The organism is Oscillibacter sp. 1-3, from assembly GCF_000403435.2.
Classification (GTDB): domain Bacteria; phylum Bacillota; class Clostridia; order Oscillospirales; family Oscillospiraceae; genus Oscillibacter.
Genome location: NZ_KE159711.1, coordinates 174,880 through 231,390, shown reverse-complemented (window position 1 = coordinate 231,390; position 56,511 = coordinate 174,880). Strand labels below are relative to the sequence as shown.

Genomic DNA, 56,511 nt, shown 5'->3' with positions numbered 1-56,511 from the left:
CAGCGAGGATTTTCCGCTGGAGGGGGAGAGCGGCCTGATGGTGGGAGATGTTTTCTATAAGGTCGATGGCTGGCGGACCTACCTCCGGGGAGATGCGGCCATGCTCTTGAGCTTTAATGACGGACAGGGGGTAGACATAGAGGTGATACGAAACGGCAAAAAAATTGTTCTGGAAGACCTGCCTCTCTACCGCGGGACCTATGACGGACAGCCCGGTCGTTTCGGTCTGCTGATCGGAGAAATGCAGATCCCCACCAGCTTTTTGACAAAGCTGCGGTTTATTGGCTATCAGACTCTGGATTTCATCCAACAGATGTGGTTCAGTCTGGTTCAGTTGGCTCGCGGAACTATGGGCGTGCAGGAACTCAGCGGCCCGGTGGGGATTGTGTCCATCATTACGGAGGTGGGAACCGCCTCGGAGTCTGCGGCCAGCGCGGCCAGGGATATCGCTTATTTTGCCGCACTGATCGCCATCAATCTGGCGGTCATGAATATGCTCCCCATACCAGCTCTGGATGGGGGGAGGATTTTCTTTTTGTTAGTGGACGCCGCGGCGTTACTGCTATTCAGGCGTAAGGTGCCGGAGAAGTGGCAAGCGGCGGTAAATGCGGCGTGCTTTATGCTGCTGATGGGCATGATGGCGCTGGTTACTCTACATGATGTTACAAAGCTGGTTATGTGAGAGTTTTGGCAACAGGAAGAAGTATTCCTGCGTTAAAATCGATTTAAATGTGGCAGCATCAGAAAAGTCATCTTCACCATAGCAGCCATGACCTATATGTCTCACCTTTCTAATATTGATAAGCCAGAGGAGCAGTGCTGAATGAAAGTAAAAAAACTTACCTATGTTTTGGGAATGATGGTTATTATTCTTGCCTTTGTATCATGCGGGCAGAAATCAAGTTCAACGCCAAATTCTCAAGCCGATGGATCTTTTGACCAATCTTCTTCCGTGCTACTGGGGGCAGTAATGATAGAACCATCGGAGCAGGAACGTATTGTAATGGAATGCACTGCTATAGCAGAGAGCTATGCACATCTATATAAGAGTGCTTTGAAAGAACATGCCACATCGCTTTATGCAACTTCAACTATGACCTTATCGGAGGACGATTTTGATGCGATTGTAAACTTCCTGTCTGAAAGCAATGTCCCCATATTAACAGCGGAGGTAGAGGATAATGAATGCGAAACGCTGATAAATATAGAGGGATTTTTGGATTTTTGGAGAAAGATCGAACATGGAGATTCTGCGGCTTTTGTAGTGTATTCGCTTGGAAGAGATGGAAGCCTGTTTTATCATAAATACTCTTATGAGGATGATCGGAAATATTGTACAGAGGCATCCGTAACCTGGAGTGATGATGCAGCCAGTGTAGGCAATCTGCGAAAAGAGGAGTTGGCATTTTGGGACTATACAGAGAAGGGTAATTTCCTTTTTGAACGTGTGTATGCTCCACCGTGGATGGGGAACGGGCGCGGGTTGATTCATATGGGGCCTGATAATAATGAACTGGTTAAAATTGCAAAGGACTATATCATAAGCGTTGGTTATTATGGAAACAACATTTTTTCAGCAAATTGGTCAGAGGATGATTGGGAGAGCCTAAACTTCAACGACCTGTTTGAGTTCCTATATCGCTCAAAATACAATGCTATCTTTGAAGATCGCCTTTGTGAATTTGATTCAGAGCAGTCATGTCACTATATAGAGGCAGTTGTGTTTGAATCGGTGATTGGCGCCTACTTTAGCGTACCGGAGGATATTTTACACTCCAGAGCACTTTATAGCGAGCTGAATAGCGGCTACCCATGGCAGACGATAACATGCTCTAATTGCGTTTATAATGGAACCTTGGTGCCTGATGTACGAAACTATGAGATAAATGACGATGGAACGATAACCATAGATGTTGACGTTTTGTGCCCAACACATAGGACAGACCACTTTTTTAGTCATCGCCTTACGGTTCGTCCTCTTTCCAATGGAGGCTTTCAATATGTTTCCAATGAGATTACTGCTCCAGCTGCGGGAGACCTCCCACTCTACTATCCGAGGATTGAATTGCAGCCTGGGGCATAAGCGGCCTTTTGAGTCCAAGGCACAGGAGATATTGCAATGGTAAAGATTATCAGATTAGTTTGGGGCGTGCTCCCGGTTGCAATCGTTTCCCTGTGCTGGATTTTTATTTCTGTGATTGAAAGAATCACAGGCGATACTTTGAGGAACTTTTATAGGAATCTGCTGATTTTTTTGTGGATAACCAGCTTTGGGATTGTCCTCCTTTGGGGGAAATTGAAATTTAACGCATTTCGGCAGAAAGTTGATGCAGAAAAGGCAAACCGAATTGTGTTCAGTGCAATCTCCATTTTAATCAATGTTCTGTCTGCTTTTGTTATGGGCTGCTTGATACTTGGAGGAGCATTTTTTGCTGTGCTCTCATATAGGGCAGAGCGCATCACAGTACGAAATGATATTAAGCTGGTTGCCTGTGTTGATTACTTTTCAGGCGTAACAGTAGACTACTATCAATACAAGAATCCTCTTTTTTACGGCAAACGGTTGGGCTTTGAGCGTTATGTAGCGGATATAGGTGATCCGTTGGCCGAGTCTCGTGGGTACCCTCCATTAGAATGGAGTTTCTGGGATCTGGACGGAAACATCCTTGACAGCGGCTCAAATGAGATAATATGGGGGGAGGAAATAGACGAAGAAGAAATGCAAAAGCAAATCATCCTGCGGGAGAAGGCAGAAATCAGAGAGCTTGACGCTGCAGTTATGGACTATCAGGAAGACGAACTTGTTTTTTCTTTTTCCATAGATGATTTTATAGACAGCTTTAATGGTTACTACTGGGAAGATTATGAGAGCCGGTACCTGCTTCCTTCTTCTATGTGGATATCATTTGTTTATGAGTCATCCATCCACTCGAAGTATGCTTCTAACTATTATTACTTTACGCCGGACGAGACGATGTGGTCGCTCCCTACAGTATCAGTCTTTACTCCAAGTGACGAAAGCTATGTGCAAGAAATTATGCTGAGTTTTGATGACCACAGTTATACTGAGTCCATGTATCACCTATATGAACGGACCTGTTTCTATACCATTAAAGTGTTATTTCCCAGTTTCGACGATGCCGAAATTGTTGAACTATATACGAAACTGAATGAATTGGCATACCAAAATGTCTTTCCTAATGAGCAAGGGTACAGCAGCGACTCAATTCCCGCTGCATTGTTTTATAAAGACGGGATTGGGTTGTATCCCTATTTTGCCATTGGCGAGAGCGTGCATCTTTGTGTTATCCCAGTGACTGACCAGACCATTACCGCCTTTGAAGCAAAGGGAACTACAATTTATGAAATTCCATATGGATAAGTGTAAACTCAGATAAAGGAATCAAAAAAACTGTGGCAGAGCAATAAAAGATTGAAAACGTGTGATGAATTATTTGCCGTATGAGGGATTTTTATGGGAAAAGAAAAAAGTATCACATCAAGGCCTTTTAGTGTATTGGCGGATTGCGGTAAGGTGTATCAGTTTTTAATAGACATATACGAAAAAGACTGGAGAAATGGAGTGCCAGCCCCGTTTTTTGAGTACGCTTATTCGTCGTTCTCCTACTGGATGGATATATCGTATTCCTATAAAAATCGGATATGGGAGAGCGATGGGCGTATTGTAGCCTTCTGCTTCTATGAGAATCCTCTATCAGATATTTACTTTTGCCTGCGGTCGGGATATGGGGAACTGGCACAAGAGATGATACAATATGCCGCTAAGAATATGCCAGACGAAGGAGGAGGCATACGTTTAGTCCTTTTTGGTGGCCAGGATGAACTAATGGAAGGCGCAAAGCGGTTGGGATATAGGCAGGAATCAGAAAGCTGGAATATGCAGTTTGATTTTGTAAACAAGTTGGATTATCCATTACCAGAAGGCTTTCACTTTGTAAGACCGCAGGAATTAGATACATCAAAAGTTGGAGAATGCTGCTGGAAAGGATTTGACCACGAGAAGGAGCAAGGGGAATGGAATCACCAATATCAGCAAAATTTCTATTTGCGGGAGGTGGCTCCCCACGCTACGAAGAATCTGTCCGTAGCAGTTGCGAATGAAGAAGGGGTGTATGTTTGCTGGGCAGGGATGTGGTGGACGCCAGAAAATAAACTAGCGTATTTGGAACCTCTCTGTACAATTCCGGAGTATCGGCACAAAGGGCTTGCGGCGGCAGCACTGTCTGAATTGTATCGAAAAACGAAAGCATCAGGCGCCACACATATGTCAGGAGGGGAGAGCGAGTTTTATAGAAAAATAGGATATATCCCAGCGGTTAAGTGGACCTTTTGGAAAAAGGAAACGGAGTATGAAGTATATAACAATCCATGGAATGAAATTACCCTGACTGATTATGAAAGTCATATGTCCCTTGCTTCGATTATGCAATTACAGGCTTTGAACAAATTGATTAAAGGACAGCTTAAAGCTTGGCCTGTATCCAGCACCATGATTTTAGGGATTGCTGGTGGGAACGGCCTTGAGCATATTAGGGACAGTGGAATCAAAAAAGTATATGGAGTAGATATCAACGCCGCCTATTTGTCGGAGACATCCATAAGATATCAGGACTTTGGCAAGATACTGGAACTGCTGTGCATCGATTTACATAAGTGCTCAGGCAAACTGCCCAAGGCAGAGCTGCTAATTGCGAATTTGCTGGTTGAATATATCGGTTGCAAGTGTTTTCAGCAGGTGGTCCAGCAAGTGGAGCCGATATATGTTTCCTGTGTCATCCAAGTTAACACTGGAGTCAGCTGGGTTTCTGATTCTCCGTACCTGCATGTTTTTGATGGACTGAAGCGGGTTTATCATCAGATAGATGCAGATATGCTCCGCGAAAGCATGTCTGGTATTGGGTATCGCTATATTGGTGCCTTGGAATATCCTCTGCCGAATGGGAAAAAACTTGTTCGACTGGATTTCAAAAAAGGGAGTATGGATATGCTGCTGCCTGACAGTACGGCCGGATAAATCAACTTGGAGCAAAAAACTCGGAAAAACAGATATAGAGAAGCGAAGGGGAGATTGCAATGAACATTGAACGATTTGAAAAGGCAGCCTTTGTGGTCATTGGGAAAAAGGGATCAACCTTAGATGGGGCTGGATTCATTCAGAGATTATGGGATGATGCAAACTCTCATTTTGGAGAAGTTCAGCATTTGGCTAAAAGGGATGAAAAGGGAAATCTTATTGGAATCTGGGGAGCAATGTCTGATTTTTCCGGGTCCTTTCTTCCATGGGAAGACTTCCGCAATGGGCTTTATCTTGCAGGAGCTGAGTGTAGGGATGATGCCGAGGCCCCGGAAGGGTGGACCAAGTGGGTTGTCCCTGGATATGAATATCTCTGTGTAGAGCGTGAGGCAGATGATACGTTTTCCCAGGCAATCAAATATCTGGGGGAACATCATATCCCGTTGGTTGGTGCGGTTCATGATTTTACCGACCCAAAGACCGGAAAAAGTTATATGTATTTTCCGGTAAGGCGGTTATAACGGTTTACCGCCATATTGGGCCATTCCATAGGCGCGGCCTAACCAGTTTTCTGCTATCATCTCACCGGGCTTGCATTCCTAAGTCTCCGGAATTATACTATGGCTGATATCTTCATCAAGCACAGGAAAAGGGGTGTCAGCATGAGTAGAATATTGCTGCTGGAGGATGATCTGAGCCTTATCAACGGACTTTCCTTTGCTTTTCAAAAAGCGGGGTATGCTTTGGATGTCGCCCGAACCATCCAAGAGGCTGATAGAATTTGGCGGGATGGAGAATATGATTTGCTCGTTCTGGATGTAACTTTGCCTGACGGTTCCGGTTTTGAGGTATGCAAAAAAGTGCGTAAGGTTTCCTCAGTCCCCATCATCTTTTTAACTGCATCGGATGCGGAAACCAGTATTATCATGGGACTGGACATCGGCGGGGACGACTATATTACAAAGCCTTTCAAGCTGGCGGTACTGATGTCCCGAATCAATGCCATCCTCCGAAGAAGCCAGCATTTCCAGCAAGCTCCCGGAGAACTCTGTTCCAACGGGATCACGCTCCAGCTGCTGGAGGGACGGGCCTATCGAGACGGCGTGCCGTTGGAACTGACCGCAGCAGAATATAAGCTCCTTCGGCTTTTTATGGAGCATCCTGACATGATTCTCTCAGCAGAACAGATTATGGGAAAACTATGGGACTGCAGGGGGAACTTTGTGGATGGAAACACGTTGGCGGTCTATATTCGCCGCCTGCGGGCAAAGATTGAGGACGATCCCGCCAAACCAACACGGATTGCCACTGTCCGCCGCATGGGATATAAGTGGAACGCGGGAGGCGGGTTGGAATGAATCTATTTCCGGTGGTGCTGTTTCTTTCCTGTGCCCTATGCGGTATGGCAGCTGCGTTAGGGATGGCCGTCTGCCGTCTGCGGCATCAGGAGCAGAGCATGGAGAACGCTGCCCATCAGATCGCGGAGTATATCCTGGACCGGCGGAAGGGCGGCATTGAGTGCAGCGAGGAAGGCGCCATGTACCGCCTGTTCCACGAGGTAAACTCCTTGGTGACCATGGCGGACGCCCATGCGGACAGTGAGCGGCGGGCCAAGGAATTTCTGCGCCGCACGATTGCGGACATCTCCCACCAGCTCAAGACCCCCATTGCCGCACTGAATATTTACAATGGGATTCTCCAGCAGGAAACGGCGGACGCCGCCACAGTCCGGGAGTTTACCAGTCTCTCGGAGCAGGAGCTTGACCGGATTGAATCGCTGGTGCAGAGCCTTTTGAAAATGGCACGGCTGGATGCGGGCGCCATCACACTGGAGCGGTCGCCAGAGAATGTTTTCGATCTGTTGGAGCATATCAAGCGGCAGTATTCCTTCCGTGCGGAACAGGAGGGAAAGGAAATTGTACTGGAGGGGGATGAGCAGACGGTCTTCTCCTGTGACCGGACCTGGCTGGCAGAGGCGATCGGGAATCTGGTCAAAAACGCCTTGGACCATACGGCCCAAGGGGACCGTATTTTGGTCCGGTGGCAGCAGTCTCCCTGTTTGACCCAGATCACGGTGGAAGATACAGGCAGCGGCATCCACTCGGAGGATTTGTATCATATCTTCAAGCGCTTTTACCGCAGCCGCTTTTCCAAGGATACGCAGGGAGTCGGTCTGGGCCTGCCCCTGGCGAAGTCGATTGTTGAAGCACATCAGGGTAGTATTGAGGTTCACAGCAAACTGGGACAGGGAACGGCCTTTACGATCAATTTTCCGATTATGACAAAATAGTCATCTGCAATTCATCTGACAGTAAGGTTCGTGTGCTACTGTATTCGTACAGTCCAACGACGAAAGGAGCATGAAACTTATGGACTTGTTACGAGTAGAACACATCTGCAAAACGTATGGCAGCGGCGAAACAGCGGTACACGCCTTGAAGGACGTCAGCTTCTCCGTTCCCAAAGGGGAATTTGTAGCCATCGTTGGGGAATCCGGCTCCGGTAAAAGTACACTGCTGAATATGATTGGAGCACTGGACACCCCCACCTCTGGGAGGGTCTATATCAACGAAAAGGACACCTTCGCCATGAAGGAAAAGGCGCTGACCATCTTCCGTCGCCGGAATATCGGCTTTATTTTCCAGGCGTTTAACCTGATCCCGGAGCTGTCTGTGGAGCAGAATATGATTTTTCCCCTGCTGCTGGACCGTCAGCGGCCCAACAAGCGGTACCTGGACGAGCTGCTGAACGTCTTGGGTCTGGAACAGCGGCGGGGGCATCTGCCCAGCCAGCTCTCCGGCGGACAGCAGCAGCGGGTGGCCATCGGGCGGGCGCTGATGACCAGGCCCTCTCTGGTCTTAGCCGACGAGCCCACCGGTAATCTGGACTCCCAGAACAGCAGCGAGGTCCTGGCTCTGCTGAAGGAAACCGCCCGGAAGTATGAGCAGACCGTCATCATGATTACCCATAACCCCGCCATCGCCCACACGGCGGACCGGGTCTTTCAGGTATCGGACGGTGTGCTGACAGACCTCGGGGGGTGCCGGGCATGAGAAGCTATCTCAGTTTAATCCCCATCTCCGCCAAGGTACGGCGGCGGCAGAACCGTATGACCCTGCTGTGCATTATTTTCGCCGTATTTCTGGTGACGGGCATTTTCAGCATGGCGGATATTTTCATTCAGTCTGAGACCGCCAATGTCAAAGAAGCGGGCGGAAACTGGCACATCAACCTGGAAAATATATCGGAGGAAGATGCGGCGTCCATTGCCCGGCGGCCCGATGTGTCCGCCTCATCCTGGTTTGATATGGTGAATTTCGACCAAGATCGCAGCTATACCATTGGCGGTATCCAAACGGCGCTGGGCGGCGTGGAGGACCCGTTTCGGACCGAAATTATGACCTATTTTCCGGAGGGCGCCAGCTTGGATGAGGGCGAAGTCATTCTCACGCCCAACGCCAAGACGATGCTGGGCGTTGATGTGGGAGACCGTGTGTCCCTGGATACTCCCGCCGGAAGCTATGACCTCCTGATTACCGGCTTTCGCAGCGGGAACAGCCGCTATGCTACAGACAGCGGTGTTGGCGAAAGCACCGCGCTGCCGGTGAAGGGGGAACAGGTGGGCGCATTTCTTCAGATTGAGACCTTCCGGGAAATCCTCGCCGCCAATGAAGATGCGGGAAACCCCGCCTACTATATACAGTTCAGCGAAAGGGCCAACGCGAGACGCACCCTATCCGAAATCAAAGAGCAGTTCCCGGAGGCCAAGGTCAATGAACACATGATTCTTCTGGCGGCTGTGGGGGCCAGTGAAAACCGTATGGCAAAAAATGTATACCCGCTGGTGATTGTGTTTTGCCTGTTGGTCCTGCTGGCGGGAGTGCTGATGATCTCCGGCAGTCTGAACAGCGCGATTGCCCAACGGACGCAGTTTTTCGGTATGATGCGTTGTATTGGCATGAGCAAAAAGCAGGTGATCCATTTTGTGGAACTGGAGGCGCTGAACTGGTGCAAAACCGCGATCCCGGCCGGAATCATTCTGGGGACAGCGGCGACCTGGCTTGTGCTCGCGTTCATGCACCGCTTTGTAGGCGGTGAATTTGCGAGAATGGCAGTTTTCGGCATAAGCCCGATTGGAATGGTCAGTGGGGCTGTGGTGGGAATTCTGACGGTGCTCCTCGCGGCCCGGGCCCCGGCAAAAAAGGCCGCAAAGGTCTCCCCTGTGGCGGCGGTGTCCGGCAATGCGGATGCAGGAATGCAGAGACCGCAGCGGGCCAACACCCGTCTGCTGAAGATTGAAACCGCATTGGGCGTCTCCCATGCGGCGTCATCGAAAAAAAGCCTGCTCCTGATGGCGGGGTCCTTCGCCCTGAGCATTATTCTGTTTCTCAGTTTCTCCGTTCTGGTGGATTTGCTGGGTATTATGCTGCCCACAAAGTCTTACGGTTCGGATATTGACATTAACCTCTTGGAAAACGGGGAACTGATTGCTCCTGACTTGATGCAGCAGATGCGGGAAATGCCCGGCGTCAAAAATGTCTTCGGGCGGCGGCTTGCTGCCGCTATCCCGGCGGAGTTCAGCGTGGAAGTGGACCGGGACACTGTGGACATTCTCTCCTATGATGATATCCAGCTGGACTGGGTGCCGGGAGACGGGGACCTCCGCAGCGGCGGTGACCTGAAGAAGGTCTACGGAGATCAGGGCTATGTCCTGTGTATCTGGGACAAGGACGTTCCGCTGGATGTGGGAGATACGGTGACGCTGGGCGGCAGTACAGTGGAGATCGCCGGAATGATGACCTACAATCCTTTTTCCAACAGCGGGCGAACGGATGGCGATGTAATCCTGATTTGCTCCAACGAAACCTTCATCCGGCTTACCGGCGAGGAACGATACAGCATTGCCAGTATCCAGATGGTACCGAACGCAACGGATGAAGACGCGGAGGCTATTCATGATCTGGTGCGGGGACGGTATGAGTTTCTGGACCGTCGGGAGGAGGCGGACCGGAGCACATTTTTTGCGTTCAGCCTGTTCATCTATGGCTTCCTGGCAATCATTGCCCTGATTACGGTGCTGAACATCATCAACAGCATTTCCATGAGCGTATCCGCCAGAACCAGGCAGTACGGGGCTATGCGGGCTGTTGGAATGGACGGCGGGCAGCTTACCAGGATGATTGCCGCCGAGGCGGCTACCTACGCCCTGGCTGGATGTGCCATAGGCTGCGGAGTGGGGCTGCCGCTGAGCAGGCTGCTGTATGGCAAGCTGGTGACCGTCCACTTCCCCTATTATACCTGGACGCTGCCCGTATCATCTATTCTGATTATTTTGCTGTTTGTACTTTTGGCCACTCTGGCCGCAGTTCACGCCCCGTCCAAGCGGATGCGGAATATGGCGGTGACGGAGACCATCAACGAGCTATAACCACCGACTTTGAAAAATACCGGCTGTGCGGCGGTGTAACCAAGCCGCCGTACAGCACGGTTTTGCTGTCCCTGTGGGTTGCGCAAAAAGCCTCATAGGGCCAGAGATGTGACAAAAGGAGTGAGAACGCCGCTATGCTGCAAATCGCATTTTTTCTGCTGAGCATTTCAATCTGCGTTTTTGCCTGGATTATGATACATGACCCAAGGACATTGTGGAGCGGCATTTCGCTGCTGGGAATGCTGCTCTGTTCGGCAGTTATGATGTTTTTTCTCCTGTCGGAGTACGCAAACTGGTTGGCGGAACACGAACTTTGGATGAATATTCTGGTGGCCCTGCTGGTACTGACGGCAGGCTGTGTTCTCATGTTTCCGGTTATTTTAATAGTCACACTTTTTGTTGAGGGAATCAAGGTAATCCGGCATGAGGGCCTGAGGCCGTCCAATTTGTTGACTATGCTGTTTTCTGTTTTGCTGTACCTCTATCTGGCCGTCTGGCCTATGGCCGGCGGTCTGGAGAAGGGACGGCTTGGCACCAAGCTCTATCTGTTCATCAGTCTCTTCGCCGCTTATATGCTGTCCCTGATGGCCATTTATTTGCTCTCCGCGGCATTGAATCTGCTCCATTGGAAAAAACGTCGGGGAGCGGACTATATTGTTGTCCTGGGTTCCGGAGTGGTCGGCACCAGGGTCACGCCGCTGCTTGCCGCCCGAATTGAAAGAGGAATTGAATTGCTGCACAGCAATCCTGGCGCGGTACTGATTATGTCCGGCGGACAGGGCCCGGGCGAGGACATTGCCGAGGGTGAGGCTATGGCGAGGTATGCGGAAGAAAAGGGAGTGGGTATAGAGAAGGTCATCATCGAAAGCAGATCAAGATCAACCGAGGAAAATTTGCTGTTTTCGAGCAGGCTAATGGAAAAAGACCGGCCCAAGGTCGTAGTCGTAACAACATCGTATCATGTGTTCCGGGCGCTGCTCCTGGCAAAACAGCAGGGACTGAAATGCGTGGGGTTTGGGGCAAAGACAAAATGGTACTTCACATTGAACGCTTTGATACGTGAATTTGCAGGATATCTGCGTTTGACGTGGAAACGGCATATTTTTGCGGCTGCAGTGATTATCGTGATAGCCGCAATAGCGACATGAAATCGGGGGTGAAAGAAAGAGCCTTACTCATTGCGTCAATGCTGCAGGCTATGGATGTGCCATACTGGTGGAAGCCGCGGCGACGGACGAACTGCGGCTGGTTTTCCCGCCGCTGATTCCTATGGCGGAGGCGGTTGTGTTGTCCCTTGCGGCCTGCCTGCTGGCCACGGCTGTCCCCCTTCGGAAGATTGCAAAGCTCAGTATTGTGGACTCCATTGAGGCAGTAGAGTAGAAGTGGATCGCATAATAATAGCCCCGGCGTTCCATTCTGTGAACGCCGGGGCTTGCTTTTACAGTGCCTGGAGCATGACCGGGCCGCGCTTGGAGAGGACAGCGGCACACACCGCCGTCAGCAGGGCGAACAGCAGGATCGGGAGGGCCAACGCGGCCCAGCCCGCCGTCTGACTGCCTAGCCAGTACAGCCCGCCCGCCGCGGCCAGCGCCGCCATGGGGACGAACATGGCCAGGGTGACAGCCAGAGACTGCTTGATGACCACGGTTTCGTTGACCGCGTCCAGCTTGGGGAAGGTCAGGCCCATCAGCATCCCAAACATGGCGTGGCCTACCGCGAAGAGCAGGGCCGTGATCAGAAGCGCTGCCCCCTGCCACAGCTGGAACCCCAGCGCGATGGAGATGCAGGCCCCGGCAATTACGGTACAGGGGAGGGTGAGCAGCAGCTGGAACCCTGCCTTGACCCACAGCAGCGTACTGCCCGGCATGGGAGCCTCCCGCAGAATCCAGAGGTATTTCCCCTCCAGACTGACGGAGGGGGCGGCGATGGGACAGGTACACAGGCAGAAGCAGATCACAGCCGCCGCCATGGGCAGCAGGGGGAAATCTTCCATACCAACAAAGGCAAGCAGCTTTTCCCGCATCACCAGGGATGCCGCTCCGGCGGCCAGCAGCATAATCAGGCCAAGGCCGGCATTCCAGAAGTACATGGGCGTTCCAAAAAACCGCTGGGCCTCCTTCCGCAAAAGGGCCTTCTTTTGACTGGAGGCGGATTGGGCGGAGAGCTTATAGTTGCTCTGGGCAGATCGGGCGGCGAAGGCTGTGACTGCCTGCCGGTAGACCCGGCCCAGGCCGAACACCACAAGGGCAAAGGGAATGACACAGCAGGCGGCAAAGGCCAGCAGCAGTCCCCAGTCCCCCATGATGCCCTCGCCCATCCACAGCAGGGGCGCGGCCCAGGAGAGGGCGTCTTTTACCCCGGCAGGGTTGGCGGCGAGGCTGCCGAGCATCCCGTTGAGGTTGAAGGAGAGATAGAACACCGCCACCAGAAACAGACCCATCACAATGTTCTGTCCCAGCGCTCCCTTGGATACCCTGGCGGACAGAAAGGCCACCAGCGCCCCCAGCAGGACCGACAGCGCCGTATCCAGCAGGGGCAGGGTCAGGGCCGCGATGACAAGCCGCACCCAAAAGAGAAGGCTGTGCCCCACGCCGCTCTGGGTCAGCATCGTGCAGACCACCCCGGCGGGGAGCAGCACAAAGGCTGAGAACAGCAGGTTTTCCAGGTAGATGGCCGTCACCCGGCTGGCCATCAGCAGGGTGGAGGATACCGGCATACTCAGCAGCAGGTCGTTGTCCTTCCCGCCAAACACAACGCCCTTGACGGCGAAGGTGGTGAACAGCAGCCCGCCCACCAGGGCGGCCATGCCCATAAAGATGAACACCAATATCTCCATATGCGAGGGGGCCAGCGCCTGCATCAGCATGTAGCTGTAAAAACCGGAGAGGTAGAGGCCCAGGCCGGCAATGACCACGACAGCGCCCAGGCCGGTGGCTGCCTTTTTCCGGCTGCGGCCCCGGGAATTGGTGGAGGAGAGCAGCATAGACTGGATGCTCACCTTCAGCAAAGTGAGAAACTTCTTCATTTTTCTCCCTCCAGCTCCAGGAACACGTCCTCCAGGGAGGAATCGCCCACCAGTTCCGCCGTAGGACCGGATTTTACCAGCCGCCCGTGTTTGATGATGGCGATTTTGTGGCACAGCTTCTCCGCCACCTCCAGCACATGGGTGGAGAAAAACACCGCCGAGCCTCCCTGGCACAGATCCGCCAGATAGCCTTTCATCAGATGGGCGGCGGCGGGGTCCAGGCCCACAAAGGGTTCGTCCAGAATCAGCAGCCTGGGACGGCGGATGAAGGCTGAGATCAGGGCCAGCTTCTGCCGCATTCCGTGGGAGTAGCTGCCGATGGGAGAGCCTAAATTCCCTGTCAGCTCAAAGGCATCAGCGTACTTGCCAATGTCGGCGGTCCGCTGGTCTGCTGGGATGTCATATAGGTCGGCGATGAAGTTGAGGTAGTCAATGCCCTTCATAAACTCGTAAAGGTCCGGGTTGTCGGGCAGGAAAGCGGTGACCTGCTTGGCCGCCACCGGTTCCCGCTTGATATCATGGCCGTCGATGGTAATGGTCCCTTCGGTGAAGTCCATCACCCCCGCCACCGCCCGCAGGGTAGTGGTCTTGCCAGCTCCGTTGTGGCCAATGAAGCCGTAGATCTCACCGGGCCGGACATGGAGGGTCAGGTCATCTACGGCTCTCTTGCCGCCGGGGTAAGTTTTGGAATAGTGGTCAATGCGAAGCATGGATAGTCTCCTTTCAACTAGTTAAGTAGGATGATAGGGAATTTGCGGAAAAGCGCATATGAGGTAGTCTATATGCCAGAGATATGAACCACATCAAAATAAGATATAAATTTGTCTTTTTCACGCTGTGCGAAATCAGGTGCAATCCATCTATTGTGCAGGGCCGATGATTTTTACGCTCAGAGATTGAAAACAAAGGTGACGACCAAGATGACAACGACCAGGGCAAGGATGATAAAGCCCCGCGGCCTTCTTTCCTCCCTCTCACTGGAGGCATATGCAGCGCCTATCATACCGGCGGCCATGGGAATGAGCAGCCCAAGGACTTTGGGCATAGATTTGCTTGGCTGTCCGCTCATACTGACCTGCATGACCAGCGCATCCGGAAGCAGGAACCAGCCTGCGATGACAGCGATGGCCAAGGGAATGAGAAGAAGGAACGGCCAAAAGCGTTTCTTATTCATAATAGGTTACCTCCATATGTGAATCGTACACCTTCCGGTTTGTGGAAGGTCAAGAGTTTTTTGATTTTATCCTTGAAAATTGTCTTTCAGTTTCTCCATTGCCGCACATAACCTTGGATCGCTGAGGTGTTCATTGTTCTGACGCGCTTGTTGGATTGCCAGATAAATAATTTGACGCAGTTGCTTATTGGTTTCCTGATGCGCAGTTTGTGCGGATGTTGATGGAAATAGTATCTCGTTGGGCGGCGGTGAAGACTCGTTGAGTCCATCCAGATAGTCGCAGAGACTTTCGATCATCTGCCGTGTCTGCCCATAACGGCGGAATAATTCAACCTGCATGATGCCGCTCAGTTGGGTACGGTGAAAGAACAGGGACTCAAACTGCTGGATCACCCTGTTGATCTCCATGGATGTCTCAAGCGGGAACCCCAGTTTCTCGTCCAAGAGGCAGACCATGCAGGTCTGCATTTGCTGTGTTAGATGCAGCAGCCGCTTTTGGAGCGTTGCGACCGCCTGATCCCGCTCGCCGCGGCGCAGGTGTAATTCCATCCAGATGATTGTTGGATCACCTGACAGCCTGGGCAGCTCCAACAGGAGCTTTTCAGCCTTGTCCAAATCGTCCTCCGTAAGCGCCATGACAGCCAAAGCTATCGCGGCAGACTGCCAAAATTCCGTGGAACCGCTGGCATGGACAGCTTGGAGCAATTCTTTCCGCCGCTGATTCCAGGCGCCCCGTTCCTCCATACTGGCGTCAGGGCAGACAGCCTGAAAGGCAGCATAAACTCCAGCGCCATGGTATTTTAACGGAATACTGGCAGGGTACTGATGCAGCAGGTTTTGCAGTATGGACTCTGCTGTTTGCCAGTCCTTAGTGCGGGCAAGCGTTAGGATATCGTTGATCTTCTGCTCCGCTTCACTGTTTGACAGTGTTTTCTCGTAGTTCAGCAACATATCCACGTTGGTATCCAGCGCCCGTGCCAAAGGCCAGAGTAGCGTGATGTCAGGGTAAGAAGCGTTTGTCTCCCACTTGCTGACCGCCGGCGGCGAGATGCCGAGAGCTGCTGCAAGCTGTTCCTGGGTCATGCCTTTTGCTTTCCGAAGCGCCGCGATATTGGCGCCGAGTTTTAATTCCATGACAGTCTCCTCCCTGTGGATTGTTTTATCTTTCCTGAGTTTAGTATAAGCGAGTGACCTGTAACGTGCAATGGAGATGTGTTCAGATGCGTTTCAGCTTTTCTTAACTGTTGGTTAAGTTTGCGATATGGTCTTGCGATAGTGCTGGGGTAGGTATTATACTGACAGTGCTTCGGACTGCGGCAGGCTATATGTGGAGGAACAGCAGATGCACCAGGATACCAAGGAGGAGACAGCAATGCCAGAAATCATAAAAGTACGCGGGGCGCGGGTCCACAACCTGAAAAATATCGACGTGGATGTTCCCCTCAATCAGATCGTCGCCATTGCCGGCGTGTCCGGTTCCGGGAAGTCCTCCCTGGCGCTGGGTGTTCTGTACGCCGAGGGGTCCCGGCGCTATCTGGAGGCCCTGTCCACCTACACGAGAAGGCGGATGACCCAGGCCGCCAAGGCCCAGGTAGACGAGGTGCTCTATGTCCCCGCCGCCCTGGCCCTCCACCAGCGGCCCGGCGTCCCCGGAATCCGCTCCACCTTCGGCACGGGAACGGAGCTTTTGAACAGCCTGCGGCTGATGTTCTCCCGGCTGGCCAGCCACCGCTGTCCCAACGGGCACTACGTTCCGCCCACCCTGGCTGTGGCGGCGGAACAGCCGCTTTTCTGCCCAGAGTGCGGTGGATCGGTCCGGGCCCCGGGGGCGGAGGAGCTGGCTTTCAACAGCCAGGGGGCCTGCCCCACCTGCGGCGGCACCGGAATCGTACGTACCGTGGACGAATCCACTTTAGTGCCCGACGAGTCCCTGTCCATCGACCAGGGAGCGGTGGCCCCATGGCAGACCTTGATGTGGTCGCTGATGAAGGACATCGCCCGGGAGATGGGGGTGCGGACTGACGTGCCCTTCCGGGAACTGACGGCGGAGGAGCGGGAGATCGTCTTCCACGGCCCCGCCGTCAAGAAGAACATCATCTATCAGAACAAGACCAGCGGCGCGGCGGGGGATATGGATTTCACCTACTTCAATGCCACCTACACGGTGGAAAACGCCCTGTCCAAGGTGAAGGACGAGAAGGGTATGAAGCGGGTGGAGAAGTTTTTGAAGCAGGGCGTCTGCTCCGACTGCGGCGGCACCCGGCTGTCAGCGGCCGCAAGGGCACCGAGGCTCCGGGGCATCTCCCTGGATCAGGCCTGTCAGATGCCCCTCTCCAGGCTGATGGAGTGGGTGGCCGGGGTGTCCGCCTCCCTGCCGGAGGAGATGCGCCCCATGGCGGAGAGTATCTGCCAATCCTTCCAGACTGTGGCCAAACGGCTGATGGACCTGGGGCTGGGCTACCTGTCTTTGGACCGCGCCGCCTCCACGCTCTCCACCGGGGAACGGCAGCGGATGCAGCTGGCCCGGGCGGTGCGCAACCGCACCACCGGGGTGCTCTATGTGCTGGACGAGCCTTCCATTGGCCTGCATCCCTCCAACATCGTGGGACTGACCGGCGTGATGCGCGATCTGGTGGCAGATGGAAACTCGGTAATTCTGGTGGACCACGACACCCAGATATTGTCCCAGGCGGATTGGCTGATTGAGATGGGCCCCCAGGCAGGGGCCAACGGCGGGCAGGTGGTGACCCAGGGGACTATCCCGGAAATTGCCCAAAACAGGGCGTCCCAGATTGGCCCGTTCCTGGCCGGGACGGCGGATATCCATGTCAGGGACCGAGTCTGCGCCGGGGAGCTGTTCGCACTGGGCAGGATACACCTCTCCACTGCTGCCATCCACACGGTGAAGCCCTTGAAGGTGGATATCCCCAAGGGACGGCTGACAGTGGTGACAGGCGTGTCCGGCTCCGGCAAGACCACGCTGATTCTGGAGAGCTTGGTTCCCGGACTGGCAGCGTTATCCGGTGGGACCACGCTGCCGGAGCACGTCCTGAAGCTGGAGGCAGAGGGTATCCGTCAGGTAAAGCTTATTGACGCCACCCCCATCGGCGTCAATGTCCGCTCCACAGTGGCCACTTACGCCAATGTCCATGACGAGCTGCGGAAAATTTTCGCCAGGACCCCGGACGCAAAGGAGCTGGGGTTCAAGGCCGGGGATTTCTCCTATAACACCGGAAAGCTGCGCTGTCCGGTGTGCGATGGCACGGGGACGATTGACCTGGATGTGCAGTTTTTGCCTGATGTGACCATCCCCTGCCCGGATTGCCGCGGTTCCCGGTATGGACGGGAGGCATATCAGGTGAAGCGTGGAGACTGCTCTCTGCCGGAGCTGATGGCGATGAACGTCAACGCGGCCCTGGAGACCTGCAAAGATTTGAAATTAGTTCGCCAGCGGCTGGAGGTGCTGAAGGATCTGGGCTTGGGCTATCTGACCTTGGGAGAGGAGACACCCAGCCTGTCCGGCGGCGAGGCCCAGCGGCTGAAGCTGGCCAGCGAGATGGGCAAAACCCAGTCGGACTCCGTCTTTGTCTTTGACGAGCCTACGATTGGACTGCACCCCTTGGATGTGCGGATCCTGTTGGGAGTGTTCCAGACCCTGGTGGAGCACGAGGCCACGGTGGTGGTGATCGAGCATGACCTGGATGTGATCCGCAACGCCGATTACATCATCGATATGGGTCCCGGCGGCGGTGAGGCGGGCGGATGTGTGGTCGCGGCCGGGACGCTGGAGGAGATTGCCGGCAGCCCCAATAGCGTGACCGGGCAATACCTGATATAAGCAGAAGTCCAGCCGGCACAAGTGGGATGAGCGGTTTTTCTCTGTATTTTCCCAAATTATATAATATCCGTATCCTGTTTTGATTTGGTCTATACATCTGACTGATAAACTGCTTTTGTGGCAGTTTATCCCTAAATTCTCAGCAATTCAAACGGATGGGAGGTTCAAATGTATGGGACAAATAACAGGTACAAGAGAACAAAGTATTGTGCGGCCTCTATTCTGATGGCGAAATAGAGGCCGCGCTCATTTTTGACATTATTTGCACTTTTCACACAGCTTACAACTGAATAGTTCCATCTGACAAAGGCGGCAGCATATGCTGCCACAGAGCATCAGAAATGGGATGATGTCCGCCGCCTGTGTGCCGCCCGTTTTATTACGGACAGGAGCAATGTTATGGACGACAAGATCCGTGACATTGAGCTGGTCAGTCTTTATCTGACTTGGCAGCACACGGCCTTTTATAAGCCGCGGGATTCCGTTGTACCGTTCCGCATGGGCAGAAACCGGGAGACGATAGCGAAAAGCGATGATCCTCTCCCGCCTCGCAGAATCCCATTGCGTCGCTCAATGTATTTATCCGGGCAGCAGATTTTGTGTCTGATCACGAAGTCTGCTGCTCATTTTATTATGCCCACGTTCTGATTCGCTGCCGCGGCCCCCAATGCGTCTGCTCCAAAAATCAGATGCACTCGGAGGGAAACTGCATGTCATACTGGCAGCGGCTTAATACTCGTGCGCTTCTCACGAAGCTCAGGTATAGCCCAATTTATGTTCTTATTTCGGATGCACTCTGGTTGAACTGGGCAAATCAATCCTTGTCCACCGGGGAAAGGAGTGAAAGGGGACAAGCAACCGTCTCCGCGGATATGGAGGGGGGTGAAGACTTGGGACTTTCACCGTCCCAGAAGACCAGCATCCGTTATCAGTTTGAGGTGTACTGCAAAAAGGTGATTCGGGGTGAGCGCTGTGACTACTTGCGCCAGGTGATTCGCCAGGCAGAGCGGGAGGTATGTTTTTCCGATATGCCATTTGATGCCTTGCTTCGGATTGGGATGTCAGACGACTATCCCAGCAGCCACTATGTGTTTGAGACCCAGGGCCATCAAATCTCTATTGCGGATGAACGCCTCGAAGAAGCGCTGTCCCAAATTGAGTCTGCGGAGAGAAATCTTCTTCTGCTGCTGGCCTATTTCCTGGATTTGAATGATCGGGAGATCAGTACGCTGCTGGGGATCCCGCGCTCTACGATCCAGCGCCGCCGTCAACGATTCCTTGACCAAATGAAACAGCTTCTGAAGGCGTGATTTTATGAAAGCTAAGTCCCGTACTGAGGAGCAGTTGCTGCCCTACGAAACCATTGAGGCAGCCACCAATGGGGATATCACCGCCATCAATTCAGTTCTGGCACATTTCGAGGGCTATATAGCGACATTGGCCACACGCACGCTCTACGACGAGCACAGCTGTCCGTGCCGGTACCTCGACCCGGAACTGAAGTGCCGGCTGGAGACGAAACTGATCGTCCGCGTCCTCAAGTTCAAACTCGTATAACCAAAGGCGGCCGGTGTGTTCCCCTTTCCACACCGGCCGCCTTCTTGGTCTTTATCCGCACATAATAGAATATGAGATGGCAGACGCTTTTCATATTGAAAAGGCAGATAATCGGCTTGGGATTATCTGCCTCCTGTTATATCACTGTGCGCAAATGGTATCAACAATGGTCATGCTATGGATCCGTTTTATGGGCCCATATACTGCCAATGCTACAGAAAGGAGGAGGATCAGGAGGATGATCCCTAACTCAGACCAGGGAATGCCCCACGGCTCGCCCCACTTTTGCCCAATCAGCATGGCGAACAGGAGCCTGTTGGTGAGCAAGCCCAGTACAGTACCGGCCACGCTGCCTGATAAGGCGTAGGCCCCCGCCTCTGCAACTACCATTTTGGACAACTGCCGGGTGCTCAGCCCAATGGCCCGGAACGCACCATATTGCTTTGTTCTGGAAGCGACACTCATTGCAATGCTGTTGACCACATTGAAAATTGTAATCAGGGCAATCAGGACGAGAAAACCATAGATAAAAAGATTAAAGCAATAGTAGATGCCCCGTGTGCTGCTATTTCCAAGCCGTTCATCTGAAAAGGTGTACCGGGTTCCCACGATCCGATGGATCGCATTCACCTCACTGTCTGAGGTTCCGCTGTTCAGTTGGATATCAAGTACCGTGTAGTTGGACAGGCCCGTCATTTGCCGGAACGTATCTTCGGAGCAGATGACGATTCCTGTACCAGCGGCATTGCTGAAGGGGCAATCGGATAGGATCCCTGCGATTTTTAGTTCCTGCGCCCGTCCGCCTGCCTGTACGGTGATGATATCGCCAACCTGCACTGTGCTGGCGGTCTCTTTCACCACCAGCCCTGTGCCGGGTTCCGTTTGGACCTCCTCAATGGAGCCGTCCAGAAGGTAGCCCCTGGCCCAGCCGAACTGCTTTGACTCATAGGAAATCAGATCAAGAGAGGATACTGTGCCGCTGCCTGTCGTTGGAAGGCCGTAGGCAAACATCCGGCCATAGGCCGCTTTGATTGCCGGTATTTCATTGAGGCGCTCCAGTAGATTGTTGTCCACGGAACAGGTCTGGTCCGGACTGACAATGGATAAATCCGGCGTCCAGGGCTGCAGGGGCGTCAGGGCGTGGCGCATGAAGTCAACGGTTACGGAGAAGGAGAGGAAAAGAACGATGCTCAAGGCAAAGGAGCCGGTCATAAGCAGATAGTTCCTGCGGCTGGAAACGGCGTGATGGATGCCCAGAGCGGTATCCACCTTTGCCAGCTGTGTATTGGCTGCGGAGCGGACAGGCCGGGCTTCGCCTGTGCTGCCGGAAACCGCGGCCAGCGGCGAGACCTTTGCGGCGCGTTTTGCCGGGGAGCGGGCCGCGAGCATCACGGTAAGCAGTCCCACCAGGATGCCGGCGGCCACGCTGGGCAGGCTCAGGCCGAAGGCGGGCATTGCCGCAAAGTAGCCCGGGCTGAGGTATCGAAGGATGGCGCACAGTACCCATATCACAACGACCCCCAAGGCCACACCGGCGGGGATCGCAAAGCGGCACCAGCCGAACGCTTCCCTGCGCACCATCTGCATGACTTGCCTGGGCGTTGACCCAATACAGCGAATCAGGCCGAAAAATTCCATGCGCTGCGCAACATTGCTGTTCAGGCTGCTTGCTATCATCAGGATCCCTGCTGACATGACCAGAACGAAGAGGATCCCTGCCGCCGCATAGATGAACATCATAAAGCTGTCCCGGCTCTGTCCCAGCAGGCCCAGCAGCTTTGTGTTTTCGGATACCTGGCCGTCTGACAGTTGGAAGGCCGATTTGAGATTTTTGATGCTTCCTTGGATATCCCGGGTATGGGAGAATTGGACATAGTACATAATGTCAAAATCGGAGGGTTCCCCCTCTGCAACGTCGGGATAAATGGCGCGGTAGTCCTCCATACACAGGAAAATTCCGTATGCGTCGCTGCGCATCAGGCCGGAGGCGTTCCCTACAAATCCAGTGATCTGAAAGTGGAGTGAAGTCCCATTCGGGGTGTTCAATGTTACCTCGTCCCCAATGTGGAGGTCCATCATCTCCCTGGCGTTTTCTGTGACCAGCGCGCCGCCCTCTGCCTGTGGGTAAGCGCCCTCCGTCAGCATATCAAGAAAAATTTTTGTGACAAGGGCTTCATCGCTGCCGAAGATCACCGCCTCCTTTCCTCCTATGGTATAGCCCAGATTGGCGCCAAAATTCAAAGTACCATAGGGGGAAATCACCGCAATGTCGGGCCGGGCCGCCATCAGCGCCGCATTCTCAGCGCTGATGTTTCTCAGGCCGATATGCCAGCTGCCATCGTCCCGCTGGGCCTGTAAGACCTGGCTGCGGATAAACATATCCGCCATGCCGAAAATAGTGGTTACCAGGAATACGGACAGGATAATGCAGAGGATGGACATCCGGTTCTGTTTCCGGTGTACCTTTGCTGAGATGGGGATCAGGTCAAGAAAGTGTTTCATCCGCTTCCCCTCCCAAGTCTGTCAGCACACCGTCCGCCACCTGGAAAACACGATCCACGGAAGCGGTCAGGTTTCGGTTGTGGGTGATCATCAGAATGGTCTGCTGGTAGTGCCGGGACGCCTGGGTCAGCAGTTCCATGACATCACGGCTGTTCTTGCTGTCCAGATTTCCTGTAGGCTCGTCGGCCAGGATCAATTTAGGTTTTGTAATCAGTGCCCGGCCGATGGCCACCCGCTGCTGCTGGCCGCCGGAGAGCTGGTTGGGCAGGTGATTCCGGCGGGAGGTCAGGCCCAGCAGCTCCAGAATCTCCTGGACAGCGGCGGGTTTTGGTTTCTTATAGTCCAAGAGCAGGGGAAAGATGATGTTTTGCTCCACATTCAGCTCGGAGACAAGCTGAAAGGACTGGAAAATGAAGCCGATATTCCGCCGCCGGAAGATGGTACGCTTTTCTTCCCCCATGGAGAACAGGTCCTGCCCGTCCATCCGGACTTCGCCGGAAGTGGGGGTGTCCAGAGCGCCGATGCAGTTGAGCAGGGTGCTCTTGCCGGAGCCGGATTCGCCGACCACTGCGGCAAATTCTCCCTTTTCCAGGGAGAAGGATACGTTTTTCAAGGCGTCAACCCTTGCCTCACCCTTGCCATAGGTCTTACACAGGTTCTGTACGGTCAAAATTTTCATAGCACAAATGCCTCCTTGCGCTAGAGTATAGCAGAGGCAGCTTACAATCAGGTGAATTTCAGCTTACAGTTCTGTAAGGAAGGAGAGGGTGAAGGTTGTGCCGGTTCCCGGATCGCTCTGCACGGCGATGATTCCGCCCTGCCCCTCTATGATCGACTTCGCCAGGGGGAGTCCCAGCCCGATTCCCTGGGTATCCAGGGAGCGCTTGCTGCGGTAAAACCGCTTGAAAATGTGGTGGATGTCCTCCGGAGCGATGCCGCTGCCGTTATCTGTAATGAAAATACGCAGCATGGCAGGGGTATGCTCCCAATGGATGCGCACAGTTCCGCCTGGACCGGTGTGGTCCAGAGCGTTTTTCACGATATTGCCGATGGCCTCGCAGGTCCAGTCCCTGTCACATACCAGCTGCTGTCCGGCATCTCCGTCAACGAGAATCCGCTTGTTTTCGCGCTCGGCCCGTGTCGTCAGTTCACGGATGGATTGGGATACTAGCGCGGCGACATTGAGGCAGTCCTTCTCAAACACGATATTCCCCGTATCCAGCCGGGTGATTTTCAGCATGGCTTGAATCAGATATTCCATACGCTTCAGCGAAACGGACATTTTGGCAGAAAATTCCCGCACAGTATCGGGATGCTCCGGTTCATCCGCAATGATCTCCTGATACATGGTAAGGGCAGCCAAGGGCGTCTTGAGCTGGTGGGAGATGTCCGATATAGATTTTTTGAGGAATTCCTTTGCCTGACGCTCGGTTTCTGTTTTGGCCTGGAGCATGGTTGCCAGCTGTTCCACCTGGGTAAATATCTGATAAATTGCACCCTCGCTGCTTCGGGGCAAGTGCTGGGAGTAATCCCCGCAAAGATAGCCGCTGATGGCTTGGTCTGCCTGGCTGTACAAGCGTTTCCGCGCCGAAAAGAACACCCAGGTTCCGGCAAAGAGGGCAATAACCAGCAGGATGGCCATGCCGGCGGCGGCAGCGAGGCTGGAGCGTTGGAGCTGCGCGTAGAAGGGGAGCAGGCCGCTTTCGGCTGTGGCATCCACCCCCGCCATGGCGAGCAGAGCCGTCCCTTCCTCACTGACTTCTGTATTTGTCAACGCGGCGGCAATGACCGTGTGGGGGACATCCTGCGCTAAAAGGGAGGCCGCTATAGCCTCGCTGCGGGATAGATAGATATCCTTTGCCAAATTCATTTGCATCGAACTCAGCAGCATTCCCATACCGACGATACACACAGAGATGCACGCCAGAAAGAGTCCATAGGCTCTAATCTGCCTGTCCTGATAAAAGCTCATGGCGAAACCTCTTTCCACTGGTAGCCAAAGCCCCGGACCGTAAGCAGATGCAGAGGGTGGGAGGGATCGGCCTCCACCTTCTCCCGCAGGCGGCGCACATAAACAGACAGGGTGTTGCCGTCCACATAATTCCCGGCGTCGTCCCACAGCTCGCTGAGGATGGTGTCCCGGGTAACAACGCGGTCTGCGTTGCGTACCAGCAGGCAGAGCAGGCGGTATTCCGCGCCGGTCAAATCCAGGGGCCTGCCGCCCAGGTAGGCCCGGCTTCCCAGAAGGTCGATTTGGGTGTCTCCGCATTGGATCATCTCCGATGGCGCCGGCTTGGCCACACCGGCCCGGCGCAGCAGCGCCCGGATGCGGGAACACAGCTCGCCCAGTTTGAACGGCTTGGTCATGTAGTCGTCGCCACCGCTGTCCAGACCGCGGATGATGCTGACTTCTTCGTCGGACGCGGTTAGAAAAATAATGGGGATCAGATGATTTTGCGCCCTGACCCGTTCGCAGACTTCAAACCCCGTTCCGTCCGGCAGAGTGACGTCCAGAAGCAGCAGAACATACTGGCTGAGGTCGGGCAGAAGCGCAAGCGCCTCAGCGACCGTTCGGACAACGTCTAATTCGTAACCCTGCCGCCGCAGGGAATAGGTCAGTCCATCAATCAGACTCACATCGTCTTCCAGCAATAGAATTTTATCCATACTTGTGTCTCCTGAGCTTGGTAGCGTTAGTCCAAATTATATAGGAAAGCCAGAGGACAATACAAGGCATAAATTGTAAACTGCATGAGAGATTGCATTTAGAAATTGAAGCTTGAAGAAATAGCTTGTTTTATTATCTGAGGTATAGTTTTGCTGTTTTCAGAATTCTACTCTTGCCTTTTTGTGAAGAAATCGCTATAATATAACCATTATAGTATCCGTGACCCATCACCAGCGGTCTTTGTTTCCGTGTTTCAAAGCGTCCAGAGGTCGATTGACCTTTGGACGCTTTTTTATTTCCGCCCCTATAATGATAGATACATCGTAGCCGATCAGGCAACAAAGCGCATGAGCAGTTTTGCTCATGCGCTTTGTTTATATATAGGCCCGTCTGTGAGACATCAGGCAAAACAAATCGTGCAGAAATGGAGTGAACACAAAATGAGCGAAAAGCAAAATAGCCGTCCCTATTTCCCGCCGTTATCTGGCAAAGTTGAGTGCGGCCAATGCAAGGACACCGAGTGTCGGTGCTTGAGCAAACACCAAAGAAGCCGCCAAGATTTCACGCATACCTCCGGCTGCTGTCCCAGGCTCCCCGATCAGTGGAGCTTTGTGGATGAAAAGGAGGAGAAACCGACCTGGAAGTTCTGCCCCATCTGTGGTGAGGCTATTGAGTAAAAAAGAGCCAAGCCAGTCCAGTGGGCAGAACTGAACTGCGAGCGGTGCGGCGGCAATTTGATTATGGAGATTCAAGGCGAACCGAAGCCCCGATACATTGCCAGCAGAGACTATAATAGGCAGCTCTATCTGTCGATGCTGTATGGAAGAACACTGTGCGCAGACCAACTGCCTCCAGGGTGAGGTTGGGAAACAACCGGGCTGTCCATACACCAGGATCAAGAAAAAAGCCTTGGACCTCAGTGTCAACATGGAATGATTTGGAGGAATTTCAGATGAATGAGCAGAAAAAAGTACATATCACCATTTTTCAGCCCCCGTTTGCGTCCCTGATAGATCTCGGCCTCTATATGAAGATGCACGATCCCAAGCAGCCCTTCCAAGCTACGGTGCCTGCGGAATACTACCTGGCCATTTTTGACGGCGAGATCGAATGTCTAAAATCTTTGCCGGTGGATAAGGAGCGGCGGACATATGCGATTTTGGAGCAGGTTGAAACAGATCCCGTTGGGAGAACGATACATGTTGACAGTGCGGGAGGTTGCGGAATATTTCGGTATTGGGGAGCATAAACTTCGAGATCTTCTTGACAGAAATCCTGACAAAAATTTATCTGTATGGAATGGAAATCGTCGGCTTTTTCGCCGCAAAAGATTTGAATCATACCTTGATGAATGTGAATCCATTTGATGATGTGATTCTATTACTTGAAATCCAATGAATGGCATGGTATAATACTCAAGCCCTGCCATGTCCTTTTCTGAAAGGGGTATCCATGTCAGAAAAGAGACGAGATAGCAAAGGCCGTCTCCTCAGAACAGAGGAGAGCCAGCGTGCCGATGGAAAATATGAGTACAAGTATGTGGATGCGAAAGGGGTGCGAAGGAGCCTATATAGCTGGAGATTAGTTTCAAGTGACAAATTGCCGCCGAAGAAGCGTTCCTGTGAAGCTCTCAGGGATATGGAGGCAAAAGTACTCCGTGATACGCAAAATGGTATCAACTCATTTACCGCTGCCAGGATGATGCTCAATGATTTTGGGGAAGACTATATCGCAACCAAGTATGAGCTCAAGGCATCTACCCGAACAAATTATAAATATATGTACACAAAATACATCAAAGAAAATATTGAAATGCGGGATATTGCCAGTATCAGGTACAGCGACATAAAGAAATTCTATGGCGAGCTTCTGAAACACGGATTTAAGCCAAACAGCGTCGAAATCATCCAGACAATTTTGCATCCGGTTTTTAATGTGGCAGTCAAGGATGGTTAGATTCGTATCAACCCTACCGATGGGGTGATCGCCGAAATCAAGAAGAGCCATGACTGGGAGAAGCCCAAGCGTCACGCACTGACAGTTCCTGAGCAGGAGGCATTCGTTGATTTTGTGGCACGGTCCCAAACTTACCGCCACTGGTCTAACTTGTTTACCGTGTTGCTTGGTACTGGAATGAGGATAGGCGAGTGCCTTGGTCTTCGGTGGGAAGACTGCGATTTCAAAGGTAAAATTATTAATGTAAACCACAACCTTATTCATCGAGTCACGGAAGCCGGGAATATGGAGGTCCACATCACAACCCCGAAGACGAAAACAGGTATTCGCATTATTCCGATGTTTGATGATGTAAAGCGGGCCTTGTTAGACGAGAGGCTGAAACAAATGGAGCATGGCTTTACACGATCCGAGATAGATGGCTATTCCGGCTTTATCTTCCAAAATCGTTTTCAGGAGGTCCTCATTCCACATCTAGGCCCTGTTTGAAAAAAGTCAAAACGCCCAAACGGTGGATCATTATCCGCCACTCTGCGTTAAATTTTCTTGCCGGGCGTCAGCCCGACTGCAAAAATTTGCCTTGATTGGCGAAAAAATCTCTCGCCGTTGGGCATTCCGCCATTTTTCAAACATGGCCTAGTTAATTGGGCCATCTGGCGCATTATCCGGGACTATAACATTGAGGCAGGAGAAACTGGAGCGGTGCGGTTACCGCATTTCTCCGTCCACAACCTACGGCACACTTTTTGCACAAGGCTTTGTGAGAACGAGCCGAATATCAAGATTATCCAGAAAATCACGGGGCATTGGAATGTTGAAACTACAATGGACGTGTATAACGAGGCCACAAAAGAGAAGAAGATGGAATCGTTTGCCAACCTGGAGGGCAAAATCAAAATCAGCTGAGTTTTACGACAGATTTTACGACAAATCACCGAATACACTGTGTAACGCTAAGTAACAATATGCTGAGAAAGTTGGAAAACTGGTATGAATGGGTACGATTTGATAACTTATGTAACGGTATGCGGAGTGGAGGAACAATTCCCCACCATGAAGCCCCTGGACTGATTTCACAGTAACATTTACGGGAGGAGGCGCGGCCATGGAGCGGATCACCAGCAAGACCAATCCGCTGTGTACCCATTTCCGGAAGCTGGCCTCCTCCAGAGCCTACCGGGAGGAGACGGGGGAGTTTTTGTGTGACAGCCCCAAGCTCCTCCGGGAGGCGGAGCTGTGGGGCGCGTCCGTGTCCGCGGTTTTCTATACGCCGGGGGCGGATGTCGCCGGCGCTCCCGCCGGGGCGCGGCTGGCTGAGGTGACGGAGAGCGTCATGAAGTCTGTCAGCCCCATGGAGACCCCCCAGGGGGTGGTGTTCTCCTGCCGCTCCACGGGGCGCCGTCCGCCGCAGAGGCTGATTCCGGACGCCAGCGGACGGCAGCGGTATGTGCTGCTGGACGGCGTCCAGGACCCCGGCAACGTGGGCACTGTCCTCCGCACGGCGGACGCCTTCGGCTGGACGGCATTCCTGCTTCCCGGGTGCGCCGACGTGAACAACCCCAAGACGGTGCGGGCGGCCATGGGCGTCCACTTCCGGAGGGTGATCTACCAGACCTCCCTGGAGGAGGCCGTCCGTCTGGTGCGGGCGGCGGAGCTGCCCCTGTACGCCGCCGCTTTGGCGGAGGACACGGCGGACCTGCGCACGGTGGATCTGACGCGGTGCGCCGTCGTCATCGGCAGCGAGGGCCGGGGCGTCTCCCGGGAGGCCCTGGCGCTGTGCGACCGGACGATTAAAATTCCCATGTCCAAAACCTGCGAGTCCCTCAACGCCGCGGCGGCCGCCGCCGTGGTGCTGTGGGAGGGCGCGCGGAATGACTGATTGCAAGCGCGGTCTGCAGCCTCAATACAGACCGCCTGCCGTTGCCGCCGCTGAGAGCCTGGTGCTGCACCAGGCTTCCAGAGCGGGTCAGATTTCTTTTTGATTCTTTTTCTTGAAAAGAAAAAGGACGAAGGAGGCGGGCTTATGCTGAAATACTGGCTTTGGATGGCGGAGCTGCCGGGGCTGACAAACCAGGTCCGGCTGGCTCTCCTGCGCCATTTTGGGACCCCGGAGAACGCGTTTTACGCGGACGCCGGGGAAATTCTATTGACAGAGGGCATTACCAAAGAGCAGGCGGAGGCGCTGGACAACAAGAGCCTCGCCGCCGCCGGAAAGATTCTCGAGGACTGCCGCCGGCTGGGGCTGCGGGTCCTGACGTTTCAGGACGCGGAGTACCCTAACCGGCTGAGAAATATCTACGACCCGCCGTTTTTGCTGTACGTGCGGGGCCGTCTGCCGGCCATTGATGAGGAGCCCGTCATTACGGTGGTGGGCACCCGGAGGTGCACGCCCTACGGTGAGACCTGCGGCGAGAAGCTGGGCTACGGCCTGGCCAGAGGCGGCGCCGTTGTGGTTAGCGGGATGGCCCGGGGCGTGGACGCCGCCGCCACCCGGGGCGCCCTGCGGGGCGGAGGCGTGCCCATCGGCGTGCTGGGCTGCGGGCTGGACGTGGTCTACCCGCCGGAGCACCGCTACCTCTACGAGGATGTGGCCGCCGCGGGGGCGCTGGTGTCCGAGTACCCGCCGGGGACTGAGCCGGACAAGTCCCACTTTCCCGTGCGCAACCGCATCATGGCGGGTCTTGCGGCGGGCACTGTGGTGGTGGAGGCGCCGCTGCGCAGCGGCGCTCTGATTACCGGCAACACCGCCCTGGAGCAGGGCCGGGACCTCTTTGCCGTCCCCGGCCCCATTGACGCCCCCGCCAGCGCGGGGTGCAACCGCATCCTGCGGGACGGCGGCATCATCGTTACGGAGCCCCGGGACGTGCTGGACCACTACGCCGGCCGCTTCCCGGACAAGCTGCGCCTGGAGGAGGCCCGGGAGGAGCCGGAGACCCTGGGCTATCAGGCCCGGCGGGAGCGGGCGGAGGCCCCCAGGGCCGTGCCCCCGTCCCTGAGCCTCTCCGGCAGCGGCCTGACCGACGACCAGATCGCCCTGCTGCGGGCCCTCGCCGGGGAACCCCGGCTGGTGGACGATCTCATTGAGGAGACCGGCATCCCTGCCCGGCGGGTGCTGTCGGCCCTGACCCTGCTGGAGCTTGACGGCCGCATCGCCCAGCACGCCGGCAAGCGGTATACCCGTGTCGTGACGCTGACGGAGTAAAATCGTGGCAATCCCGCAAAAACGGCGGGCTGCCGGGCCCCGCAAGGGGGATGCCGCAGCCCTGAGCGGTGTAGAGATCACGGGCCGCCCCCTGGACGGGGTCCGGCTATTAATTCGAGCATTCCATCAACACGCGCCCCCTTTGGAGCGCCTGGAGGTTTCATGAGTATGGCAAAACACAGCCTGGTCATTGTGGAGTCCCCCGCAAAAGCTAAGACCATCGGCAAATACCTGGGCAAGGACTTTGAGGTCAAGGCCTGCATGGGCCACCTGCGGGACCTGCCCAAGAGCGTCCTGGGCGTGGACCTGGAGCACGACTTCGAGCCGGTCTACAAGCCCATCAAGGGCAAGGAGGACATCATCAGCGACCTGAAAAAGTCCGCCAAGGCGGCGGACACCGTATATCTGGCCACCGACCCGGACCGCGAGGGGGAGGCCATCTCCTGGCACTTAAAGCAGCTTTTGGACCTGCCGGACGAGAAGGCCCGGCGGGTCACCTTCAACGAGATCACCAAGAAGGTGGTGCAGGAGAGCATTCAGGAGCCCCGGGAGATCGACCAGGACCTGGTGGACGCCCAGCAGGCCCGCCGCATCCTGGACCGCATCGTGGGCTACGAGCTCAGTCCCCTGCTGTGGAAGAAGATCCGCCGGGGCCTCTCGGCGGGCCGGGTGCAGTCCGTGGCCACCCGCATGGTGGACGACCGGGATCGGGAGATCGAGGCCTTCCAGCCGGAGGAGTACTGGACCCTGGACGCCAAGCTCCTGGGGGAGGAGGCAAAAAAAATCCCCTTTGCCGCCCGGTACCACGGGAAAAACGGCAAAAAGGCGGAGCTGAAATCGGCGGAGGAAGTAGAGGCCGTGGTCCACGAGACGGAGAACGCCCCCTTCCTGGTAAAAACTGTAAAGCGGACCGACAAGCACCGCAGCCCCTCGCCGCCCTTCACCACCTCCACCATGCAGCAGGAGGCCTCCCGGAAGCTGAGCATGACCCCCCGGCGCACCATGGCCATCGCCCAGCAGCTCTACGAGGGCGTGGACATCGAGGGCGAGGGCACCGTGGGCCTCATCACCTATATGCGTACCGACTCCCTGCGCCTGAGTGAGGAGGCATTGTCCTCCGTCAGGGGCTTTATCCAGGGCCGCTACGGGAAGGACTACTGCCCCGCCAAGCCCATCCACTACAAGGCCAAGGCAAACGCCCAGGACGCCCACGAGGCCATCCGCCCCAGCAACGTCAACTGGACGCCGGAGCAGGTGAAAAAGGACCTGACCAATGAGCAGTACCGCCTGTACCGCCTGATCTGGAGCCGCTTTGTGGCCTGCCAGATGTCCAACGCCGTCTATGACAGCGTGTCCGTGGAGGTGGAGGCGGGCGGCCACAGCTTCCGGGCCAGCTCCTCCAGCCTGAAATTCTCCGGCTACACCGCCGTGTACGAGGAGGGAAAGGACGAGGAGAAAGAGGAGAAGGAGTCCCCCCTGCCCGCCCTGCGGGAGGGAGAGACGCTGAGTCTCCAGGGCTTCTCCCGGGACCAGCACTTCACCCAGCCCCCGGCCCACTACACCGACGCCACGCTCATCCGCGCCATGGAGGAGCAGGGCATCGGCCGCCCCTCCACCTACGCCCCCACCGTGTCCACTATCCTGGACCGGGAGTATGTCATTAAGGAGGGCAAGTACCTCCGCATCACCAACCTGGGCCGGGTGGTGACGGAGCTGATGAAGGACAAATTCACCGACATCGCGGATCTGCATTTCACCGCCAACATGGAGGAGCGGCTGGACGCCGTGGAGGAGGGCAAGGCCCCCTGGCGGGAGCTTCTGAGGGGCTTCTACGGGGACTTTGACAAAAACCTCCAGCAGGCCGAGAAGGACCTGGAGGGCGTGCGGATCAAGGTGCCCGACGAGGTCAGCGAGGAAGTTTGTCCTGAGTGCGGGCGGAACCTGGTGGTGAAGTCCGGCCGATTCGGCCGCTTCCTGGCCTGCCCGGGCTATCCGGACTGTTCGTTTACCATGCCGCTGGTGGTGGAGATGCCGGGCCGCTGTCCCAAGTGCGGCGGGCGGCTGATGAAGCGAACCGGCAACAGCAAGAAGACGGGCAAGCAGTACACGTACTACTGCTGCGAGCATACCACGGCCCGGGAGGGCGCCGCCAAGTGCGATTTCATGACCTGGGACGTGCCGGTGAAGGACGACTGCCCGGAGTGCGGGCACACCATGTTCAAGAAGGCGGGCCGGGGCTACAAGCGGCCCTTCTGCATCAACGAGGCGTGTCCCAACTTCCTGCCGGAGGACAAACGGGGCTATCCCAAGAAGCCCGCCTCCGGCGAGGCGGCCGGGGAGGCGGCGGAGGGCGCCGCCAAGGCCGTGGAGAAGGAGCCGGAAGCGGCGAAAAAGACCGCCAAAAAGCCGGCGGCAAAGAAGGCCAAAGCGCCGGCCAAAAAGCCGGCCACCAAGAAGGCCGCCAAGGCGGAGGACTAAGCCAGCTCCCGGGCCGCGTTCCATGCGGCCTGGAACATGGCCTCCAGCTCATGGCTGCGCATCTCGTTTCTGGTTGACTCGTACTGGTCCAGCAGGTCCTGCTGGAGGTCGGAGAGGGTCTCCAAGAGGTCGGATTCCTGTTTTTCTGCCAGGCGGGTGAGGTGCCAGTAGTACTCCCGCGGGAGGAATTCCCTATAGTGGTTTTCCAGAAGGTGGCAGCAAATTGTTTGCATTAAGTCTGTCATAAAGAATACCCCCGAAATGCAAGTATCTTTCATATCTATATTATATGAAAGATACTTTCATGTCAAGAGGTTTTGTATGAAAATTTTTGCACAGCGTGTGAGAGAATTAAGAAACGAAAGAGGCCAAAAGCAGAATGAGATGGCGGAATATCTGGGGATTTCGCTGCGAGCATATCAATACTATGAATCCGCAACACATTATCCGGATGTTGCAGGGCTTATCAAGCTGGCGGATTACTTTGAAGTCACAACTGACTACCTGCTGGGCCGCTCCCAGGAGCGGGGCTAGGTCTCGCCCTGACGGGCGGGGTGCATTGCCCAGCCATCATCATGGCTGAAATCCCCCCCGCCCGTCAGGGCGAGCAAAACCCACCCCCGCCCGAAGGGCGGTCACACCCCCGTCCCCCCGCAGGGGCGAGACAATAAGGAGGCATTCCTTATGAACGTAACGGTTATAGGCGCCGGCCTGGCCGGCAGCGAGTGCGCCTGGCAGCTGGCCCAGCGGGGCCTCCAGGTCACCCTCTGCGAGATGAAGCCGGAAAAGCGCACCCCCGCCCATGTCACGGACAGCTTCGCAGAGCTCTGCTGCTCCAACTCCCTGCGCAGCGACCAGCTGGAAAACGCCGTGGGCCTTTTGAAGGAGGAGCTGCGCCGCCTGGGCTCCCTGATCCTCCGGTGCGCCGACGAGACCCGGGTGGAGGCCGGCGGCGCATTGGCGGTGGACCGCCACGGCTTCGCCGCCCTGGTGACGGAGAGAATTAAAACCCACCCCAACATCACGGTGGTGGAGGGCGAGGTCACGGACATCCCCGGCGGGGAGGTGGTGGTGGCCTCCGGCCCCCTGACCTCCGACGCCCTGGCGGACAGGCTCCAGACGCTGCTGGGGGCGGACAGCGCCCTCCACTTCTACGACGCCGCGGCTCCCCTGGTGTCCGCCGAGAGCGTGGATATGGACCTGGCATGGTTTGGCTCCCGGTACGACAGGGGGACGGCGGACTACGTCAACTGCCCTATGAGCGAGGCGGAGTACGAGGCCTTTTGGCAGGCCCTTACCACTGCCCAGGAGGCGGAGGTCCACGGCTTTGAGGATAAGAAGGTCTTCGAGGGCTGCATGCCCGTGGAGGTCATGGCCCGCCGGGGCCGCGACACCCTGTGCTACGGTCCCTTAAAGCCCAGGGGCCTGCGGGACCCCAGGACGGGGCGGGAGCCCTGCGCCGTGGTGCAGCTGCGGCGGGATAACGCGGAGGGCACGGTGTATAATCTGGTGGGCTTCCAGACCCACCTGAAATTCCCGGAGCAGAGGCGGGTCTTCTCCATGATCCCCGCCCTCCGTGACGCGGAGTTCCTGCGCTATGGCGTGATGCACCGGAATACCTTCCTGGACTCCCCCCGGCTGCTGGACCGGTACTACCGGCTGAAATCAGAGCCGCGGATCTCCTTCGCCGGGCAGATGACCGGCGTGGAGGGGTACGTGGAGTCCGCCGCCAGCGGCTTTCTGGCGGGGGTGGAGACCGCCCGTCGCCTGCGGGGGCTGCCGCCGGTGGACTTTCCCCGGGAGACGGCCGTCGGGGCCCTGGGGCTGTACATCTCCAACATGTCCGTGACAGCCTTCCAGCCCATGAATATTAACTTCGGGATCATGCCGCCCCTGGACCATCGGGTGAAGGGGAAGAGAAATAAAAACGCGGAGCTCTCGGCTCGGTCGCTGGCCGTGATCGAGGGGATCAAGGAGGAAGTGCTGAAATGAAGATCATCGTGGACGCTATGGGCGGCGACAACGCCCCCCAGGCCATCGTACAGGGCGCGCTGGAGGCCAGCCGGGCCCATGGCGTGGACATTATCCTGGTGGGCCGGGCGGCGGAGGTGCTGCGGGCTGTGGAGGCCTGCGGGGAGAAGAATCTGCCCGCGGGCGTGGAGATCCGGGATGCCACGGAGGTGGTGGAGATCTCCGACGATCCCGCCATCGCCTTCAAGGTGAAGAAGGACTCCTCCCTGACGGTGGGGCTGAACCTCCTGAAAAACGGGGAGGGGGACGCCTTCGTTTCCGCCGGTTCCACCGGCGCCCTGCTGGCCGGGGCCACGCTGCTGGTCAAGCGCATCCGGGGCATCCGCCGGGCCGCCATGGGTCCCGTCATCCCCACGGCGGGGGGGCGGGCCATCCTGTGCGACTGCGGCGCCAACGCCGAGTGTACAGCGGAGTACCTGCTGCAGTTTGCGTATCTTGGCAGCTACTACGCCAGCCGCGTGCTGGGGATGGAGCGGCCACGGGTGGCCCTTTTGAACATCGGCGCGGAGGAGGAGAAGGGCGACGCCCTGCGCCATGAGGCCTACGCTCTGCTGAAAGAGGCGGGGGACGCCGGGCGGATCAACTTCATCGGCAACATCGAGGCGGACGCCGCCATGCTGGGCGGGGCCGACGTCATCGTGGCGGACGGCTACACCGGCAACATCATGCTCAAGTCCGTGGAGGGCGTGGGGAAGTTCTTGCTGAAAGAGCTGAAAAAGATGTTCCTCTCCGGCACGAAGACCAAGATGGCCGCGGCTTTGGTGAAGGGGGACATGGCGAAGATGAAGAAGCTCATGGACCCCAGCGAGGTGGGCGGAACCCCGTTCCTGGGCATCTCCAGGCCCGTGGTGAAGGCCCACGGCTCCTCCGACGCCCGGGCGGTCACCAACGCCATTCTCCGGGCTGTGGAATACGCCGAGAGCGGCTTCATCGCCGACATCGAAAGCAACATCAATTTGATGAAGGTGGAACGAAACGCGGAAAAAAATTGAAATCCTCTTGACAGGCCTGCCTCCTTGCCGTATGATTACCCCAGACTATAATTCTCTAAGGAGTGAGACGTATGTCCGTTGAGGAAATTTTTCAGACAATGAGAGAACTGGTGGCGGAGCAGTTTGCCATGGAGCCCGCTGAGGTGAGCATGGAGACCGCCTTCGAGGAGGACTTGGGCGCCGATTCCGTGGACCTGGTGGAGCTGGTCATGGCCATGGAGGAGGAATTTGAGGTGGGCGAGATCCAGGAGGAAGAGCTGGGCGGCCTCAAGACCGTGGGCGATGCGGTAAACTACATCGCGGCCAAAGTAAAATAAGAGACTGGGACCCCGCCTCCGCGGCGGGGCCTCCTTTTGGAGTGTCAGCCATGCAGGAACTGGAGAAAAAACTGAATTATACCTTCCGGGACCCCGCGCTGCTGGAGGAGGCCCTGAGCCACAGCTCCTACGCCAACGAACACCGCGCCGCCCGCCTGCGCAGCAACGAGCGGCTGGAGTTCCTGGGGGACTCTGTGCTGGGCTTTGTGACGGCGGAGTTTCTCTTCCTCCAGCACCCGGACCTGCCGGAGGGGGACCTGACCCGCATCCGGGCGGCCCTGGTGTGTGAGCAAAGCCTCTTTGAGGTGGCCCAGAAGCTGGACCTGGGCAGCTATTTGAAGCTGGGCCGGGGGGAGGAGACCGGCGGCGGCCGGACCCGCACCTCCATCCTGGCGGACGCCACGGAGGCGGTGTTCGCCGCGGTTTACCTGGACGGCGGCATTGCTGCCGCGTCGGAGCTGATTCACCGCTGCCTTCTGGAGGCTGAGCGGGAAGAGGTGGTGGAGGAACGCCGCCGGGACTACAAGACCGCCCTGCAGGAGCTGGTCCAGCGTCAGGCGGACCAGGTGCTGGCCTACCGCATGGCGGGAGAGGCCGGTCCGGACCACGCCAAGACCTTCCAGGCGGAGGTATTGCTCAACGGCAAAATTCTGGGCGAGGGCTCCGGCCACAGCAAGAAGGAGGCCGAACAGGCCGCCGCCAAGAGCGCCCTGGAGGTACTGGGCGAAGAGTGAGGAAAACAAGGACGGCCTGCCCAACCAACGGGCAGGCCGTCCTTATGCCCGGAGACGCCTGCGGCTGTTCCGCCGCGATCAGGCCGGCCTCCGTCAGCGTTTCAAACATGGCCTAATCCTCATCATAGGGTACGGCGGCTAAGAAAGTCACTGGGGCGCTGGGATTACGAACATACTCATCATAGTCATATTCATAGTTATATACCAGAATCGCGGCGTTATAGGATTTCTCAAGCCCGTGAGGAAAATGTTTCTTTAATGCGGGGCCGATGGCTGTGCCTTCGGAAAAGGGAAGGACCAAAATCTCCGGGTCTTTTGTGAACGCATGCAGACTGCGCTCCCAAAAGTTTGTGTCAAAAGGCCAGGCGTCTGTTCCGTCAAAAAAGTCCCGGCTGAATGAAGAGACCGTTTCCGCTCCCTCGCTGTCAAAACTGATGTTCATTTCATTCGCATATTCCATCAAGGCTTTATCGGTTTCAAAAATCCCCGCCCATACAGATACGATGCCATCCCGTTCCATCGTTCGAATACCTCCTGTTGCGGATGTAAGCTGATTATATCACAGGCGTTCATTCGTTTCAAAGTTTTCTGAAACGGCCAGAGGAGAAAGCCGGCGGTGCGTTGGGAACCAAAACGCCCTGAAATATGACTGGAATTTACAGCCTGTCCGTGATATACTATTCTCTAAATGGACATCAAGTGTATCATAACATAAAGGAGCGTGAGTACATTGACACTGCTGCATGCGGTTCTGCTGGGCCTGATCCAGGGCGTGGCGGAGTTTCTGCCCATCTCCAGCTCCGGCCATCTGGCCATTGCGGAGCATCTGCTGGGCCAGGCCGGAGCATCGGAGATCCCCGGCTTTTTTGACGTGCTGCTGCACCTGGGCACTCTGGTGGCCGTATTCGCCGCCTACTGGCAGGACATCCGGGACATGATTTTGGAGTTCTTCGGCGGCGTGGGCGATCTGATCCGGGGCACTACTCCCTCGCCGGTGCCTCCCGCCCGGCGGATGATTCTGCTGATTATCGCGGGCACCCTGCCCCTGTTCGCCGTACTGCCGGTGATGGACCTGGTGGAGGGCCTGGGGGACAACATGTACTTTGTGGCCGGGGCGCTGCTGGTCACCGGCTGTCTGCTGTTTGCCAGCGACCGGGTGCGCAAGGGCCGCAAGACGGAGCGCACCGCCACGCTGGCGGACGTTCTGCTGGTGGGAGCGGCCCAGGCCGTGGCCACCTGCCCCGGCATCTCCCGCTCCGGCACCACCATCACTGCCGGATGCTTCGTGGGCTTTGAACGGAAGTTCGCCGTGCGCTTTTCCTTTCTGCTGTCCATTCCTGCGATTCTAGGTGCCAATATTTTGAGCTTAAAGGACGCTATAGAAGCCGAAATCCCCTGGGAGGAGGTGCCGGTGTACCTGGCGGGCGTGCTGGTGGCCGCCGTGGTGGGCTACGCCTGCATCCGGCTTTTGAAGATGATCGCCGAAAAGGGCAAATTCGGCTTCTTCGCCTACTACTGCTGGCTGGCCGGTGCCGTGACCCTGGGACTGACGGTGTTTCAGAGCTAAAACGGGCGGATATGACCGGCATCATTGAAAAAATCGATGCGCTGCTGGAGCGGCCCCGCTATTTGATCGATATTTTCCCCCGCACTGTTCCCCAGACGGACGACCGGCGTTACTTTGAAATCGAGGAATATTTTCAGAAGAACAGAGGAGCGCTCAATGAGAAATTTTGCAGTATCATATTGAAGCTGTATTGTTATTACGATTTTTGGGTCTCAGCAGGGGACGAGGCTGCCAAAAATCCCCGGCCGGAGCAGTTGGTGGAATGGATTTGCCGCTGCTTTGAGGGGGACTGGCGGAAGCGGGACTATATGAACATCATTCTCCCCGGCTGCGATGCGATGATGATTCTGAACGGCGACGATCTCTATATGATTCTTTGCAATCCGGATCAGCGGCTTAGGGAGCTGGCAGCGCAGCTGGCCGGCGCGGAAGGACTCTTTTTCTACAAAGCGCCGGAACCATAGCTGTGAATCGGCCTGTTTTCAGGCAGGGCTTGATTTGATACATTTATCCTCCAGGGAGGTATTTGAACCGTGGCATCCACAACACAAAAGAAATCCACATCGACAAAAAGTACATCCGGCAAGGGCGGCAGCCGCTCCAAAAAGTCAGCGCCGCCTCCAAAGCAGCCCATCCGCCGGGAGGTGGGGGGCATCGTTCTGCTGGTGCTGACATTGTCCGTGCTGGTGAGCTATTTCGGTATCAGCGCCATTTTCATCGACTGGTTCGCCGTGCTGCTCAAGGGCCTCTTCGGCTACGGCTACTGGCTCTGCGCCCCGGCCATGCTGCTCTCGGCGGTGATTTTGCTGTTCCACCGGGGGCGTCCCGTGCAGCTGCGGGTGACCTGCGCTCTGCTGGCGCCGGTGCTCTTCGGCTCTCTGGTCCACATGGGATTATGTCAGAAGGAGTATGCCGCCTCCTTCGGCGTATTGAAGGATTTGTGGCAGGACGGCGTTGCCCTGGAGTCCGGCGGCGCGGTCTGTGGCGTACTGGCCAACGGGTCTGTGGCCGTGTTTTCCAAGTTTGCCTCTGTGATCTTGTTTACGGGACTACTGGTTGTAGCGGTGATGACGGCCCTGCGGCTCACCGTGGGGGCTTTGATCGAAAAGCACCGCTCCCGGCCCCAGTACGAAGAGCAGCCGGAGCCGGAACAGCCTGCCATCCGTCTGAAACCTCTGGAGATGCCCAGGCGGGCCGCCGACAGGCCCCGGCGGCAGATTGACATCCCCCTGGATGACGAGCCGGGGACGGCGAAGCCCGCCCCGGAGCCCACGGAGCGGGAGGGTGAGGACGGCCGGTTTACCGGCTTCTTCCGGCACAAGTCCGAGAAGCAGCGGACGCCGGATCAGGTGCTGGCGGCAGCCGCGCCGGAACTGCCGGAGCGGGAGATGAAGCCGGAGCCCGCTCCCGCTGTGAGAGAGACCGCGGTGGCTCCCGAGCCGCCTGCCGCGCCTGCGCCCCCTGAGCCGCCGGCTCCGCCGCCGGTCCAGGAGAGGCCGAAGAAGGAGAAGACCACCACCGCCAGCGAGGTGGCCCGCCAGACCGCCGCCGTTACGGCGGAGATCGAGGAGAAACTGGCGGCGGGGGAGGACGAGTACCAGTATCCGCCCATCACGCTCCTGCGTCAGAGCCGGGGAGAGAACCACGTGGAGGCCGGCGCGGAGCTGCGGAACAACGCCCGCCGCCTGACGGACACCCTCAACAGCTTCGGCGTGGACGCCACCCCCGGCGACGTGGTCCACGGTCCCTCCGTCACCCGGTACGAGTTCGTGCTGGACCAGGGGGTGAAGCTCAGCAAGATCACCAATCTGGCCGACGACATCGCTCTGGCCCTGGGGGCTACCGGCGTGCGCATCGCCCCCATTCCGGATAAGATCTCTGTGGTGGGCATCGAAGTGCCCAACAAGGCCGTGACGCCGGTGCTGATCCGGGACGTGATCGAGTCCCGGGATTTCACGGAGCACAAGTCCGCTGTGGCATTTTCCCTGGGCCGGGACATCGGCGGCAATAATGTCATCGGCGATATTGCCACGCTGCCCCATGTGCTCATTGCCGGCACCACCGGCTCCGGCAAGTCCGTGTGCACCAACTCCATGATTATCAGCCTGCTGTACAAGTCCACTCCCGACGAGGTGCGCTTCATCATGGTGGACCCCAAGATGGTGGAGCTGGCCCCCTACAACGGCATCCCCCACCTGCTGATCCCGGTGGTGACGGACCCCAAAAAGGCCGCCGGAGCCCTCCAGTGGGCGGTGTTTGAGATGATGAAGCGGTACAAGGCATTCTCCGAATGCGGCGTGAAGAAGCTGGAGGAGTACAACCGGCTGGCAAAGACCGCGGAGGGCATGGAGACCCTGCCGAGCGTAGTGGTGGTCATCGACGAGCTGGCGGATTTGATGCTGGTGGCGGCGAAAGAGGTGGAGGAGTCCATCTGCCGTGTGGCCCAGATGGGCCGCGCCGCGGGGATGCACCTGGTCATTGCCACCCAGCGGCCCTCCTCCGACGTCATCACCGGCCTCATGAAGGCCAACATCCCCAGCCGCGTGGCCTTCGCCGTGGCGTCGTCTCTGGAGTCCCGCATTATCCTGGACCAGATCGGCGCGGAAAAATTAGTGGGCAAGGGCGATATGCTCTATGCCCCCCTGGGCGCCGGAAAGCCCCAGCGGGTCCAGGGCTGCTTCATCTCCCCGGAGGAGATCGAGCATGTGGTGGAGTTTGTGAAGAAGACCGGCGAGGTCCAGTACGACGACGAGGTCCTGGCCAAGATCGAGGAATCCGTCCAGGAGAAGGAGAAAGGCGGCAAGGGCGGCGGCGCTGCCCAGGTGGAGCCCGCCGGAGATGAGAGCGACGAGCTGCTGCCCGCCGCTGTGGAGGTGGTGCTGGAGATCGGACAGGCCTCCGTGTCCATGCTCCAGCGGCGCTTGAAGCTGGGCTACTCCCGCGCCGCACGGCTGGTGGACCAGATGGAGCAGCAAGGCATTGTGGGCCCCTTCGAGGGTTCCAAGCCCCGGCAGCTGCTGATTACCAAGGAGCGCTGGCAGGAGCTGCAGATGGGCGGCAGAGCCGCTCCCGCCGCCGCTGAGGCAGACGTTCCCCCCTTCCCTGTGGAGGGGGAAGAATGAAAAGCGTGAAGCTGAGATGAGGGCTCCCGGGAAAATGGCCTCTATTACTGGCTTTCCGAGGGAACAGAACTGCTGTAGGTGCGGTGGTCCGTGGGTGCGGAGAATGTCACCAACGGCCAGAAGAGCATGCAGGACCTGAGTGAGCCTGCTTTGGGAGGCTATTGCGGCGGCACTGCAGCCGGAGGGAGAGCATGACGGCTGTCCTGTACTGGGAGGATCACCCGGCCCAGGACAGGTAAAAAAAGACCGGCCTTTCATCTTGACAAATCTCCACAAACCTGTATAATGGAGTGCATCAAACGCGATGACAAAGCCAGCTTTCTGAAACCGGCTCTCAGCGAGAGGGGATCGGTGCAAGCCCTCAGCCCACGCCAGAAAGCAAGCCACTTTGGAGCAGCCCGCGACGAGCGGGACGGCCCATCCCCGTTACAGGATGTCATGAGATGTCCCACCCAGGAGGCGGGACAGATCAGGGTGGTACCGCGGAATTTTTCGCCCCTGACAGCTGTCAGGGGCGTTTTTTTCGTCAAACCCGGTACACAGGCGGCGCTCCGGAGCGCCGCCGTGTATGCGCCCATTGCGTTATGAGAGAATATGCGGGCCTGACGGCCCAGGAGGTAATGGAAGATGAAGCTATCCAGCAAAATTCAGCGGTGCGGGCTCTCGCCCATGCGGCAGTTCTATCCTCGGGAGATGGCGGCCAGGGCACGGGGTGTCAGGGTCTACCACCTGAACATCGGACAGCCGGATGTGGAGACGCCTCGGGCGTTTTTCGACGCGGTGGGAGGCTTTGACGCCCCTGTTGTGGCCTATCCGCCGGCCCCCGGCGAGGAGCGGTATGTGGAGGCCCTGCAGACCTACTACGCGGGCCTGGGCTGTTCCCTGGAAAAGGAGGACATTCTGGCAACCTTCGGCGGCAGTGAGGCGCTGGAGATCGCCATGGCCTGCATCCTGGACGAGGGGGACGAGGTGCTGGTGCCGGAGCCCTTCTATCCCAATTACACCACCTTTATCAACGTCACCGGCGGCAGAATCCGCCCCATCCCCACCTCGGCGGAGGAGGGCTACCGCTTCGTCAGCCGGGAGCGGATTGAGCCCTTGATTAACCAGCGGACCCGGGCCATCCTGGTCACCACTCCCGGCAATCCCACCGGCGTGGTGCTCTCCAGCGAGGAGATGCGCCTGCTGGCGGACATCGCCAAGGAGCGGGACCTCTTTCTCATCAGCGACGAGGTGTACCGGGAGATCGTCTATACTGGAGAGAAGGCGACGATGCTGGCATACTCCGACGCGGCGGAGAATGTAGTAATCATTGACTCCGTCTCCAAACGCTTTTCCACCACCGGCGCCCGGGTGGGCGCGCTGATTTCCCGCAACAGGGAGCTGATGGGCCAGGCGATGAAGTGGGCCCAGGGACGGCTGTGCATCACCGCCCTGGACCAGATCGGCGCGGCCCGGATGTACGAGACGCTGGGGGAGGAGTACTTCGCCTCTGTGCGGGAGGAGTACCGCGCCCGCAAGGATGCCACGGTGGTGGCGCTGGCGAAGATTCCCGGTGTGCGTTTTACCTCGCCGGAGGGGGCGTTCTATCTGATGGCGACGCTGCCGGTGGACGACACGGAGAAGCTCCAGTACTTCCTGCTGGATGAATTCCAGGACCGGGGAGAGACCATGATGTACGCCCCCGGCGCAGGGTTCTACGACGACCCCGAGCAGGGCCGGAATAAGATTCGTCTTGCCTGTGTGAGAAACGCCGCCGAGCTGACGCGAGCCGTTGAGCTGTTGGGGATTGGCATCGAGGCATACAACCGGAAAAGTGAAAAATGAGCATTATATTAGATTATTGGAATGATATAATATACAAAACGGAGGGAGAGTATGATCCGTCACGTCGTTATGTGGAAATTCCGCCCCGGCACCGAGGCGGAGCAGAACCGCTTTTTTGAGGGGCTGCGGGGCCTTCAGGGGGTAATTCCCCAGCTTTTGCGGTGCGAGGTGGCCGTCAATGTGGGAAAGGGCAACTACGACGCCGTGCTGGTCAGCGATTTTGCCAGCCTCCAGGATCTGGAGACCTACAAAAATGACCCCCGCCACAAGGCGGTTTCCGCGTTGTGCAAGTCCATTCGGGAGGACCGGGTGGCGGTGGACTACGAGTTCTGAGACGGTTCCATAAAAGAGCCGCCGGCGACATCGTCGCCGGCGGCTCTTTTGTTGCCTGATTTTATCACTATATTGGATTCCACTGGCATTTTTCCAGATCTACCGTCCCGTCAGGGCGGAAGAGGACGCCCTCTGCCTCCAGCAGCGCCCGCTGGGTGCCGGGGGCGTGGATGTCAAAAACCGCCTTGGTTCCGCCGAAGCGGTCCACCACCCGGTGACAGGGAACGGAGGGGTCCTGACATGCCGCCATGGCGTAACCCACCGTTCTGGCGCAGCGGGGCATCCCCGCCAGCCGGGCGATCTGGCCGTAGGTAGCCGCTGTCCCCGGCGGGATGCGCCGGACAATATCATAAAATACGGAAAAGACCCAACCTCCCATTTTGCACTCTCCTTGTTTCAGAAGCTGTACCAATCTGCCCACTGCCGCCATGAAAACGCGGTTCAGCTTCCCTCCGCCAGCCGGTAGCCGACGCCCACCTCGGTGAAGAGATACTCCGGCTCGGCGGGATTTTTTTCGATCTTGCGGCGGATGTTGGCCATGTTCACCCGGAGAATCTGGTTGCCGCCTCCGGCCCGGGGGCCCCACAGCTCCCTGATGATGAAGTCGTAGGTCAGGACCTTCCCGGCGTGCTTGCCCAGCAGCGCCACGATCCGGAATTCGCTGAGGGTCAGCTTTACATTTTCCCCCCGCATGAGGACCTGGTGCTTGTTGTAGTCAATGGTCATCTCCCCCACGGTGTAGGTGCCCTTCTGGGCGATCTCGTCGTTGCCGGAGGCGGTGCGGGTGTGGCGGATGGCGGTGCGGACCCGGGCCAGCAGCTCGTCGGTGCCGAAGGGCTTGGTGAGGTAGTCGTCGGCCCCCAGGTCCAGGGCGGTAACCTTCTCCCGCTCGTGGGAGCGGGCGGAGACCACCACCACCGGCAGGCTGGACCAGCTCCGCAGCTGGCGGAGGATCTCCAGCCCGTCCATATCCGGCAGTCCCAGGTCCAGAATGATGAGGTCCGGGCAGTGGGAGGAGATCATGGAAAGGGCCTCCGTGCCGCTGCGGGCCTGCATGGCCTCATAGCCGTTGGAGTTCAATATGGTGGAGATAAAGTGGGAGATGCTCTTCTCATCCTCCACCACCAGGATTTTTTCTCGAATGTTCATCTGCCGGATTCCTCCTTCAAAAGCGGGAGGCGGAAGGAAAATTCCGCCCCGGTCTCCAGGTTTCGGGCCTCCATGGTTCCCCCGTGGGCCCGGACGACGGCCATGCACACCGAAAGGCCCAGGCCCATGTTCCGCTTGCCGTCCCCCTTGGGGGATTCGCTGTGCTTCAGCGTGCCGTCAAACAGTGTGGGCAGGACGGCGGGGGAGATGCCCCGCCCGTCGTCCGCCACAGTGAAGCGGGCATAGCTTCCATCCGGACGGGCGGAGACGAGGATGTGAGCGGTGGTCTCGCCGTGGACGGCGGCGTTTTCCATCAGGTTTGCCAGGACCTGCTCAATGAGGATGGGGTCCATGGGCACCAGCAGCAGCTCCTTTGGTGGTTCCACGGTGACGGAGATTTCCGGGCAGCGTTTGCGGAACTTCCGCACCGCCTCTCCGAGAATTTCCTCCGCCGCCTCCACGTCCTTGGTGATGCGGGCCTGCCCGTCCCCCATACGGGTGATGGACAGCAGATTCTCTACTGCCCGGATCAGCCACTGGGCCTCGCTGCGGACATCCTCCAGCAGGGTCTCCTGCTCCGCCCGGGAGAGGCCGGGGTTCTCCAGCACTGTGGAGGTGGAGCCCACGATGGAGGTCAGGGGCGTGCGGATGTCGTGGGACACGGAGCGCAGCAAATTGGCCCGCATCTTCTCCTTCTCGTTTTCGATCCGCAGCTGCTCCTGGCGTTTGATCTGGGTAGTCAGAGCGCTGGTGATGACAGACACCGCCAGAAAGCTCAAAAAGGTGAGCGGATAGCCGGAGATGGTCAGATTGAAAGCCCAATAGGGGTAAGTGAAGATGAAGTTGACGCAGATGACCCCCAGGACGGCGGCAATGAGCCCGAAGAGGTAGCCGGTGGTGAGGCGGGAGGTCAGCAGAACGGCCAGCACGAAGATGGGGGAGGCAAAGCCGTCGCTGGTGTCCGCTGCCCGCAGAAGGATGCAGACCCCGGCGGCGCAGATCAGGATGCAGACAGTGACCAGCAGATCCCGCGGGGAGAAGGGGAACATCCGGGCGGAAATGGTATTGGGGGGACGCAAGGCGAAGACTCCTTTCCAAAGGGCCGCTGCGGCCTTTTTTCGACATAAACCCATTATAACAGATCAATCGTTAAATTGCCGCTAAAAATTTGACAGAAGATTAACGGACCGCGGCAATACCTTCTCAGCGGCTGAACGGGTGTCGGTAGTATCATAAAAGCGGCGGGAGAGGACGCCGGAATATCTGCGAATTGGAAAGGAGACAAAGAGGATGGAAGGAAAACTGAGGGCCGAACAAGCGCTTGAGGGGTATTTAAGACAGGGTGAACAGGTCCGCTGGCAGAGCGGAACCGCGCCGTTCCCTCTTCTGGAGAAGGGGGAGGGCTGGAAAATTGTCGGGAAATGGATTGGCACGGTGGCGGTTACTGCCGCGCTTCTGGCGCTGTACACCGGCCAGGGCCGGGAGTGGAGCGCCGGGGCCGTTGCGCTGATTCTGCTGATCGCGGTACTGCTGCTGCTCTCTCCGGTGATCGAGCGCCGCAGCCTGCTGGGGCAGCGGTATTGGATCACAGACCAGAGGGCCATACTGATGACCAAGGATCGGACCTTTTACTATATGGAGCTGATGGAGATCGACGATTTCCAGCTGCTGCGGGACCGGACGGCGGGGGACTGCCTGATCCTGGGCGGGTGCCTTTTTGAGGAGGTGGACCGGCAGCTCCGCTGGCGGGCCTGCCATCCCAAGACGGACATTCAGAACGACAGCCAGCGGGGCCTGGCCCAGGGTCTGGCGTTTTTCTCCGTGGAGAACGGAGAGGGGGCGGCGGAGTGCCTGCGCCGGTGCCGGGCCGCTTGAGTGCGGCCGCCGGGACGGAAGAGAATCGGGGACATGTTTTAACATGCCTGGCCGGTAAAACGCGTGAAAAAACCTCGCTGAAAAGCGAGGTTTTTTGCGAGAAAGAATCAGTTGGGGTCTGTGGGATTCAGGACTTTCTCCAGGGCCGACAGAGCCTCCTCCGCATCGACGCCCTCAGCAGTGATGTCGATGGGCATCCCGTACTCCAGCCGCATGGAGAGCAGGCCCAGCAGGCTCTTGGCGTTGACGCTGTTGCTCTCCCGGGAGACAGTGATGTGGCTGGTGAACTCATTGGCCTTTTTGATGAAAAATGTGGCGGCGTTATTCAGGTGCTCATTGGGAATATGTACAATTACAGTTTTTCTCAACAAATCTCTCACCCTCATGTTTCAGTTATTGAAAATAAGTATATCACATTTTCAGAAAAAGGCCATATTTTATTAAAGAAATGAATGACCATAGAATGGACAAATATTTTTGCCGGAACCTGTCCCATATCCGGCAGAATGACAGGGAGCGCAAGCTCCCGGAAGTGGGCATTTGCCCAAAGCGATAGCGGAGGACTTACCGGGACAGGCCGCGAAGCCCGTAGACCCGGAGGGCATTTTCGAAGAAGACGGCCTCCCAGTGCTCCGGAGGCACCAGGCGCTGGATGAAGGACACATATTTCTCCGGACCGACGATGGGCCAGTCGGAGCCGTACAAAAGCCGGTCCCAACAGCCGGCGGCGGCCAGCCAGGTCCGCAGGAGGGAGGCGTAGCCGGACTGTTCCCGGAACCAGGCGTCCAGGTCTGCCGGGTCCTCCAGCAGTCCGGAGAGATCGGCGGAGACGTTGGGGTTTTTCACCAGCACGGCGGCGGCAGACTCCAGGAAGGGATTTCCAAAATGGCACATGACAAAATGGACGCCGGGGTGGTCCGCCGCGGCCTCGTCCAGAGCCAGGGGGTGGCAGTACTTCAGATGGGCGCGGGGGAAGACAGTGAGGCCCATGTGGACTGCCACAGGTTTTTGATAGAACTGGGCCAGCTCGTAGATGGGCCGGTACAGAGGGTCGGACAGGGAGACCTTGTTGTAGCCGGGATAGAGTTTAATGCCGCAGCACAGCTCCCGCCGGAGATGGGCCTCCACCTGACCGTCCAGGTCCGGCGGCGTGGTCTCGCCGTCCGTCAGCATCCTGCCGTCCAGCCCCACGCAGTAGTGGAGGAGGTCCGCCGGGTAGTTGTGGTATTCCAGGGCCAGGCTGCGGTTTCCCATGACCACGCCGTGGATAATCTCCAGGGGTTCCCAGAGGCGGCGGAGGGCGGAAATGTTTTCCGCCTGGCAGGCGGCCGGAACTGCGCCGCCGTCGGGGAAAATATGTAGATGGGCGTCGATGATTTTCATGCGGGGTCTCCTTTCGGGCAGGTCTCTCTACACTATAAACCAGTTAAGAAGAAAAAACAAGAAAAAAACTGTTGACAAACCGGGGATATTCGTGTATTCTATATTCGTTCCATTACGGACGATTAGCTCAGCTGGCTAGAGCACCTGCTTGACGTGCAGGGGGTCACAGGTTCGAGTCCTGTATCGTCCACCACGAAAACCGCCGTTTCTTGAACAAAACGGCGGTTTTTCTCAACTTATCAGGCAGTTTTGCGGCGGCGGTTGTCTATCCGGATTCGCCTTGACCACAGTTCCAGCCACAGACAGAGAAAAAACGCCCTCCGGGAATCACTGTCCCGGAGGGCGGCCGCATTCCATTCAGCCTGTTTTTGCCTGGGCTCGCAGGAGGGCTGTCTCCTCCTTCATCTCCGTGATCAACCGCGCCAGCTTCTCCTCACACTCCTCCTCGCTGTGGGCGTAGACATTCCGGGTCATACGTTTGCCGTTGACCTTGGGAGAATACCGTCCCTCCCAGAGCTGATCTCTGATCCGTGAAATACAACCGGTCCCCGGCTTGCGGTATTTACCCTTGACTGCCTGGAAACTGGTGCGGACGGGCTTCTCCCGAACCATCGTATCCGGCCGGGGCTCCGCTTTGGCGATGGCGAAGTCGATCTTTGCCGCCGCCGACTGCCGCATCCCGTCGGTGACGTGGGCGTAGACGTTCAGCGTCGTGGCGCTGGAGACGTGGCCGATGATGGCAGACAGGGTCTTGACGTCCATCCCGTGCTCCAGGGCGTTGGTGGCGAAGGTGTGCCGGAGGTCATGGAAGCGGACGTGTTTGCAGCCGGCCCGCTCCAGGATGGTGGACAGCTTCTTCCGGACGGCGGCGGGATCCCGGGGAGAATCCTCTTTCCTGGGTGAGGGAAACATCCACCGGGACCCCGTACACTGACGGTGGTTTTTCAGGATGTCCAGAATCACTTTCGGAAGGATGATGCTTCGGCTGGAGGATCGGGTCTTGGGCTGGGTGATTGTCAGTTCTCCCCGGATCCGCTGTACCTGCCGTGTGATCCGCAGTTCTCCGGTCTGGAAGTCCAGATCATCCCATTGGAGCGCCAGCAGCTCCCCGCGGCGCAGGCCGGTGGTCAGATCCAGAAGCAGAAGCTCATAGCAGCCGTCCTCTTTTGCCTGAATGAGCAATCGCTGCATCTCCTCCTGGGCCAGCACCTGCATCTCTTTGGGATGGGTCGTGGGCGCCTTGCAGGCGGCGGCCGGATTCTTCAGAAGCAGTCCCTGGGACACCGCCTTGTCCAGCGCCGCGCGGCAGGTCACATGGCAGCATTTCACCATGCGGTCCGACAGCCTGGGGCCGTACCTCTCCGGCTGGAGAAGCCGTCCGCCCTGCTTGAGGCGGATATAGAATTGCTGGAGATCTGCGGAGGTGAGCTTGGTCAGCGGGATATGTCCAATTTCCGGAATGATGTGCTGGTAGATACGGTTTTCATAGTCGGTCTGGGTCTTGGGGCTGATCGTCGGCTTGCAGTCGCTCCGGTACCAGTGATCCAGCCATGCCCCGAAGGTTATGCCGGCTTTGGGCTGCTTTGGCACAGCGCCCTTGATGCTGTTTCTCAGCGCCTTGAGTTTTTCCTGGCACTCCCGGCGGGTTTGCGCCAGGACGTTTTTCGTTTTCGGCAGGCCCTTTTCATTGCGTCCGATGACCACCCGCCCCTCCCAGCGGCCGTCTTTCCGCAGGTGGATGCTGCCGTTTCCACGCTTGGTTTTCTGCTTTCCCATGAGCCCCTCCTTAGAGAATGTCCTGAATAAAATCGCCCACGATCCCTGCGGCATGACGCTGCATATCGCCGGTAACATGGGCGTAGGTGTCCAGCGTGAAGCTGGCTTTTGTGTGGCCCAGAATACCGGAGAGGGTCTTGGCGTCCACCCCTCCGGCCAGGGCGTGTGTGGCGAAGGTGTGCCGGAGATCGTGGAAGCGGATATTGGGCAGTCCGGCTTCTTCCAGGAGTTTTTTCAGCCGCCGGTAGGCGCCGCCAGGATGCGTGGGATTTTCCGGTTTGAGTGGATCGGGAAAGATCCACTCTGTCAGCGCGGCGCGTTTTCTCTCCCGCAGAAGCTGGACCGTGCTTTTGGGGAGCAGGATGGCCCGCATTCCGGCATAGGTCTTGGTGTCTCCCTCGCTCAGTCCGCCGCCTTTCTTCATATGGATCGTGCGGCGGACGTTCAGTGTTCCGGTCTCGCTGTCAAAATCTCTCCATTTCAGACCGCACAGCTCTCCCCGCCGCAGGCCGGTGGTCAGCTCCACATAGAAGAAGTCGTGCCAGAGCGGGTCCCGACTGATTGCCGCCATCAGCGTGTCCAGCTGGTCGTTGTTGAGGATACCCTTCGGACTGCGCGGCAGTTTGGGCGGCGTCACGCCCTCGGCGGGATTGGCAGGCAGAAGGCCCTCCTCCACCGCGGTTTTCAGCGCGTGGTGAAGGGTCGTGTGGATGCCGTGGACAGTGGCGGGCGCGAGGCCGCTGCTCTGCCTTCTGGAGAGACGGCCGTGTTCCAGGAGATGGGCGTACAGATCATTCAAATCAGCGGGTGTAATTTTTGTCAGCTGTTTCTGCCCCAGGCGGGGCTTGACATGGTTGTTCAGGTCCCGCCGGTACCCATCCAGCGTATCACTGCGGACGGTCCCGGCCATGCGCCGGTCCAGCCATTGATCCAGCCACTCAGAGAGGGTCATTCGGCTCTGCTCCGTCAGATCAATGCCCTGGTAGGCGTCGATGTTCTGACGGAGCTTCGCCGTCAGCTCTTTCTGGGTATCGGCATAGATGTAGCGGAAGATGGAATCGCCGTTATTTTTGTGGCCCACCACGATCCGGCCCTCCCAGCGTCCGTCGTCCCGCTTGCGTACCATGCCGTCGCCGGACGGTCTTCGTTTGCTCATATGGAATCGTCTCCTTTCCAACTGCACAACATACCAGCACGCCGTGCCAATAGCCAGTGGTAAAGGGCAGAGTTATCAGAAACTTATCATTTGATGGGGGCCGTCTTTCTTTGCAGGTATCAGCGCAAACAGCACTCCACAAAAATGAGCAGATTTATACCTGCGAAAGCCTTTGGTAACTCCCTCAAACCTGCCATTTCTGCAACTCCTTTCGCTTGTCTATTAAAGGCATTTACCCTCTGACCACATGTTTGCCCACAGACAGAGAAAACCGACCCACCGGGGTGTCCCAGTGGGCCGCAGTTCTCAACTTGCTCTATTTTCTGCTGTCAGCCGCTCCTTTTCAGCGGCTACCTCCGATTTCATATCTGCTATCATCGCCGCCAGCAGCCTTTCGCATTCCTCCTCAGTAGCGGCATAGACCTTTCGTGTTTTCAACCTTCCATCTGGCCATGTGATCGTATAGCGTCCAACCCATTGACCGTTTTGATTTTTACTGAGAGACCCGGTTCCCCACCGGCGCTTTCGCTCCCTGATAGGCCGAAAATCGGTCATCGTGGACATGGATTTTGCTATCGATGTGGACTCCGCCACTTCCGCCTTGCCGATACCCCGGTCGATCTTGGCGGCGGCTTGTCTCTGCATATCGCTTGTGACATGGGCGTAGACATTCAGCGTAGTGGCACTGGAGACGTGCCCGATGACGGTAGACAGGGTCTTGACATCCATCCCATGTTCCAGAGCATTGGTAGCGAAAACGTGCCGCAGGTCGTGGAAGCGTACCTTTTTGCATCCGGCGTGTTTTAGGATCTTAGCCAGACGATGACTTGCGACAGACGGAGCTATCGGAGCATCTTCTTTCTTCGGGGAGGGGAACATCCATCGGGAGAAAACCGTCTGCTTATATTTTTTCAGTGCGGTGACCACTGCGGGTGGCAGGATCACCGTCCGGATGGAGGCTTTGTTCTTCGGCGGCTGTATCAGCAGTTCACCTTTGATCTGGTAAATCTGCCGCTCGATTCGTAGTTCCCCGGTATTGAAATTCAGGTCGTCCCACTGGAGTGCCATCAGCTCCCCCACCCGAAGCCCGGTGGTCAGCTCCAGCAGGAACACTTCGTAGTAGCCCTCGGCCTTGGCCTGAATGAGCAGCTTTTGCAACTCCTCCCGACTGAGCAGCCGCATCTCCATTCGTCTGGCCGGTGGGAGCTTACATTCCTCCGCCGGGTTGCGCACGATCAGCTTTTCGGTGACGGCCTTCTCCAGAGCCCTGCGGCACAGGCCGCAGCAGTGCCGTATCGTATTGGCGGAGAGTCCTTCCCCTCTGGACTCCCGGTATTCACTACGGCCATCCTGCCTCATCCAGTTTATGAACTGCTGAATATCATTTGTGGTCAGCTTGTTCAGAGGAATGTCACCGAGCCTTGGGCGGATATACAGGCGGATATTATTTTCGTAGCCTGTCCGTGTGTTTGGCCGGACGGCGGGTTTACAGCAGGTCTCATACCAGAATGTCATCCACTCGCCGAAGGGCATATCTGCCCTGACCTTGACAGCGGTTGCGGGAGCCACGGACTCTTTCAGCGATTCCAGTTTCGCCACGCACTCCCCCTTGGTCTTGGCAAGGACATTCTTCGTCTTGGGTAGCCCCTTGTCATCATAGCCGACGACCACTCGCCCCTCCCAGCGGCCGTCCTTTCTCAGTCGGACAGTACCCTCGCCGCTTTTGCGCTTTCTTCCCACGGTCTCAACTCCTCTCCGAAAATATCTGTCAGAAAATCACCCACCACTTCCGATGCGCGTTTCTGCATATCGCCGGTGGTGTGGGTGTAGGTGTCCAGCGTGAATGCTGCTCTGGTATGGCCCAGGATGCCTGACAAGGTTTTCACATCCACGCCCGACGCCAGAGCGTGAGTCGCGAAGGTGTGACGCAGGTCGTGGAAGCGAATGTTCGGAAGGCCAGCCCGCTTCAGCAGAGCTTTCAGCTGTCGGTATGCGGCGCCGGGATTGGTGGGCTGTTCCGGCTTCAGCGGGTTGGGGAATATCCACTCGCTCAGCGCGGACTCTTTTCGTTCACTGAGGACTGCGGCTGTACTGGCGGGCAGCACGATCCTTCGAGTACCCGCATAGGTCTTGGTGTCTCCAGCAGTCAACCCGCCGCCAGTTTCCCGGTATACAGTGCGGCAGACTTTCAGTGTGCCGACGACCTCATCGAAATCCTCCCACTTGAGTCCGCAGATCTCGCCCCGCCGCAGGCCGGTGGTCAGTTCCGTGTAGAAGAAGTCGTGCCAGATTTCATCCTCCGCAATGGCCTTCATGAACACATCCAGCTGCTCGTCCGTCAGTATCTGCTTTACTCCATAGCTGAACCTGGGAGCGGTGATCTGCTCGGTCGGGTTGCTGGCGATCAGGTGAGCCTGCTGTGCCGCCTTCAGCGCACCGTGGAGCGTGGTGTGGATGCGGCGCACCGTACCACTGGCCAGACAATCACTCAGCTTCTCATAGAACCGCTGCACATCTTTCGGTGTGATTCGGGCCAGCTGCTTATCACCCAGGCCGGGCCTGATGTGGTTCTCAATGTAGCTGCGGTAGTTCCTCAGAGTATTGGGCCGCAGAGTATCCGCCATGTTCTCCAGCCACTGATCGAGCCATTCACTCAAGGTCATCCTGCTCTGCTCCGTCAGGTCGGCACCCTGGTAGCTGTCGATGTGCTGGCGGAGCTTTGCGGACAGTTCCTTCTGCGTGGGAGCGTAGACGTAGCGGAAGATGGAGTCGCCGTTTTCCTTGTGGCCCACCACGATGCGGCCTTCCCACCGACCGTCATCCCGCTTGCGTACCATGCCGTCGCCGGACGGTCTGCGCTTTGCCATTTGTCATTCACCTCCAGTCCGAATATCACCGTCATTGTCATTCATGCACTCGGCCATGATCCTGACGCCCAGCCGAAAGCCCAGGATGAAATTCTCGGTTGCTGTGATACTGTTGCTCTCATGCTGTGACCGAATAAGCTTTGTAAGAGTTTCCTGCCCCTCCTCGTTGAGGAGTCCCATCAACTGTTCCTCACACTTGGTGACACGGTTCACCGCCCGCTTCAGCTCTGAGCCAGGTATCATCTGCTGCTCACAGGGTGTGATGTTGCCGTAGTAAAGATCCTCCAGAGTCGTTCTCATGTCTGCTACCTCCTTTGCAACACCAACACATACCACACTTCGGCGGGAATAGCTACTACTTTTTTCAGGACTTTTATTCTTTGTTTTGCGGCGCAATATTTGAGTATATCCCCGCCTGGACCCGCCGAGAATACGGCAGCTGTAGGGGCTGAGCTGAAGCAGACCCCCGACTTGACCCCAGGGGGTGAAAAGTGCCCCCAGCGCTGATCCCCACTGAAATCCCGGAAAACCACCTGTAACAGCCACCTTGCGGAATGCTGAAATCAGGCGATTCTCTCCCTGATTTTTCAATTTCCAACCACCTGCCACAGCAAAAAGTTGAAATTCCGACCACCTATGGAAAAGCCCCGACCCGCTCTGCGGGGCGGTGTGGCTGGCCGGGGGACGCATAAGCGACCCCCGGCCTTTATCCTGCACTTTTTTCGACCCCCCGGTTCACCTGCCACTTTCGGTTGTGCTGATTTCGCCGGATGGCACACACCGGCCACACGCTTTTGACACGGCTGTGTCTGCGGTGAGCGGCGGCTTGTTACCTTCCGGATAGCAGAGAGGCCACACAGCGGCGCACAGTCCGTCACGCTGAGTCGCACTTATCACTGCGGAGAGCGAGTACCTGTGCGACTCGCTGACGCTCAGCCACTGCATCCATCTGCGCCAACTGCTGTTCGTAGAACTGATCCAGAGCCAGCTGGATCGGACGGATGGTGTAGAGCAAACTGCCGTTGCGTTTTAGCCCATCCCTGGTGGTGACCGTTGTGCTCTCTGTACTGATGAGCTGGCGCTCCTCCAACTCGCACACATACTTGCGGACGGTGTTGGCACTCATCTTCACCGCTCTGCCGATGGTTCTGTAGCTGGGCCAGCATTGGTAGGTGTTACGGTTTTCACAGCAGAGCAGGTAGGAGTAGACAGCCAGAGCGCCGGGCGACAGACCCAGCAGGAATATCTCGTTGGGTAGTTGGAAGTAGTTCTTGATTGGATCACGCTTGGGCCACTGCTTGTACTTCAATCCGCACCTCCCTGGGTGTGCCGAGACGCCCAGCACCTTCGCTACCGTTGCCGCATTCAGGAACAGCGGCAGTTCATCGTAGCTCTTGTAGCTGGATTCTTTCATGTTGTACTTGCCCACCCTTTCTGTTGAGTCAGTTTTTCCTCTGCCCTTATGCGCTGACTCCCTCATCCATCTACCACAACCTCCAGAGTCCAAAAACGACATTTTATTTTTCATGTGCCGAAAAAATTTTTGCTGTATAAAAACTAACCCGCCAGAACTAAGTCTGACGGGTGATCGTAACGGAAGATGTTGAGGCTGATGACGAACTGTTCTATATAGGAACGGGGCTGTGCGTTCTCATTCAGAACGCTGAACGGTCTCAATACTTTCCGGGATCATACTGCCCTTCCGGGGCCAGCTGGCCCTCGGAGATCCACTGGTACATCCGCCACTGCCAGCTGGGCGCGTGGAAGCTGGAGGCCAGCAGTTCAGACGGCAGGGTGTAGGGGTACTGCCAGCAGCTGCGCTTGTGGGCGGCAGTCACGGAAAAATTGTATAGCGAGACGATCTCCGGAAAAGTAGGCGTCGCTTCCCAGAACAGGAAACCTTCCGTGGGGCCGCTGACATCCTCCGGCAGAGAGAAGTTGGCGTAATAGCAAGCCGTTCCGGCGTTGTCCGTGTCAAACCGGAAGTTCAGCGGCATGGTATAAGCGTTCCCGGCGCTGTCCTGCCACTTCAGAACTCCATCTGGCTGCGTAGTCCAAGCAGTAACGCCCTGGTAGTCCTGGGCGATCTGGACGCCCTCCATATAGCCGCCGGACGCCTCATTGGGATTCCAGTGCAGATAGGCCAGGTAGACCGTGCGGAACCCGTATTTCTCGTCCCGCACCGGAACCTCCACGGTGACAATGCTGGGCATCCCGTCAGGAAGGTCGCTTTCGTCATTGCGATACCCCTCCTTTTTCAGCCCATAGGCCCCCTCAAACCGGACCGGCTCGCTGTCGTCCAGCCGGCTCAAAATGTCCTCCGGGAAGCCAAGCTCCAGCAGTTCAGAACGGAGAGGAGAATCGCTGGCAGTTGTACCATATACCTGCGTCTGAACACCGGCGGGCAGGCGGGAGAACAGCAGCGGCAGGGCGGCGATGATCAGGAGATGAAGGCCCAGCCACACCCCCAGGGCCAGCCTGTTGGAGACGGCCATAGGAGCGGGCTGCATGGTATAGCC

Annotated in this window: 57 protein-coding genes and 1 tRNA gene (1 of these 58 only partly in view); 35 read left to right on the top strand and 23 right to left on the bottom strand. The window is 57.0% G+C overall.

Translation table 11 applies throughout. The features are described 5' to 3' along the window. From C816_RS19345 to C816_RS24000, 11 genes are all read left to right on the top strand, one after another. A protein-coding gene (locus C816_RS19345; RefSeq protein ID WP_016324104.1) for a M50 family metallopeptidase crosses the window boundary here: on the top strand, window positions 1-682 show its 3' portion. 380 nt of this gene lie to the left of the window's left edge; only the last 682 of its 1,062 coding nucleotides appear in the window; its start codon lies off the left edge, out of view; it ends in the stop codon at window positions 680-682. 141 nt (window positions 683-823) lie between these two features. After that, window positions 824-2,083 carry a DUF6070 family protein gene (locus C816_RS19340; protein ID WP_016324103.1) on the top strand — a complete coding sequence of 420 codons (1,260 nt, stop codon included), beginning with the start codon at window positions 824-826 and terminating at the stop codon, window positions 2,081-2,083. Between the two features lie 36 nt (window positions 2,084-2,119). Continuing rightward, entirely contained in the window at window positions 2,120-3,382 is a 1,263-nt protein-coding gene (locus tag C816_RS19335; RefSeq protein ID WP_016324102.1) for a hypothetical protein, read from the top strand. Between the two features lie 93 nt (window positions 3,383-3,475). Then, on the top strand, window positions 3,476-5,035 hold the full coding sequence (locus C816_RS25750; RefSeq protein ID WP_016324101.1) for a GNAT family N-acetyltransferase: 1,560 nt from the start codon (window positions 3,476-3,478) through the stop codon (window positions 5,033-5,035). A 59-nt stretch (window positions 5,036-5,094) separates the two neighbouring features. After that, the gene (locus C816_RS23140) at window positions 5,095-5,556 is read left to right on the top strand and encodes a GyrI-like domain-containing protein (protein WP_081646431.1); all 462 of its coding nucleotides are present in this window, start codon (window positions 5,095-5,097) and stop codon (window positions 5,554-5,556) included. Between the two features lie 141 nt (window positions 5,557-5,697). Further along, window positions 5,698-6,393 carry a response regulator transcription factor gene (locus tag C816_RS19320; RefSeq protein ID WP_040656343.1) on the top strand — a complete coding sequence of 232 codons (696 nt, stop codon included), beginning with the start codon at window positions 5,698-5,700 and terminating at the stop codon, window positions 6,391-6,393. 44 nt (window positions 6,394-6,437) lie between these two features. Beyond that, the gene (locus C816_RS19315; protein ID WP_242832282.1) at window positions 6,438-7,325 is read left to right on the top strand and encodes a sensor histidine kinase; all 888 of its coding nucleotides are present in this window, start codon (window positions 6,438-6,440) and stop codon (window positions 7,323-7,325) included. 79 nt (window positions 7,326-7,404) lie between these two features. Beyond that, window positions 7,405-8,088: an ABC transporter ATP-binding protein gene (locus C816_RS19310; RefSeq protein ID WP_016324098.1), complete on the top strand. Its 684-nt coding sequence runs from the start codon at window positions 7,405-7,407 to the stop codon at window positions 8,086-8,088. Continuing rightward, entirely contained in the window at window positions 8,085-10,463 is a 2,379-nt protein-coding gene (locus C816_RS19305; protein WP_016324097.1) for an ABC transporter permease, read from the top strand. The genes C816_RS19310 and C816_RS19305 overlap by 4 nt, the downstream gene beginning before the upstream one ends. Before the next feature lie 134 nt (window positions 10,464-10,597). Beyond that, on the top strand, window positions 10,598-11,611 hold the full coding sequence (locus tag C816_RS19300) for a YdcF family protein (protein ID WP_016324096.1): 1,014 nt from the start codon (window positions 10,598-10,600) through the stop codon (window positions 11,609-11,611). Window positions 11,612-11,678: 67 nt separating this feature from the next. Continuing rightward, window positions 11,679-11,843, top strand: a complete 165-nt coding sequence (locus C816_RS24000) for a hypothetical protein (RefSeq protein ID WP_155979106.1) — start codon at window positions 11,679-11,681, stop codon at window positions 11,841-11,843. Window positions 11,844-11,901: 58 nt separating this feature from the next. Here C816_RS24000 and C816_RS19295 read toward each other — a convergent pair whose 3' ends face one another. The 4 genes from C816_RS19295 to C816_RS19280 form a co-directional block, all read right to left on the bottom strand. Then, window positions 11,902-13,488 carry a hypothetical protein gene (locus tag C816_RS19295; RefSeq protein WP_016324095.1) on the bottom strand — a complete coding sequence of 529 codons (1,587 nt, stop codon included), beginning with the start codon at window positions 13,486-13,488 and terminating at the stop codon, window positions 11,902-11,904. Then, window positions 13,485-14,198: an ABC transporter ATP-binding protein gene (locus C816_RS19290; protein ID WP_016324094.1), complete on the bottom strand. Its 714-nt coding sequence runs from the start codon at window positions 14,196-14,198 to the stop codon at window positions 13,485-13,487. Before C816_RS19290 ends, C816_RS19295 begins: the two co-directional genes overlap by 4 nt. Before the next feature lie 179 nt (window positions 14,199-14,377). Next, entirely contained in the window at window positions 14,378-14,662 is a 285-nt protein-coding gene (locus tag C816_RS19285) for a hypothetical protein (protein WP_016324093.1), read from the bottom strand. Between the two features lie 66 nt (window positions 14,663-14,728). Continuing rightward, window positions 14,729-15,796: a helix-turn-helix domain-containing protein gene (locus C816_RS19280; protein WP_016324092.1), complete on the bottom strand. Its 1,068-nt coding sequence runs from the start codon at window positions 15,794-15,796 to the stop codon at window positions 14,729-14,731. 238 nt (window positions 15,797-16,034) lie between these two features. Between C816_RS19280 and C816_RS19275 the strand changes: the two genes are divergently transcribed. The 4 genes from C816_RS19275 to C816_RS19260 all read left to right on the top strand — a co-directional run bounded on the left by C816_RS19275 (window position 16,035) and on the right by C816_RS19260 (window position 20,057). After that, on the top strand, window positions 16,035-18,500 hold the full coding sequence (locus C816_RS19275; RefSeq protein WP_040656336.1) for an excinuclease ABC subunit UvrA: 2,466 nt from the start codon (window positions 16,035-16,037) through the stop codon (window positions 18,498-18,500). 399 nt (window positions 18,501-18,899) lie between these two features. Next, window positions 18,900-19,148 (top strand): hypothetical protein, encoded by a 249-nt coding sequence (locus C816_RS24375; protein WP_016324090.1) that lies wholly within the window; start codon window positions 18,900-18,902, stop codon window positions 19,146-19,148. 62 nt (window positions 19,149-19,210) lie between these two features. Next, the gene (locus C816_RS19265; protein ID WP_016324089.1) at window positions 19,211-19,810 is read left to right on the top strand and encodes a helix-turn-helix domain-containing protein; all 600 of its coding nucleotides are present in this window, start codon (window positions 19,211-19,213) and stop codon (window positions 19,808-19,810) included. Window positions 19,811-19,814: 4 nt separating this feature from the next. Beyond that, window positions 19,815-20,057: a helix-turn-helix domain-containing protein gene (locus C816_RS19260; RefSeq protein WP_016324088.1), complete on the top strand. Its 243-nt coding sequence runs from the start codon at window positions 19,815-19,817 to the stop codon at window positions 20,055-20,057. 141 nt (window positions 20,058-20,198) lie between these two features. On the opposite strand, the gene C816_RS19255 is transcribed toward C816_RS19260, so the two are convergent. From C816_RS19255 to C816_RS25190, 5 genes are all read right to left on the bottom strand, one after another. Further along, a complete protein-coding gene (locus C816_RS19255) occupies window positions 20,199-22,559 on the bottom strand; it encodes an ABC transporter permease (RefSeq protein ID WP_016324087.1) in 2,361 nt (786 codons plus the stop codon). Continuing rightward, window positions 22,543-23,238: an ABC transporter ATP-binding protein gene (locus C816_RS19250; RefSeq protein ID WP_016324086.1), complete on the bottom strand. Its 696-nt coding sequence runs from the start codon at window positions 23,236-23,238 to the stop codon at window positions 22,543-22,545. The genes C816_RS19255 and C816_RS19250 overlap by 17 nt, the downstream gene beginning before the upstream one ends. Before the next feature lie 63 nt (window positions 23,239-23,301). After that, window positions 23,302-24,531 (bottom strand): sensor histidine kinase, encoded by a 1,230-nt coding sequence (locus tag C816_RS19245; RefSeq protein ID WP_016324085.1) that lies wholly within the window; start codon window positions 24,529-24,531, stop codon window positions 23,302-23,304. Continuing rightward, window positions 24,528-25,226, bottom strand: a complete 699-nt coding sequence (locus tag C816_RS19240; RefSeq protein WP_016324084.1) for a response regulator transcription factor — start codon at window positions 25,224-25,226, stop codon at window positions 24,528-24,530. Before C816_RS19240 ends, C816_RS19245 begins: the two co-directional genes overlap by 4 nt. A gap of 480 nt (window positions 25,227-25,706) precedes the next feature. Next, on the bottom strand, window positions 25,707-25,979 hold the full coding sequence (locus tag C816_RS25190) for a hypothetical protein (RefSeq protein ID WP_242832280.1): 273 nt from the start codon (window positions 25,977-25,979) through the stop codon (window positions 25,707-25,709). A gap of 200 nt (window positions 25,980-26,179) precedes the next feature. On the opposite strand from C816_RS25190, the gene C816_RS24370 reads away from it, so the two are divergent. The 8 genes from C816_RS24370 (at window position 26,180) to topA (ending at window position 32,863) form a co-directional block, all read left to right on the top strand. Continuing rightward, window positions 26,180-26,476, top strand: a complete 297-nt coding sequence (locus tag C816_RS24370) for a hypothetical protein (protein WP_016324082.1) — start codon at window positions 26,180-26,182, stop codon at window positions 26,474-26,476. Beyond that, window positions 26,379-26,594: an excisionase gene (locus C816_RS23135; RefSeq protein ID WP_081646430.1), complete on the top strand. Its 216-nt coding sequence runs from the start codon at window positions 26,379-26,381 to the stop codon at window positions 26,592-26,594. Before C816_RS24370 ends, C816_RS23135 begins: the two co-directional genes overlap by 98 nt. Window positions 26,595-26,625: 31 nt before the next feature. Beyond that, entirely contained in the window at window positions 26,626-27,183 is a 558-nt protein-coding gene (locus tag C816_RS23130; protein WP_081646429.1) for an integrase DNA-binding domain-containing protein, read from the top strand. Window positions 27,184-27,207: 24 nt separating this feature from the next. Next, window positions 27,208-27,672, top strand: coding sequence for a tyrosine-type recombinase/integrase (locus tag C816_RS23125; RefSeq protein WP_242832278.1), 465 nt, complete (start codon window positions 27,208-27,210; stop codon window positions 27,670-27,672). A 57-nt stretch (window positions 27,673-27,729) separates the two neighbouring features. Beyond that, window positions 27,730-28,089 carry a tyrosine-type recombinase/integrase gene (locus tag C816_RS25185; RefSeq protein WP_371254429.1) on the top strand — a complete coding sequence of 120 codons (360 nt, stop codon included), beginning with the start codon at window positions 27,730-27,732 and terminating at the stop codon, window positions 28,087-28,089. A gap of 199 nt (window positions 28,090-28,288) precedes the next feature. Beyond that, entirely contained in the window at window positions 28,289-29,062 is a 774-nt protein-coding gene (locus C816_RS19220; protein WP_016324079.1) for a TrmH family RNA methyltransferase, read from the top strand. A gap of 144 nt (window positions 29,063-29,206) precedes the next feature. Further along, window positions 29,207-30,385, top strand: coding sequence for a DNA-processing protein DprA (dprA, locus tag C816_RS19215; protein ID WP_016324078.1), 1,179 nt, complete (start codon window positions 29,207-29,209; stop codon window positions 30,383-30,385). 168 nt (window positions 30,386-30,553) lie between these two features. After that, window positions 30,554-32,863: a type I DNA topoisomerase gene (gene topA / locus C816_RS19210; RefSeq protein WP_016324077.1), complete on the top strand. Its 2,310-nt coding sequence runs from the start codon at window positions 30,554-30,556 to the stop codon at window positions 32,861-32,863. On the opposite strand, the gene C816_RS19205 is transcribed toward topA, so the two are convergent. Then, entirely contained in the window at window positions 32,860-33,108 is a 249-nt protein-coding gene (locus C816_RS19205) for a hypothetical protein (protein ID WP_016324076.1), read from the bottom strand. The genes topA and C816_RS19205 overlap by 4 nt on opposite strands. A 76-nt stretch (window positions 33,109-33,184) precedes the next feature. Here C816_RS19205 and C816_RS19200 point away from each other — a divergent pair, with 76 nt between their 5' ends. From C816_RS19200 to rnc, 5 genes are all read left to right on the top strand, one after another. Beyond that, window positions 33,185-33,397: a helix-turn-helix domain-containing protein gene (locus C816_RS19200; protein ID WP_016324075.1), complete on the top strand. Its 213-nt coding sequence runs from the start codon at window positions 33,185-33,187 to the stop codon at window positions 33,395-33,397. Window positions 33,398-33,547: 150 nt separating this feature from the next. Beyond that, window positions 33,548-34,855: a methylenetetrahydrofolate--tRNA-(uracil(54)-C(5))-methyltransferase (FADH(2)-oxidizing) TrmFO gene (trmFO, locus tag C816_RS19195; protein WP_016324074.1), complete on the top strand. Its 1,308-nt coding sequence runs from the start codon at window positions 33,548-33,550 to the stop codon at window positions 34,853-34,855. After that, on the top strand, window positions 34,852-35,886 hold the full coding sequence (plsX, locus tag C816_RS19190) for a phosphate acyltransferase PlsX (protein WP_016324073.1): 1,035 nt from the start codon (window positions 34,852-34,854) through the stop codon (window positions 35,884-35,886). The genes trmFO and plsX overlap by 4 nt, the downstream gene beginning before the upstream one ends. Before the next feature lie 71 nt (window positions 35,887-35,957). Continuing rightward, window positions 35,958-36,203 carry an acyl carrier protein gene (gene acpP, locus C816_RS19185; RefSeq protein ID WP_016324072.1) on the top strand — a complete coding sequence of 82 codons (246 nt, stop codon included), beginning with the start codon at window positions 35,958-35,960 and terminating at the stop codon, window positions 36,201-36,203. Between the two features lie 50 nt (window positions 36,204-36,253). Further along, window positions 36,254-36,937, top strand: a complete 684-nt coding sequence (rnc, locus tag C816_RS19180) for a ribonuclease III (protein WP_016324071.1) — start codon at window positions 36,254-36,256, stop codon at window positions 36,935-36,937. Window positions 36,938-37,049: 112 nt separating this feature from the next. Here the strand turns inward: rnc and C816_RS19175 are convergent, their stop codons facing one another. Then, a complete protein-coding gene (locus C816_RS19175; RefSeq protein ID WP_016324070.1) occupies window positions 37,050-37,457 on the bottom strand; it encodes an immunity 22 family protein in 408 nt (135 codons plus the stop codon). 201 nt (window positions 37,458-37,658) lie between these two features. Between C816_RS19175 and C816_RS19170 the strand changes: the two genes are divergently transcribed. The 5 genes from C816_RS19170 (at window position 37,659) to C816_RS19150 (ending at window position 43,786) form a co-directional block, all read left to right on the top strand. Beyond that, window positions 37,659-38,504, top strand: a complete 846-nt coding sequence (locus tag C816_RS19170; RefSeq protein WP_155979104.1) for an undecaprenyl-diphosphate phosphatase — start codon at window positions 37,659-37,661, stop codon at window positions 38,502-38,504. An 11-nt stretch (window positions 38,505-38,515) separates the two neighbouring features. Further along, on the top strand, window positions 38,516-38,968 hold the full coding sequence (locus C816_RS19165) for a hypothetical protein (RefSeq protein ID WP_016324068.1): 453 nt from the start codon (window positions 38,516-38,518) through the stop codon (window positions 38,966-38,968). Between the two features lie 69 nt (window positions 38,969-39,037). Continuing rightward, a complete protein-coding gene (locus C816_RS19160) occupies window positions 39,038-41,626 on the top strand; it encodes an FtsK/SpoIIIE family DNA translocase (RefSeq protein ID WP_016324067.1) in 2,589 nt (862 codons plus the stop codon). 627 nt (window positions 41,627-42,253) lie between these two features. Continuing rightward, window positions 42,254-43,453 carry a pyridoxal phosphate-dependent aminotransferase gene (locus C816_RS19155; RefSeq protein WP_016324066.1) on the top strand — a complete coding sequence of 400 codons (1,200 nt, stop codon included), beginning with the start codon at window positions 42,254-42,256 and terminating at the stop codon, window positions 43,451-43,453. 51 nt (window positions 43,454-43,504) lie between these two features. Next, entirely contained in the window at window positions 43,505-43,786 is a 282-nt protein-coding gene (locus C816_RS19150) for a Dabb family protein (protein ID WP_016324065.1), read from the top strand. Window positions 43,787-43,853: 67 nt separating this feature from the next. On the opposite strand, the gene C816_RS19145 is transcribed toward C816_RS19150, so the two are convergent. From C816_RS19145 to C816_RS19135, 3 genes are all read right to left on the bottom strand, one after another. Continuing rightward, window positions 43,854-44,165: an MGMT family protein gene (locus C816_RS19145; RefSeq protein ID WP_016324064.1), complete on the bottom strand. Its 312-nt coding sequence runs from the start codon at window positions 44,163-44,165 to the stop codon at window positions 43,854-43,856. Window positions 44,166-44,227: 62 nt separating this feature from the next. Then, window positions 44,228-44,935, bottom strand: coding sequence for a response regulator (locus C816_RS19140; protein ID WP_016324063.1), 708 nt, complete (start codon window positions 44,933-44,935; stop codon window positions 44,228-44,230). Continuing rightward, window positions 44,932-46,014, bottom strand: coding sequence for a sensor histidine kinase (locus tag C816_RS19135; RefSeq protein ID WP_016324062.1), 1,083 nt, complete (start codon window positions 46,012-46,014; stop codon window positions 44,932-44,934). Before C816_RS19135 ends, C816_RS19140 begins: the two co-directional genes overlap by 4 nt. A 211-nt stretch (window positions 46,015-46,225) precedes the next feature. Here C816_RS19135 and C816_RS19130 point away from each other — a divergent pair, with 211 nt between their 5' ends. Further along, window positions 46,226-46,810 (top strand): hypothetical protein, encoded by a 585-nt coding sequence (locus C816_RS19130; protein ID WP_016324061.1) that lies wholly within the window; start codon window positions 46,226-46,228, stop codon window positions 46,808-46,810. Window positions 46,811-46,917: 107 nt separating this feature from the next. Here C816_RS19130 and C816_RS19125 read toward each other — a convergent pair whose 3' ends face one another. Then, complete coding sequence (locus C816_RS19125) at window positions 46,918-47,181, bottom strand: HPr family phosphocarrier protein (RefSeq protein ID WP_016324060.1); 264 nt, start codon at window positions 47,179-47,181, stop codon at window positions 46,918-46,920. A 193-nt stretch (window positions 47,182-47,374) separates the two neighbouring features. Next, window positions 47,375-48,193: an amidohydrolase family protein gene (locus C816_RS19120; protein WP_016324059.1), complete on the bottom strand. Its 819-nt coding sequence runs from the start codon at window positions 48,191-48,193 to the stop codon at window positions 47,375-47,377. A gap of 116 nt (window positions 48,194-48,309) precedes the next feature. On the opposite strand from C816_RS19120, the gene C816_RS19115 reads away from it, so the two are divergent. Continuing rightward, window positions 48,310-48,386 (top strand) — tRNA-Val (locus C816_RS19115). Between the two features lie 164 nt (window positions 48,387-48,550). On the opposite strand, the gene C816_RS19110 is transcribed toward C816_RS19115, so the two are convergent. The 7 genes from C816_RS19110 to C816_RS19080 all read right to left on the bottom strand — a co-directional run. Next, the gene (locus tag C816_RS19110; protein ID WP_016324058.1) at window positions 48,551-49,969 is read right to left on the bottom strand and encodes a tyrosine-type recombinase/integrase; all 1,419 of its coding nucleotides are present in this window, start codon (window positions 49,967-49,969) and stop codon (window positions 48,551-48,553) included. Window positions 49,970-49,979: 10 nt separating this feature from the next. Continuing rightward, window positions 49,980-51,125 (bottom strand): tyrosine-type recombinase/integrase, encoded by a 1,146-nt coding sequence (locus C816_RS19105; RefSeq protein WP_016324057.1) that lies wholly within the window; start codon window positions 51,123-51,125, stop codon window positions 49,980-49,982. A 306-nt stretch (window positions 51,126-51,431) separates the two neighbouring features. Next, a complete protein-coding gene (locus tag C816_RS19100; protein ID WP_016324056.1) occupies window positions 51,432-52,865 on the bottom strand; it encodes a tyrosine-type recombinase/integrase in 1,434 nt (477 codons plus the stop codon). Beyond that, entirely contained in the window at window positions 52,823-53,992 is a 1,170-nt protein-coding gene (locus C816_RS19095; RefSeq protein ID WP_016324055.1) for a tyrosine-type recombinase/integrase, read from the bottom strand. Before C816_RS19095 ends, C816_RS19100 begins: the two co-directional genes overlap by 43 nt. Before the next feature lie 3 nt (window positions 53,993-53,995). Beyond that, on the bottom strand, window positions 53,996-54,292 hold the full coding sequence (locus tag C816_RS19090) for a DUF6809 family protein (protein WP_016324054.1): 297 nt from the start codon (window positions 54,290-54,292) through the stop codon (window positions 53,996-53,998). Between the two features lie 574 nt (window positions 54,293-54,866). Continuing rightward, window positions 54,867-55,301 (bottom strand): helix-turn-helix domain-containing protein, encoded by a 435-nt coding sequence (locus tag C816_RS19085; RefSeq protein ID WP_040656327.1) that lies wholly within the window; start codon window positions 55,299-55,301, stop codon window positions 54,867-54,869. A 364-nt stretch (window positions 55,302-55,665) separates the two neighbouring features. Further along, window positions 55,666-56,511 (bottom strand): hypothetical protein (locus C816_RS19080; RefSeq protein WP_016324052.1); only part of this gene is annotated, 846 nt, incomplete at its 5' end.

What these genes read in the sequence shown, in the direction of transcription:
- C816_RS19340 (WP_016324103.1), top strand. Translation starts at nt 824, where the DNA reads ATGAAAGTAAAAAAACTTACCTATGTTTTGGGAATGATGGTTATTATT.
- C816_RS19335 (WP_016324102.1), top strand. Translation starts at nt 2,120, where the DNA reads ATGGTAAAGATTATCAGATTAGTTTGGGGCGTGCTCCCGGTTGCAATC.
- C816_RS25750 (WP_016324101.1), top strand. Translation starts at nt 3,476, where the DNA reads ATGGGAAAAGAAAAAAGTATCACATCAAGGCCTTTTAGTGTATTGGCG.
- C816_RS23140 (WP_081646431.1), top strand. Translation starts at nt 5,095, where the DNA reads ATGAACATTGAACGATTTGAAAAGGCAGCCTTTGTGGTCATTGGGAAA.
- C816_RS19320 (WP_040656343.1), top strand. Translation starts at nt 5,698, where the DNA reads ATGAGTAGAATATTGCTGCTGGAGGATGATCTGAGCCTTATCAACGGA.
- C816_RS19315 (WP_242832282.1), top strand. Translation starts at nt 6,438, where the DNA reads ATGGCAGCTGCGTTAGGGATGGCCGTCTGCCGTCTGCGGCATCAGGAG.
- C816_RS19310 (WP_016324098.1), top strand. Translation starts at nt 7,405, where the DNA reads ATGGACTTGTTACGAGTAGAACACATCTGCAAAACGTATGGCAGCGGC.
- C816_RS19305 (WP_016324097.1), top strand. Translation starts at nt 8,085, where the DNA reads ATGAGAAGCTATCTCAGTTTAATCCCCATCTCCGCCAAGGTACGGCGG.
- C816_RS19300 (WP_016324096.1), top strand. Translation starts at nt 10,598, where the DNA reads ATGCTGCAAATCGCATTTTTTCTGCTGAGCATTTCAATCTGCGTTTTT.
- C816_RS19295 (WP_016324095.1), bottom strand. Translation starts at nt 13,488, where the DNA reads ATGAAGAAGTTTCTCACTTTGCTGAAGGTGAGCATCCAGTCTATGCTG.
- C816_RS19290 (WP_016324094.1), bottom strand. Translation starts at nt 14,198, where the DNA reads ATGCTTCGCATTGACCACTATTCCAAAACTTACCCCGGCGGCAAGAGA.
- C816_RS19285 (WP_016324093.1), bottom strand. Translation starts at nt 14,662, where the DNA reads ATGAATAAGAAACGCTTTTGGCCGTTCCTTCTTCTCATTCCCTTGGCC.
- C816_RS19280 (WP_016324092.1), bottom strand. Translation starts at nt 15,796, where the DNA reads ATGGAATTAAAACTCGGCGCCAATATCGCGGCGCTTCGGAAAGCAAAA.
- C816_RS19275 (WP_040656336.1), top strand. Translation starts at nt 16,035, where the DNA reads ATGCCAGAAATCATAAAAGTACGCGGGGCGCGGGTCCACAACCTGAAA.
- C816_RS24375 (WP_016324090.1), top strand. Translation starts at nt 18,900, where the DNA reads ATGGACGACAAGATCCGTGACATTGAGCTGGTCAGTCTTTATCTGACT.
- C816_RS19265 (WP_016324089.1), top strand. Translation starts at nt 19,211, where the DNA reads ATGTCATACTGGCAGCGGCTTAATACTCGTGCGCTTCTCACGAAGCTC.
- C816_RS19260 (WP_016324088.1), top strand. Translation starts at nt 19,815, where the DNA reads ATGAAAGCTAAGTCCCGTACTGAGGAGCAGTTGCTGCCCTACGAAACC.
- C816_RS19255 (WP_016324087.1), bottom strand. Translation starts at nt 22,559, where the DNA reads ATGAAACACTTTCTTGACCTGATCCCCATCTCAGCAAAGGTACACCGG.
- C816_RS19250 (WP_016324086.1), bottom strand. Translation starts at nt 23,238, where the DNA reads ATGAAAATTTTGACCGTACAGAACCTGTGTAAGACCTATGGCAAGGGT.
- C816_RS19245 (WP_016324085.1), bottom strand. Translation starts at nt 24,531, where the DNA reads ATGAGCTTTTATCAGGACAGGCAGATTAGAGCCTATGGACTCTTTCTG.
- C816_RS19240 (WP_016324084.1), bottom strand. Translation starts at nt 25,226, where the DNA reads ATGGATAAAATTCTATTGCTGGAAGACGATGTGAGTCTGATTGATGGA.
- C816_RS24370 (WP_016324082.1), top strand. Translation starts at nt 26,180, where the DNA reads ATGAATGAGCAGAAAAAAGTACATATCACCATTTTTCAGCCCCCGTTT.
- C816_RS23135 (WP_081646430.1), top strand. Translation starts at nt 26,379, where the DNA reads ATGCGATTTTGGAGCAGGTTGAAACAGATCCCGTTGGGAGAACGATAC.
- C816_RS23130 (WP_081646429.1), top strand. Translation starts at nt 26,626, where the DNA reads ATGGCATGGTATAATACTCAAGCCCTGCCATGTCCTTTTCTGAAAGGG.
- C816_RS19220 (WP_016324079.1), top strand. Translation starts at nt 28,289, where the DNA reads ATGGAGCGGATCACCAGCAAGACCAATCCGCTGTGTACCCATTTCCGG.
- dprA (WP_016324078.1), top strand. Translation starts at nt 29,207, where the DNA reads ATGCTGAAATACTGGCTTTGGATGGCGGAGCTGCCGGGGCTGACAAAC.
- topA (WP_016324077.1), top strand. Translation starts at nt 30,554, where the DNA reads ATGGCAAAACACAGCCTGGTCATTGTGGAGTCCCCCGCAAAAGCTAAG.
- C816_RS19205 (WP_016324076.1), bottom strand. Translation starts at nt 33,108, where the DNA reads ATGACAGACTTAATGCAAACAATTTGCTGCCACCTTCTGGAAAACCAC.
- C816_RS19200 (WP_016324075.1), top strand. Translation starts at nt 33,185, where the DNA reads ATGAAAATTTTTGCACAGCGTGTGAGAGAATTAAGAAACGAAAGAGGC.
- trmFO (WP_016324074.1), top strand. Translation starts at nt 33,548, where the DNA reads ATGAACGTAACGGTTATAGGCGCCGGCCTGGCCGGCAGCGAGTGCGCC.
- plsX (WP_016324073.1), top strand. Translation starts at nt 34,852, where the DNA reads ATGAAGATCATCGTGGACGCTATGGGCGGCGACAACGCCCCCCAGGCC.
- acpP (WP_016324072.1), top strand. Translation starts at nt 35,958, where the DNA reads ATGTCCGTTGAGGAAATTTTTCAGACAATGAGAGAACTGGTGGCGGAG.
- rnc (WP_016324071.1), top strand. Translation starts at nt 36,254, where the DNA reads ATGCAGGAACTGGAGAAAAAACTGAATTATACCTTCCGGGACCCCGCG.
- C816_RS19175 (WP_016324070.1), bottom strand. Translation starts at nt 37,457, where the DNA reads ATGGAACGGGATGGCATCGTATCTGTATGGGCGGGGATTTTTGAAACC.
- C816_RS19165 (WP_016324068.1), top strand. Translation starts at nt 38,516, where the DNA reads ATGACCGGCATCATTGAAAAAATCGATGCGCTGCTGGAGCGGCCCCGC.
- C816_RS19155 (WP_016324066.1), top strand. Translation starts at nt 42,254, where the DNA reads ATGAAGCTATCCAGCAAAATTCAGCGGTGCGGGCTCTCGCCCATGCGG.
- C816_RS19150 (WP_016324065.1), top strand. Translation starts at nt 43,505, where the DNA reads ATGATCCGTCACGTCGTTATGTGGAAATTCCGCCCCGGCACCGAGGCG.
- C816_RS19145 (WP_016324064.1), bottom strand. Translation starts at nt 44,165, where the DNA reads ATGGGAGGTTGGGTCTTTTCCGTATTTTATGATATTGTCCGGCGCATC.
- C816_RS19140 (WP_016324063.1), bottom strand. Translation starts at nt 44,935, where the DNA reads ATGAACATTCGAGAAAAAATCCTGGTGGTGGAGGATGAGAAGAGCATC.
- C816_RS19130 (WP_016324061.1), top strand. Translation starts at nt 46,226, where the DNA reads ATGGAAGGAAAACTGAGGGCCGAACAAGCGCTTGAGGGGTATTTAAGA.
- C816_RS19120 (WP_016324059.1), bottom strand. Translation starts at nt 48,193, where the DNA reads ATGAAAATCATCGACGCCCATCTACATATTTTCCCCGACGGCGGCGCA.
- C816_RS19110 (WP_016324058.1), bottom strand. Translation starts at nt 49,969, where the DNA reads ATGGGAAAGCAGAAAACCAAGCGTGGAAACGGCAGCATCCACCTGCGG.
- C816_RS19105 (WP_016324057.1), bottom strand. Translation starts at nt 51,125, where the DNA reads ATGAGCAAACGAAGACCGTCCGGCGACGGCATGGTACGCAAGCGGGAC.
- C816_RS19095 (WP_016324055.1), bottom strand. Translation starts at nt 53,992, where the DNA reads ATGGCAAAGCGCAGACCGTCCGGCGACGGCATGGTACGCAAGCGGGAT.
- C816_RS19090 (WP_016324054.1), bottom strand. Translation starts at nt 54,292, where the DNA reads ATGAGAACGACTCTGGAGGATCTTTACTACGGCAACATCACACCCTGT.